The organism is Paraburkholderia sp. LEh10 (assembly GCF_017814945.1).
Lineage (GTDB): Bacteria > Pseudomonadota > Gammaproteobacteria > Burkholderiales > Burkholderiaceae > Paraburkholderia.
Genome location: NZ_JAGIPX010000043.1, coordinates 1 through 56,291 on the forward strand (window position 1 = coordinate 1; position 56,291 = coordinate 56,291).

Genomic DNA, 56,291 nt, shown 5'->3' on the forward strand with positions numbered 1-56,291 from the left:
TGCACGCGCAGTAATGCGCTCAGCTAACTGATACTAATTGCCCGTAAGGCTTGATCCTATAACCGGTGTGTTTTGCGGTCATGGTGAGTGCTTCAGCATTGACCAGGACCTCGCCCCTGAAAGGGGTAGCGCACCAGGTTGAGACCGGTGTTGTGCCAGACTGAACAACACAACCCCCACACGCTTTACGCTTCTTCCCGATTGGCTGTGGCGCGAACACCAAAGCGCGACGCAGCAACCCGTCATGCCTGATGACCATAGCGAGTCGGTCCCACCCCTTCCCATCCCGAACAGGACCGTGAAACGACTCCACGCCGATGATAGTGCGGATTGCCCGTGTGAAAGTAGGTAATCGTCAGGCTCCTTACCCCATGCACCAACCCCGCCCTCAAAAGCGGGGTTGCTGCGTTTACGGCGCCGGAAAGAGTCCTGCACCCGGTTTCCAGCTTCAAAAGGCCGCTTGGCGAGCGGCCATGCACATTCCAGCTCACCTCCCGTTAGCGCTTTACCTCCGGAGCAAAAGCTCCCACACCGCCCTCTTGCAAAGCACTTCCGGCCGAGTCTTGCTGTCCGACTTCGCCCAACAAAGTCACGTCGCGGGCAATGACCTTCGGCAGATGCGTCCGCAAGAACTCCACCCACGTCCGGGTTTTGGCGTCGATGAATTTGCGCGATGGATACAGCGCATAAACGTTCATCTTCTGCAACGTGTATTCCGGCAGCACGCGCACGAGCGATCCCGTTCGCAGGCCATCGATAGCCGCGTACAACGGCAGCATCCCGATACCCATGCCTTCTCGAATCGCGACGATTAACGATTCGGCGATATTCACCTGGACGGGACCACTCACCTCCAGGACTTCACTGCCGTCGGGACCATCGAGTGTCCATTCGTTGCTCGGAAAAGCAGGCGTCTTGAGTAGCAAACAGTCATGATGCAAGAGATCGGCGGGCGTTTTGGGCGCATCGTGTGCATGAATGTAGGCGGGCGACGCGCAGAGAATGCTGCACGTCGTTCCAAGCAGTAACGACACGAGATCCGAGTTGGGCAACGTCGACGCACCAACGACGGCCACATCCGCGCTGCCCTCGAAGAGATCCGGCATTTGCTGTGAAAGCGTCAGTTCGACGGCGACCTCGGGGTACAGCGCGCGATATCGCGAAATCGCAGGCAACACGTAATGCTGTCCGATGCTGGCGAAACTATGCATCCGCAGAACACCGGACGGACGCTCATGTGCGCCACTCGCTTCTTCTTCCGCATTGTCGATGTCAGCAAGAATCTGCTGACATCGCTTCAGATATGTTTCGCCGGCAGTCGTCAGGGCGAGACGCCGTGTCGAACGGTTAAGCAGCCGCGTCCGTAGATGCGCCTCGAGTTCTGAGACTGCGCGAGACATTGCGCCTGTCGTCGTATTGAGCGACTGTGCCGCACCAGTGAAACTGCCGGCTTCGACGACGCGTACGAACACCCGCATGTTTTGCAACGTATCCATCAGTTCTTCTTGATTGCTATCAAAGCGCTATTTTCCGCCTATTGTGGGTCGCCATTGTTGTGTGTTCTGGAAGGGTTGTTCACCACGCGTCTTATTAATTCACGCGTCGTCGGCTCCTACAATCGGCACCTTTAGAGCAGGAGTGCGCGAGCCTATTGGCGCATTCCTCCGAGAAGGACCCACCGCGGTATTAAGCCATGAAACGCCAGTATGCGATCAAGCAACCGTCGTCCGATGCTTTCGGATGGTGGACTGGCATAGCGCGCGCGATAGCGGATGCCGGCAAAGACTGGGCGACCACCGACGGCCTCGTCTGGCTTCACCTGCTCAAGACGGTAACGGCGGCGCTTCTTGCGCTGGGCATCGCGATGCTGCTCGAACTTCAGCAGCCTCGCACCGCGATGACGACAGTGTTCGTTCTGATGCAGCCTTTCAGCGGCATGGTGCTCGCGAAGAGCTTTTATCGGATTCTCGGGACGCTCGCCGGCATGCTGGCCGCGCTGTTGCTCGGCGCGTTGTTCGCGCAGCAGCCCGAGCTTTATATGCTCGGCATCACGGCCTGGATGGGCGTGTGCGTGGCGGCGGCGGTCCGGTATCGGCATTTTCGATGGTACGGCTTCGTGCTGGCTGGTTACACGGCTGCGTTGATCGGCATTCCGACCGTGATGCAGCCGAACGGCCTGTTCCTCGCCGCGTTGACGCGCGCTGCGGAGGTGGCGATCGGCATCATCTGTTCGGCCGCCGTGAGCGCGCTGATCGCGCCGCGCCGCTCCAGCCTCGCGTTGCAAAATGCGCTGCAATCGAGGCATGTCGATTTTACTGCCTTCGCCGTGAAGGTGCTGGGTGGGGCGGTCGAGCGGGGCACGTCTGAGCGCTATTTCGCCGACCTCGTCGACGAGGTGGTGGGCTTCGAAGCGACGCGTGCGTTTGCGGCGTTCGAAGATCCCGGCATGCGTTCACGTAGTCAGGTGCTTGCAAGGTTGAATCACGAGTTCATGGATGTTTGCGCGCGTCTGCACGCGCTGCATCAACTGAGAAAGCGTCTGCGAGATAACCAGTCGCTTCAGGTCGTGCAATTGACCGCGCCATATTTTGACGAACTGTCGCAATTGCTTGACGCGCACAAAGAGCGACGCTTCGATTCCTCTGATGCCGCCCGCCTTGCCGTCAGACTCAAGCGTTTCCAGGCAATGCTTTCCGCCAGCATGCGCGCCACGCGGCGTCCGCTGGAATCGAGCGAGCCGCAATGCCTGCCTGACTTCGATACGGCGGGCGAGTTGCTGTACCGCTTCGTCGTCGAGTTCATTCGATACATCGACACATACGCGTCGCTCGCGACCAATCACAATCCGGCCCGCGAGCGCCCGCCCGTGCGCTATGTCAGCCGGACCAACGGGTTCGTCGTCGCATGCACGTTCGCGCGCACGGCGGCCGTGATCGGAGCCGTCAGCTGGTTCTGGATCGCCACGGACTGGGCGAGCGGCGGGTTGGCCGTGATCGGCGCATCGCTCACGTGCGCACTGACATCGTCAGCCCCGAATCCCGTCAAGCTCGCGCTGCAGATGACCGTCGGCGCGGCGTGCGCAACGGTTGCGGGCTATCTGGTCACCTGCTACGTCTATCCCGCTATCGACGGCTTCCCGCTCCTCTGCGCGATGCTCGCGCCCGTGCTCGCAGTCGGCGTCTTGTTTGCGTCGCGGTCGAAGACATCGGGTTATGGGATCGGCTTTACGGTGTTTTTCTGCCTGCTGGCCGCGCCCGACAATGTCGTCGTGTTTGCGCCCGATCTGCTGATCAACAACGGCATCGCGATCGTCGTCTCGATGCTCGTCGCGGTGATCGGTGCCGCCGTCGTCTTCCCCGTGCAGATGCCGTGGCTGATAGCGCGCATCGAGGGCGACTTGCGCAACCAGGTCACGCTCGCCTGCACGGCACCCGTTGCGGGGCTCGCGCAGCGCTTCCAATCGAGCACGCACGATCTGATGCATCAGTTGCGCATGCTGTTGCCACAACGCTCGCGACGGCATCGCTACGCGCTCAGATGGATGCTCGTGACGCTCGAAGTCGGCCACGCCGCGATCGATTTGCGCAGCGAGATCGAGCGCGCCGCTTATGCCGCTGACGTGCATACGCGCTGGGGAGGGTCTCTCGATCGCGTGACGCGAGATCTGGCGCAGCTTTTCGAACAGCCGGACAAGGCGAATGTCGAGCGCGCGCAACTCTCCGTGCGCGCGGCGATACGCGTCGTGCAGCAAGTACTGGAAGCCGTCCATACGGACCGCGAGAAACGGCACGATCAGCAGCGCATCCTCAGTTGCCTGCACTTCATTCGCACGACGCTGCTGGATAAAAACGCGCCATTCGACGCGCGCTAAATCCCGCCGCCGCGTGCATCACCGCGCGCGCAGCCCAACACATGCTTGCGTCGACGAGGCTCGCGCAAAACCCGCCCATTTTCACGCTGAATCTCCCGCCGGGCCGAATCCCCATCCGCGCGTGCGGCGTGCGTGCCAACACCTGGGCACGGCATCTTGACGCTGCCAAGAAGAATGTCTTCCAACCGCCCCTCTTAATCAGCGGCGAGCGCAGTCATATATTTAAGTCACTGCTTACGCAGACACTCAAACAACGGGAGAGATTGAAATGAAAGCGCTGAAGTTCGTCCTGATTGCCTGTTCGCTGTCCGCTGCTGCCCTCGCGCACGCGCAGACGGCGCCGGCGGACGATAACGCGCAGCAGGTTGCCCAGGCGCAAGCAGCACGCGTCGCTCAACCCGAAACGCAGCGTCGCGCCGCTCAGCCGGCGAACAAGGCCAATGAGTGTGTCGGTCCCGTCAGCTACTGCGTGATGTATTTCGGCAGCTAACCAGAGCGGCATCACCAGCACCCGCGAACACAGCATCGAGCGGCGACGTGACGACGCACACCCATAACAACACGTGCGCCGCGGTTGCCGCAAGCGTGACATCGGAGAGACTTTCATTCATGTACGAAGACCGGATTCGTTGTGCCGCGTTGCGCGGCAAGATCACGTCGGCGGCGCAGGCAGCGTCGCTGATCGACAATGGCATGCGCGTCGGCGCGAGCGGATTCACGCGCGCGGGCGACGCGAAGGCGGTGCCCGTCGCGCTCGCGGAACGCGCGCGCAACGAAGGCAAGCCGCTGCGCATCACGCTGATGACGGGCGCGTCGCTCGGTCATGGCGTCGATAGCGTATTGACGGATGCCGGCGTGCTCGCGCGCCGCTTGCCGTTCCAGGTCGACAACACGCTGCGCAAGGCAATCAATCGCGGCGACGTGATGTTCGTTGACCAGCATCTGTCGGAGACCGTCGAGATGCTGCGTGCCGGTCAGCTCGGCAAGCTGGATGTCGCGATCATCGAAGCCGCCGCGATCACTGAAACGGGCGGCATCGTGCCGACCACCTCGGTTGGCAATTCGGCGAGCTTCGCGATTCTCGCGGACAAGGTCATCGTCGAAATCAACCTGGCGCAGCCGCTCGCATTCGAAGGTCTGCACGACATCTGGATTCCCGGCCGCCGTCCGCATCGCGATCCCCTGCCGATCGTGCGCCCGAGCGATCGCGTCGGCACGACGGCAATCGAGATTCCGCCCGAGAAAATCGCCGCCATCGTCATCACCGACAAACCCGACAGCCCGTCGACCGTGCTGCCCGCCGATGAAGAGACCGCGCTGATCGCCGGCCATCTGATCGAGTTTCTGCAGCATGAGGTGTCGCTTGGACGCATGCCTTCTCCGTTGCCGCCGTTGCAGGCGGGCATCGGCACGATCGCGAATGCGGTGCTGGCCGGTTTCGCCGAGTCGCCGTTCGAGCCGTTTTCGATCTACTCGGAAGTCTTGCAGGATTCGACTTTCGATCTGATGGACGCGGGCAAGGTCACGTTCGCGTCGGGCGCATCGATCACATTGTCCGAAAAGCGCCAGGCACAGGTGTTCGGCAATCTTGCACGCTATCGCGACCGGCTTGTGCTGCGTCCGCAGGAAGTCAGCAACCATCCGGAAGTGATCCGCCGCCTTGGTCTGATCGCGCTGAATACGGCGCTCGAGTTCGACATCTACGGCAACGTGAACTCGACGCATGTGGGCGGCACGCACATGATGAACGGCATCGGCGGTTCGGGCGACTTCGCGCGCAATGCGTCGTGCGCGATCTTCGCGACGAAGTCGATCGCGAAGGACGGCGCGATTTCGAGCGTCGTGCCGATGGTGCCGCACGTCGACCACAACGAACACGACGTCGATATCGTCGTGACGGAAATCGGTCTCGCGGACCTGCGCGGACTCGCGCCGCGCGAGCGCGCGTCGCTGATCATCGACAGGTGCGTGCATCCGCTGTACCGCGATCTGCTGCGCGACTACTATCGCGACGCGCTGCGCTTCGGCGGTCAGACGCCGCATGCGCTGCGCGAAGCGTTCGCGTGGCATGCGCGGTTTCAGGAAACCGGCTCGATGCTGCCGGGCCAGAAGCTCACGGCATGATGCATTGAGTCGGACGACACAGACGGGTGTCAGGCGCCGCTGCCGACCAGACGCAAACGCGTGATTTCCGACGGCGCGCCCAGACGCTTGGGTGGTCCCCAATACCCGGTGCCGCGGCTCGTATAGACCCACAGGTTATCGAGCCGCGACAGACCGGCGACATACGGCTGTTGCAGCCGCACCGCAAAATTCCACGGAAAGAACTGGCCGCCGTGCGTGTGGCCGGACAGCTGCAGCGTGAAGCCGGCATCGGCGGCTGCTTCCGCCGTGCGCGGCTGATGCGCGAGCAGCACCTTGATCAGCACGTCGCCGGGGGCGCCTGCGAGCGCCGCGGCGGGATCGCTCTCATGCGCGGGATCGAAGTGACCCGCTGAATAATCGGTGACGCCCGCGATCACGGCCTGCGCGCCGTCATGCTCGACGACGACATGCTCGTTGAGCAGCACGTGCAGGCCGAGCCGCTGAAACTCCGCGATCCACGCGTTGGCGCCCGAATAGTATTCGTGATTTCCCGTCACCAGATACGCGCCATGCCGCGCGCTCAGGCGCGACAGCGGCAGCGTGTGATCGGAGAGATGCTCGACGGTCCCATCGACGACATCGCCCGTCACCGCGATCAGATCGGGTTTCAGCCGATTCACGGCATCGACGATCGCATCGACGTAGCCACGCTTGATGGTCGGGCCGACGTGAATGTCGCTGATCTGCACGATCGTGAAGCCATTCAGCGCGCGCGGCAGGTCGTCGATGGGCACATCGATCGACACGACACGCGCGCGGCGCCGCGCATTGAAGAAGCCGATGGCCGTCGACAGCAGCGCAAGCAGCGGCACGGCGATTGCACTGTCGATTTGCCAGCGCGCCGGATCGAGCGTCGGCGGCGAGATCGCGTCGATGATCAGCACGACGAGCAGCAGCAGTTCGCGCGCGAACGTCAGCACGAGCAGCGACGAGAACAGGCCCAGCGCCACCAGTCCCACCCACGCGAGCCGGTCGCCGAGCGGCTGCCGCTGAATCGTGCGAGCAATCATGCCGATGGGAATCAGCAGCACCGACAGCACGAGCCACAGCGCGCATAGCCACTTCACTGCGAGGTCGACGGGCAGTTCCGGAATGATCCGGATGCCGACATACACATGCAGCAGGATGCCGATGACGATGAGCCGAACGAAAAACGATAGGCGGTGCATAGGTGGGAGCAGGGCGCTGACGGAGCGCCGGACACGAGTCGCGGGAAGCGCACGCCGGCACACGGACGGCGGTCAATCATTCTACAAGCAGTTTCGCGCGCTTGCCGAAGGCGGGCGAATAGCTTGCCGCGCAAGCATCAGAGACGCGTTGCGTTGCAACAGACAAGCGTCGCAAGTTCTTCGTGATGCCTATTAAACGAATATTGAATTGAGGGCGTGAACGGACTATTCTGAAAGTGAGCACGACTGCCAACGGCGAGTCATTTCTGCCAGCGACGGCCGCGCGCGCTTGATCGCCATATCGGATTGCGGTTGGGGGAGGGCGAAACATGAAAGCGACAAAACTCGCGCATCGTGAGCATCACATCGGACACGAAGGCAGCCACGTGATGCTGCCTATGTTCGTGCTGTCGCTGATGGCAGTCGGCGTCTACTACGGCGTCCGCTACATCGATTTTTCCGAGCTTGGGCGCACGGCGCTGTTCTATGTCGTGATGGTGTTCGTCGCGCTGGGCGTGGCGGGTCTCTTCGGCGTCGTGGCGGCATGGCTGCGCTCGCGAGGCGACGAGGCCGAAGAGGGATTCTGCTTTGTCGGCGCGCTGGTGGGCGCGATCGTCTTCTATGTTGCGCTGCTAAGCAACTGACGTTGCCTTCGCCTGCGAGCCGCCGGCCCACGTCCGTCACCGCCCGCGAGCTTCAGGCGATCTGCGCCGCTTCGTCGAACGTGAAGCGCGGGCTGCGCGGGAAAAGTTTCGACGGATCGCCATAACCGAGATTGATCAGAAAATTCGATTTGATGGTCGTGCCGGCGAAGAACGCCGCGTCCACCTTGGCCTTGTCGAACCCCGACATCGCGCCCGTATCGAGGCCGAGCGCGCGCGCCGCCATGATCAGGTAGCCGCCTTGCAGCGTCGAGTTGCGAAACGCGGTATCGGCGATGGCCGCTTCGTTGCCCGCGAACCAGCTGCGCGCATCCGCGTGCGGGAAGAGCTTTGGCAGATGTTCGTAGAAGGCCATGTCCATGCCGACGATCGCCGTGACGGGCGCGGCCATCGTCTTTTCCAGATTGCCTTCGGACAATGCGGGCCGCAGCCGCGCCTTGCCTTCGGGCGTCTTCACGAACACGAAACGCGCGGGGCTCGAATTGGCCGACGTCGGACCCAGCAGAACGAGTTCGACCAGCTGCTTCAGCAGCGAATCGTCGACGGGGCGCGCCTGCCAGCCGTTGTGCGTGCGGGCGGTGCGGAACAGTTGATCGAGTGCGTCATCGGAAAGCGTCATGATGGTGTGCTGATCTTGAGTGAAGAGTGAATACGGTTGCGGAAAGACGAATGAAAGCGCAAGTCGCACGGATGACCCGTCGCGGCGGCTCGTCCGATAATAACTGCTGTGCCGATTGAATGAGAGGTTTCGCGAGCGCGCGCTCGCGGTTCGCAAGATGATGTCCGCTGATCTTTTCGACGATGTGCCGACGCCTGACGTCGCGTGGTTCCCCGACTGGCTCGCGCCCGATGCCGCCACGCGGCTGCTCGCGCGGATCGTGGAAGAGGTGTGCTGGCAGCAGGACACGATGTTCACGCCCGCCGGCCGCGTGCCGTTGCCGCGCCTGACCGCGTGGCAAGGCGAGCCCGACGCCGTCTATGTGTACTCGGGTATCCGCAACGTGCCGTCGCCGTGGACGGCCGCCGTCGCGGAACTGCGGGACGCAGCCGAAGCGACGACCGGCGCGTCGTTCAACAGCGTGCTGCTCAATCGGTATCGCAGCGGCGCGGACAGCATGGGCTGGCACGCGGACCGCGAGCCGGAACTCGGCAAGGAGCCCGTGATTGCGTCGGTGAGCCTGGGCGTCGCGCGCCGCTTCGATCTGCAGCACAACAAGACGGGCGTCGTGCAGTCATATCAGTTGAAGGGCGGCAGCCTGCTGGTGATGCGCGGCCGGACCCAGGCCGAATGGCGGCATCGCGTGCCGAAAGAGCCGAAAGTGCAGGGCGAGCGCGTGAATCTGACCTTCCGCTTCGTGACGCCGCGAAACTGAGGCGCGACGAATTGCTATACGCGCATTAAGAAAAGTAAAAAATTTATGCGCATAAGGAATCGAATTCAGGCGGCCGATTCGATACGGCGATGAACGGTCGGCGCGAGGCGCTCGAAGGGCAGCGTGCTCGCTGCGAGCGCGGCCGCGTCCGGATACCGCTCGCGGACGATATCGGTCAGCACCTGGCCGGGCGGCGCTTCGACGAACACCTTCGCGCCCATCTCGACCATCAGCGTCAGCGCATCGAACCAGCGCACCGTGTAGCGCATGTTCATCGCGAGGTCGTCGCGCACAGCATCGGCCGTATGCAGCGCGCGGCCGCCGCGATTGCCGATGTACAGGCTCGACGGCGCGCGCAACGGCACGTTGCGTGCGTAGTCCGACAGCGCGTCGGCGGCTGCGGCGAGCAGTTCGCAATGCGACGGCACGCTGACCGCAAGCCGCGTCGCCTTGCGCGCGCCCGCTGCGAGCGCGCGTGCGTTGAACGCATCCAGCGCATCGTTCGAACCTGCCACGACGATCTGGCGTGGCGCATTGACGTTGCCGACATAGATGCGCCCGTCGGCAGTGCGCGCCTGTTCATCGGCGAGGCGCTCGACTTCGTGCTCGGTGAGCCCGGAAATGGCCGCGAGCCCATAGCCGCTCGGGTACGCGGCTTCCATCAACTCGGCCCGCTTGCGCACCAGCAGCAGCGCATCGGCGAAGCCGATCGCGCCGCAACTGACGGCCGCCGCATACGCACCCACCGACAGACCCGCGCTGACTTCGGGCACCAGTCCTTCCGCTTCGAGCGCGCGCCGCATCGCGACGCCTGCCGTCAGCAAGCCCGTTTGCACGGCGACCGTCGATTCGAGAGCCGCGCGCGTGTCGAGTGTCAGTACATCGATGCCGAGCACCTGCGAGGCTTCGTCGAGTGTCGCCTGAATCGCGGCATGCGCGCCGAGGCGATGCAAGTAGCCTTCCGTCTGCGCACCCTGGCCGGGAAAGAGATACGCGAGCATCAGCGGCACGCCTCTGCGTGTTCGCGCGCCCACGGATCGGCGACGAGCCGCGGACCGCTTGCGTGCCGCGCCATCACGCGCGCCTTGCCGGATGCGTATTCGGCGAGCGCGACGCCGCCTGCGGGCGTCTCGAGTTGCGCATCGATGCGAATGCCTGTGTCGACGGCATGCCCGGCGAGCATCGCATGGATGCGCGTCGCGTCGTCGCGTGAAAGATGATTCGGCGTCCGTATCAACAGATCGAGATCGCTTGTGGCCGTCACGGTCGGCTGAAGTGTCGCGAGTTCGAATCCCGCACTGCCCGTGGGGCCCCATGCAAGATCATCCAGACGGGAGCACGCTGTATCGCGAAGCAGCGCATCCAGCGCGATAAACGCGGGCAGCGCGCGACGCTGCGCCACGAGCCGCGTTGATCCTTCTGACAACAACGCCTCGGGCTTGACGACAGCCTCGATATCGCCGCACCGCGCCCACGTCCCGTACCGCTCGTTGCGCGCCGCGCCGCGCACGCCGACGGCGACGAAACCGGCCGCCGCCAGCGCCCGCCTCACGACGACGAACGGTGCGCGGGCGAAGGCATCGCGTACCCACGCCGGTTCGTCGTCGAAGGCTTCCAGATGCCGCAAGCGCAAGATGTCATGCGCTTGCCAGCGGATATCGCCGGCAGCGCGCACATCGCCGGGCGCAAATGGAGCGGCTGCGCACACGCGCATTACGCTGCGTCCCACTGTTCGGCGAGCCGCCGCCGCACTTCGATCGACGCGGCGCGCGTCTGTTTGGCCGCATCCGATTCCAGCCGCCGCGCGAGCCCGTGCTTGTCGGCGCGCGCGCTCTGGATCGATTCCGCGAGCACGCCGCGCACGCGTTCGATCTGCGCATCTGTCGGCGCATCGGCATCGACATCCTTGATCAGGTTGTCGAGCAAGCCGAGCTTCGCGAACGACGCCATCGTGTACGACATCGGCGTGATCTTTTCGCCGAGTTCATCGAGTGCTTCGACCGTGCGGCGCGTGACGCGCGCGGCCGCTTCCTTGCCCATCGCGTGAACCATCGTGCCGGGCGCATCGAGCGCGACGATCCGGTTCGCCTGATAGCCGTGCGCGAGGAACGCGCCCGACATCGCCGGTCCGACGATCAGCGCGATGACGGGATGCCCGGCATCGCGCGCGCTCGCATAGGCGTCGACGGCGGACGCGCAGGCCAGATGGATGCCGAGCGTCTCTTCGCGATAGCCGTACGCCTGGCTCTTCACATCGACGATTGCGACGATCGGGCGCTTGCGCGCCGACGATGCATCGCGCGCGATCGTTGCGCGCACCGTATGCGCGAGCCGCCAGCCCTGTTCGAGCCCGACGACGTTCTCGCGTGCGCGTGGAAAGCGGTTATCGGGGTCCGGCACGACGGCGAAAAAGCTCACCGTCTCGCCGCCGAGCGACGCCTCGCCGGACCAGACAGGGGCAGCCGTCGCGGTATCGCCGGCGAGCGCCTCGAACCAGCGCATGCCGCGCGTGAGTGCCTGACTGTGGGTCGTTGCGTTCATCGTTGATCCTTGCGCGGCGCGGCCGCCTCGTTTGCGTTGAAGGTGGCGTCGAACACCTCGCGCATCGTTTCGGGCGACACGTTCGACGGATCGATGCGCGCGAGCCGCTCCAGATACACGGGCACCTGTTCCGTGCGATGCGCGGCCGGCACGCCGCGCGCAAACGCGTCGACAATCGCCGCGCGGATCGCGTGCGCGTCGTCGTCGACGAGCGCATCCGCCAGTCCCGTCGCCACGCGCTGTTCGCCGCCGATCATCTGCCACACGCGGCGCCGGTCGCTCGCATCGAGTTCTTCGATGCCCGCTTCCTGCTCGATCACTTCCGGTCCGTTCATGCCGAGCCGACCCTGCTTCGTCGCGATCAGGTAAGAGCACAGCCCGGCCGCGAGCGACATTCCGCCGAAGCAGCCGACCATCCCCGCAATCACGCCGATGACGGGCACGTGACGCCGCAGTGCGACGATCGCCGCCTGGATCTCGGCGATCACGGCAAGCCCGAGATTCGCTTCCTGCAGGCGCACGCCGCCCGTTTCAAACAGCACGACGGGCCGCACGATCTTGCCGCGCTCGCAGTCGCGCAACGCCAGTTCGAGCGCCGCCGCGATCTTGCTGCCCGACACCTCGCCGATGCTGCCGCCCTGGAACGCCGACTCGATCGCGGCGACCACGGCAGGCTCGCCGCCGATCGTGCCGCGCGCGATCACCGCGCCGTCGTCGGCCTGGCAGACGATGCCCTGCAAAGGCAGCCACGGCGATTCGATACGGTCGAACGGCCCGAGCAGCTCGCGGAACGTGCCGTCGTCGAGCAATGCGCGCGCGCGCTCACGCGCAGGCAGTTCGATGAAACTGTCGCGCAGCGCGGGCATCGACGGCGCGTTCGGAATCGTCACGGTGCTCATGCGCCTGCTCCCTTGCCCGAGGCCTCGGCGGCTTCGACGGCCTCCGCGAGACGCAGCGCGACGACGCCGGGCGTCGCGCCGAAGTCGTTGATCTCGATCTGCGCGGCGCCGTCATAGCGCGTGAAGAAGCGGTCGAGCACGCTCTTCCAGATATGCCCGTAGCCGTCGACGCTGGTGCGCACGGTCACGGTCGCCTTCAGTGCGCCGGCGGGCGACAGCAGCACTTCGAGATCCCCCGAGCCGACGACGCCCACATGGGCGCGGGTCGAGATCGCGCGTTGCGCCGGATAGTCGAATGTCATCTGTTCCATCAGTTTCAGCTCCCGCTGGCCGCGTGTTGCGCCAGCTTGTCGATGAAGAGGGTGGCGGCGAGCAGATCGGCTGCGCCGCCGGGAGAAGCGTTGAGCGACAGCAGTTCGCCGTCGAGCGCGGCGAGCGCCGCGCGTCCCGCCGCAGTCGATACGCCGCCCGCCGCGAGCACGGCGCGTGCGCCGCGCTGGCCCGCGTGCAGACCCGCAAGGCCGGCGCGGTGCAGCAGGCACGTATCGTCGAGCGAGGCCATGATCGCGAGCAGCGTGTCGAGACGCGCGGCGTCTTCGCCGATGCCTTTCGCGCGCGCCGCGCGCAATGCGGGCAGGCCGATGTCGAGCGCATGCGGAAAGCCGTCCTGCGCTTCCTGCCGCGCGCCGCCGACCTGGAACCGGCGGCGCACGCGCTCGCCGTGGCTGTCGGCGCAGTTGCCGAAGCGGTCCGGAAAGCACGCGATCTGCGCGCCGAGCTCGCAGACGTGCGCGGCGGCAGAGCGCGCATGCGCGGGCAGGGCGGTCGAACACGCTGAAGCGTCGCCGGCGAACACGATGGCCGCGCCCGCGACCAGCAGGCCGATGATCCATATCGCGCCGCGATGCGCGTTGCTGCCGTTGGTCGCGCGCATCATGTCCTGTTCGCCGGCGCGCCCGATTTGCGCGAGCTCCGCGCGCAGCGTCGCGGACGGCATGCGGCCCCGCGAGGCGCTCGCGAGGGCCGCGAACGTCGGTTCGAGCGCGCGCGCCGAACGCAGCATCAACGACAAGTCCAGATCGCGATGCGCGCCGCTGCCGCGCGCGTCGACGAGCGCGGGCTTCGGCGTCAGTTGCGCCTCTTCGATCAGCGATGCGACGGCAAAATGCGCGAGGGTCGCATCGGAGAGCGCGGCGTCGTGCCCGTCAAAGTCACGCGCGTTCGCACGACGAAACGTGACCGCCGCGAGCGGGATGGCAAGCTGGACGGCCATCGCGTCACCAGCTGCGGAAGCGCGCCGGCGGCGCGTAGAGCCCGCCCGACCATGTAACGAGATCGTCGATGCTGCGCGCCGCGAGCAGCGAGCGTTTCGCTTCGCCGCGGCGGATGCCGAGATCTTCCGGATACGCGACGACGCCTCTGCGGCGCAGCTCGGCCGTCTTTTCCGGCTTCGCGCGCAAGCCGATCGGCGTCACGCCGGCCACGGCCGCGACAGCCGCGCGCCGTTCGTCGATGCCTTGCGCCTTGTGCAGATGCGCGATGCCTTCTTCCGTGACGACATGGCTCACGTCGTCGCCGTAGATCATCACGGGCGCGACGGGCATGCCGCTCTTCTTGCCGACGGCGACGGCGTCGAGTTCATCGACGAAGGTCGGCTCGCCGCCTTTCTTGTACGTTTCGGCCAGTTGCACGACGAGCTTCTGGCCGCGCGACACAGGCCCCTGGTCCTTCAGCAGCTTGAGCCACGCTTCGCTCGAATGACGCCGTCCGCGCGGATCGTGGCCCATGTTCGGCGCACCGCCGAATCCCGCGAGCCGCCCGCGCGTCACCGTCGACGAATTCGCATCGCCGTCGATCTGCAGCGTCGAGCCGATGAAGAGATCGACGCCGTATTGCCCGGCGAGCTGGCACAGCACGCGGTTCGAGCGCAGCGTGCCGTCGTTGCCCGTGAAGAACACGTCGGGACGCGCTTCGATATACGCCTCCATGCCGACCTCGCTGCCGAAGCAATGCACGCTGTCGACCCAGCCGGATTCGATCGCGGGAATCAGCGTGGGGTGTGGGTTGAGCGTCCAGTTGCGGCAGATCTTGCCCTTGAGTCCGAGCGATTCGCCATAGGTCGGCAGCAGCAATTCGATCGCGGCCGTGTCGAAACCGATGCCGTGATTCAGCGACGTGATCCCATACGGCTCGTAGATGCCCTTGATGACCATCATCGCCGTCAGCACCTGCAGATCGCCGATATGGCGCGGATCGCGCGTGAACAGGGGCTCGACGGCGAACGGCCGGTCGGCCTGCACGACCACGTCGACCCACGACGCGGGAATATCGACGCGCGGCAGTTCATCGACGATCTCGTTCACCTGCACGATCACGATGCCATGCCGGAACGCGGCCGCTTCGGCGATGGTCGGCGTGTCTTCCGTATTCGGGCCGGTGTAGAGATTGCCGTGACGGTCTGCTTTTTCCGCGCACAGCAACGCGACATTCGGCGTGAGGTCGACGAACATGCGCGCATACAGTTCGACGTACGTGTAGATCGCGCCGATTTCGAGCTGGCCGTCTTCCAGCAGTTGCGCGACGCGCAGGCTCTGCGGACCGGCAAACGAGAAATCGACCTTGTGCGCGATGTTCTTCTCGAACAGCGTCAGGTGTTCCGGGCGGCTGATGCTGGAGATCAGCAGATGGACGTCATGCACCTTCTGCGAATCGACCTGCGCGAACGAGCGCGACAGGAAGTCGGCCTGCTTCTGGTTGTCGCCTTCGAGCGCGACGCGGTCGCCGGGGCGAATCAGGATTTCCAGCGCATCGACCATGCGCGCGGCGGGCAGGATGCCGTCTTTGAGCCAGGGCTCGATCGCGGCGAGCCTGCGGCGCTTCTCATCGCGTTTGGTGGTCCAGGAGCGCGCGGGCGCCGCCGTTGCCTGTGCCAATCCGAGCTTGGCTGACTCGACTCGCTGATTCATCGGTGCTTCAACTCCCGATAGTGGTTGGAGTGCGCGCGGGCCGTCCGCGGCGTCTGCGCGGCGTGGCCGCGGCGGCTTCGGCCTGCGCGCGTTCCGTCAAGAAACGGTAGACCAGCTCGCCCGTGCCCAGCAGGTGGGCGGAGATGAGCGACTGGGCGGCGGCGATGTCCTTGCGCTCGACGGCGGCAAGGATCGCCTCGTGTTCGGTGTCGGACTCGCCCTTGTAGGCGGGCAAGCCGAACTTCAGTCTCAGGTATCGCTCGCCGCGCCGATGCAGCGCCGCGATCATCTCGGCGAGCTGAGGACGGTTGGCGGGCGCGTACAGGCACGTATGGAACGCCTCGTTGCGCGCGACATAGAGCGCGGGGTCGGGCTCACGCTCGGCGGCTTCACGCAGCGACGCCGCTTCGCGCAGCGTTTCTGGCGTGTGGTTCGGAATCGCCAGCGCGATCGCGAGGCTTTCGAGCGCCGAGCGGATCTCGTAGATCTCGCGCGCTTCGGCGGGCGTGAGCCGTGCGACCGTCGCGCCCTTGTTCAATTCGACCTTGACCCATCCTTCCGTTTCCAGCAGACGCAGCGCCTCGCGCACGGGAATCGCGCTGACCGAGAAGTGACGCGCGATCGCGTCCTGACGCAGCGGCGCGCCCGGCTCGAGCGTGCCTTCGACGATCGCCGCGCGCAGCGCCTCCGCGATCATGCGCGAAGTGCTGGGCCGCGGAGCGTTGGCCGTCGGCAGAAAAGGGACGCGCGGTGCGCTGTCCAGGGGAAAACCATCGGTTGCGTTGCTCATGACATCAAATATTATATATAAAAATGCACAATTTCTAGCGGGACAAACCCGGGGTTTTCGTAGAGGCACGGCGCTTCGGGCTTCCTCTCACAGCCATGCGGCGGGCCGCATGCAAGGGCAGCGCGGGTGTCGTGACGGTCACCCAATCCAACCGTAGTACGTGGAGGAGCAGGAGCAAATGATGAATTCTTCGATATCGGACCGTGCACGGGTAGTGCGGCAGAAGACGCCGCTGAACCGATCACAGATTGCCGGATTTTGGGGCGCGTGGGCGGGCTGGACGCTCGACGGGATGGACTCGTTCATCTACGCGCTGGTGCTCACGCCGGCGCTGACCGAGCTGCTGCCGCGCTCGGGCTATGCGGCGACGCCCGCGAACGTCGGCCTTGCAGGTTCGATTCTTTTTGCGCTCTTCCTCGTGGGCTGGGGTTTGTCGTTCATTTGGGGGCCGCTTGCGGACCGTTTCGGTCGCACGAAAGTGCTGGCGGGCACGATCTTCACGTTCGCGATCTTCACGGGCCTGTCGGCGACCTCGCATAACGTGTGGGAGCTCGGCATCTACCGCTTCATTGCGGGCGTCGGCATTGGCGGCGAATGGGCGCTGGCGGGCACCTATGTCGCGGAAGCGTGGCCTGAGGACCGGCGCAAGATGGGCGCGGGTTATCTGCAGACGGGCTACTACGCGGGCTTTTTTCTGGCTGCCGCGCTCAACTATACGATCGGCGTGCACTTTGGCTGGCGCGCGATGTTCCTGACGGGCGCCGTGCCTGTGTTCGTCGCGATCATGATCCTGACGCGCGTGAAGGAATCGGAGAAGTGGCAGAAGGCGGAAGCGCGCGACGTGGTGCACGTGAAGCCGATGCGCGAGATTTTCGGGCCGACGTATCGCCGCCGCACGTGGGTGATGTGCGCGCTGTTGACGATCGCGATCATTGGCTTGTGGGCGGGCGCCGTGTATGAGCCGTCGGCGGTGATTCAACTGGCGACGCGCGCTGGCATGGCGAAACCTGACGCGATCAAGATGGCCTCGATGGCGACGGGGCTGCTGTCGATCGGCACGATTCTCGGCTGTCTTGCGTTGCCGACGCTTGCTGAGCGCATCGGCCGCAAGAAGACGCTCATGATTTATTTTGCGGGCATGGCTGTGGCGATTATCGGCAGCTTTGGCTGGGCGTTCTATTTGCCGAATGGGCTTGCACCGTTTATCGCCTGGTTGTTCGTGCTTGGATTCTTTGGTGGCAACTTCGCGTTGTTCAGTTTGTGGTTGCCGGAACTGTTTGAAACGCGCGTGCGGGCGACGGCGTTTGCGTTTTGCACGTCGTTTGGGCGATTCGTCGGGGCTGGGGTGAATTTTCTGCTCGGGGCGGCTGTGCTTAATATGCACACATTGGGCGTGCCCGTTGCACTGACTGCGCTCGCGTTCATTGCTGGGATCTTTATTATTCCGTTGGCACGGGAGACGCGCGGGGAAGCTTTGCCGCAGTGAGCCTTTTGATTCGGTTTTGTACTGCGGTTTGTTTTGCCGCTGTCGCAGGCATCCGCGATAGCGGTTTGTTTTGCCGCTGTCGCGTGCATTCGCGATTGCGGTTTGTTTTGCCTTTGCGCGGGCATCCGCGATAGCGCCTCGCGGCGCGGGCGTTGCCCCTGTGCGGGGCGGCACCTCCTTTCTTTGCCGCGGCAAAGAAAGGAGGCAAAGAAAGCCGCTCACACCGCCAATGCTTGACCGTTACCCACGGGCCCTCAACATCCCGATGTTTATCGCGGCAGTGTGCTCGCCCACGCCCGTTGCCCACGCACTGATTGCGCCTCACCCGCTTCATGCACCCGCATAGCAGACCACGCCCTCGATTATCCCGTGCCCCCATGCGGCAAACCTATGTGGGCCGTCGCGCCATCAGATCACCTTCGCTGCGTGACGTCTCTGCACAGTGCGAGCGCTGCCCCGCGAGGCGTGACAACCGACATACGTTTGCCGCATAGGGCACTGAAATACCCGGAACGGTAGGCCCTGTACGAGCGCGTGAAGCGGGTGAGGCATTCAATCAGCGCGTGCGCAACGGGCAAGTTCAGCACGCTGCCAAGCGAAGCGCGGGGACGTTGAGAGCCCGTGGATAACGGCCAAGCATTGGCGGGGTGAGCGGCTTTCTTTGCTTACTTTCTTTGCCGCGGCAAAGAAAGGAAGTGCCGCCCCGCACAGGGGCGACGCCCGCGCCGCGAGGCGCTATCGCGGATGCCAGCGACAGCGGCAAAGCAAACCGCATCGCGGACGCCATCGACAGCGGCAAAACAACCACCAGCGTCGCAGACAAAAAACCTTTATCGGTCCACTTGCCGCCGATTCAAACCAAAACCCAACACCGACACCAACGGCCATCCAAGATTCACACCAAGGCTGGCGAGAACAATCAACCCCATCCCGCCGCACTGCGGCAAAGTCAGCGCGCGCCCATAAACGATGGCATCAACGGCGATGGCCGTCAGCGGATAAACAAACAGCAACACCGCGATGACAGGCGTCGTGAGCTTCGGCAGCGCGCCATAAATCAGCACATAGGAGAGCCCCGTGTGCAACACACCCATGCCAATCAGCCAGAACCATTGAACGGGCGCGATGTGCTCCGCGCCAAGCGGCGCAATAAACGGCAGACATACGACCCCAACCGCGCACTGCGCCAGCGTCAGCAGATGCGGGCGCATATCACCCAGACTCTTCGCGATCAGCGTGACGCTCGCATACAGCACCGACCCCGCCAACGCCTCGCCAATCCCGATCAGATAACTCGAATGGCCCTGCATCGATCCCGCCCCCGCGACGCCCGACGCCAGCACCAGCCCGACGAACGCCGTCGCGATCCAGCCAAGCCGGTCGGCACCAAGGCGCTCGTTGAAAAGCGCCGCGCCGATCAGCACGACCCAGAACGGCTGCACATGAAACACGACCGTCGCAACAGCAATGCTCGTGCGATGAATCGCATCGAAGAAGCCCACCCACTGCGTCACCATCAGCACGCCTGAAATCGTCGCGAGCAGCACCGTGCGCCGCGTGAAATGACGTCGTGCGAAATAGCCTCGCCACGCGCAATACGCGGCAAGCGAAATGAAACCGAACAGACAGCGAAAAAACACTAGCGTCAGCGCGCCGAGCCGCGCTTCCTCGACGAACACGCCAATCGTGCCCATCAGCAGGCCGCCGCTCGCGAGCGTGAGCGCGCCTTGCTGGCTTCGGCTGAGCGACAGCGACGAAAGCGGCGATAAAGACATGGCGAATGGTTCCTCGACGTCGAATGCGTCAAAGTATCGGCGGCTTGCCCCATCGTGACAAACGAATAAAATTGAGAAATTCCATAAGCCAGATTGATAAATCATGCACCCCGAATTCAATGTCGATCTGCTGCGCACTTTCGTCGCCGTCGTCGAGGCGGGCAGCTTCACGAAGGCGGCCGTGACGGTGCACCGCTCGCAGGCGGCGGTCAGCATGCAGATCAAGCGGCTCGAACAGATGCTCGGCACCACGCTCTTTGCCCGCGATACCCGCAATCTGTCGCTGACGCGCCCCGGCAATACGCTGCTCGAATACGCGCGCCGCGTGATCGATCTGCATGAGGAGGCGTGGTCCGCGATCGTGCGGCCGGAAGTGAAGGGGCGCGTCGTGCTCGGTGCGCCCGACGACTACGTGTCGTCGTTGCTGTCGCCCGTGCTGCGGCGCTTTTCGAATCTGTATCCGCATGTCGAGATCGAGATCGTCTGCGCGCAGAGCACGGCGCTCGCGCCGATGCTCGCCGACAACAAGATCGACCTCGCATTCGTCACGCGCGACCGCAAGCTGCGCGGCGAATTCGTACGCAGCGAGCCGATGGTGTGGGTCGGCGCATCGGCGGATACGCCCGTGCTCAAGCTGTCGCCGCTGCCGGTGGGACTGTATGAGCCGGGCTGCGTCGCGCGCGCCAATACGCTCGCCGCGCTCGATCGCGCGCGCATCCGTTATCGCGCCGCATACAGCAGCGCGAGCCTGAGCGGACTCGTCGCGACGGTCGATGCAGGTTTGTCCGTAATCGCACTCGCGCGTTGCAGCGTGCCGTCGCGGCTCGCGATCCTCGGCGCCGAGCACGGCCTGCCCGTCATCGAGCCGCTCGATATCGTCGTCGCGCGCAGCGCGAAATCGGACCGGCCGACCTGCGACTATCTCGCGGCGCAAATGGTGCAGGATCTCGCCGTGCGCACGAGCGCCCGTGAGACGCGGGAAACGCGCGCCAGAGCATGAAGCAGCAATGTGTACGGTGCTTAAGTCATATCCACGCCGAGGCTGTGGCGTCGCGCGCACGGTGAGCCTTTTCCAGCAGCAGGCGAGCGTTTTGCCCGGCGTCGTAGCGTCAGACGAAAGCGCGAACGCGCGCCGCGGCGGCTGGTCGAAGCGAGACGATTCGCACACGCTCGGCACACGATCCGCGCCCATCGCGCCCATCGTGGATATGACAGCAACCAACTCACATGGGCGCGAGTACGGCTCCAGCGAGCCAGCTTCCGTCGACAGGAGGGCCAGCCATGAAGACACGCATCTTTTCCGCCGCGATTATTGCCACCGGCCTGTTCGTGACCAGCGCAAGCTTCGCGCAACTGAACCTGCAACAGTTCGGCATCGGCGGTGGCAATTCGTCGGGCAACGCAGGCACGGCCCCTTCGTCGGGCGGCATCTCGCAGCTTTTGCAGAACTACGTCGGCGCGAATCGGCAGGTATTGAGCGGCCAGTCAAGCCTCGCGTCGGCGATGGGGCTTTCCGGCGCGGCGAGCCAGGCCCAGCAGGCGTCGGGACTGCTGAGCGGCCTCACGCCTTCCGTCAGCCAGTTGTCGCAGGTCGGCAGCACGCAGCAGTCGCTGTCGCAGACGCTCACGCAGGCGTTTGCGAGCCGCTCGTCGGACGCGTCGGCACCCGTCGACAAGCAGGCGTTCACCAACGGTCTCGCGTCGCTCGGCCAGGGCGTGAGCCAGTATTCGAGCCTGCAGTCGAGCCTCGGCAGCATCGGCCAGATGAATCCGGCGTCGCTGTTGCAATCGGGCATGAATCCGCAGACGGCGCAGGCCGCATCGTATATCGCGCAGTCCGCGCCGGGGCAGTTGCAGTTGCTGGCGTCGACGTTGAGTGCCGCCGTACAGTTCGCGACGAGCCACGGCATCAGCGTGCCTTCCATTGCGGCTGCGGCGCTGAAAGGCTTTTGATGCGTGCGTCCGATGCAGGCTTCTGACGCGGATTGCAGCGCGGTGTGATGCGTCGCGCAGCGCACGCGCGATGCGGCGCTCTCGCGCGCATCCGATCCGCATCCGATCACCTGTTCGCGAAAGGGCTTTCGGATGTGAGGGCTTGGCGCACAGCGCGCGTCATTGACGGTACGCTTTCGACGATCCCGCGTTTCGCATGCATCGCAGACAATCGACGGGCAACGCACAAACATAATGAAGGAGCACCGATGTCCAGCACTCTCGATCTCGACCGCTATTTCAGGCGCATCGGCTACACGGGGCCGCAGGCCGCGACGCTCGACCTTCTGCGCGACCTGCAACGCCTGCATCCGCTATCCATTCCGTTCGAAAACCTCGACCCGCTGACAGGCCGGCGTGTCGATCTCGAACTGCCCGCGCTCGTCGACAAGCTGATCGAGCGGCGGCGCGGCGGCTACTGCTTCGAGCACAACGGGCTGTTCGCCCGCGTGCTGATGCAGCTCGGCTTCGACGTGACGCCGATGATCGCGCGCGTGCTGTGGGGCCGCGAGCCCGACGCGATCACGCCGCGCACGCATATGCTGATGCGAGTGAGCGTCGACGACCAGCCGTGGATCGCGGACGTCGGCTTCGGCGCCGTCACGCTGACGTCGCCGTTGCGTCTGCAGACGGGCATCGCGCAACAGACCACGCACGAGCCATTCCGTCTCGCCGATGCATCGCAGGGCGCATTCGATCTCGAAGTGCAGTCCGGCGAGACGTGGCTGAAGACCTATCGCTTCGATCTGCAGCGCGCGGAATGGATCGATTACGAAGTGTCGAACTGGTACACGTCGACACATCCCGGGTCGTTTTTCACGACCAGTCTCGTCGTGTGCCGCGTGACGCCGGAAGGGCGGCTCACGCTCTTCAACGACCGGCTCACCGCACGTACGAAGGATGGCGAAGCGATCGAGCGACGGATCGAAAGCGCGCATGAACTCGAAACCTGTTTGCGCGATACGTTCCTGATCGAACTCGCCGATATCGACGTCGCGGACATCTACCGGCGCGTGTCGACGGCAGGCGCGCCAGCCTGACGCGAGCAGCGCAGCAAGCACGATGATCGCGCGGCTCTTCGTTCAGACGTCGTTTTGGCTCGCGGGCATGGGCGTCCTGCTGTTTGGCGCGGCGGGCACGCTCGCGTGGCCGGGCGCGTGGTGCTATCTGATCGAATTGGGCGTGCTCGGCCTGTGGGTCGGCGTGTGGCTCGCGCATTACGATCCTGCGCTACTCGCGGAGCGCCTCGGCCCGTTCTCGCAGCGCGGACAGAGCACGTGGGACAAGATCTTCCTCGCGTGCGTCGCGATCGTGTGGTGCGCGTGGCTCGTGTTGATGGGTCTGGACGCGCGCCGCTTTCATTCGTCATCGTTACCCCCATCACTGCAAGTTGCCGGTGCGCTTGCTATTCTCGTCAGCATGGTGGCGATGCGCTCAGTGTTCCGCGCAAACAGCTTTGCTGCGCCCGTCGTGAGAATCCAGACGGAGCGTGGCCACAAGGTCAGCGACAGCGGACCGTATGCATACGTGCGTCATCCGATGTACGGATGGGCCATTCTGTTTCTCGCCGGCACGCCGTTGATGCTCGGCTCGTGGTGGGGCCTCGCATGTGTGCCGTTGCTGATCGTGGGGCTCGCTTATCGCGCGGTGCTCGAAGAGCGCATGCTGTGCGCGCAACTCGAAGGCTACGCGGAGTACGCCCAGCGCGTGCGCTACCGTTTCGTGCCGCATGTCTGGTGAACGCGCACCGCGTGTGCTTTCAACATGCTGTCGAACGTGAAGTCCGGCTTTCGAAAGGCCGCACTTTCTACATCATCGAGCCTGATTCATCGAGGAGCGTTCATGGCAAAGAACACGATTGCGGATTACCTTGCGAAGACTCTCGCCGCGGCGGGCGTCAAGCGCATCTGGGGCGTAACGGGCGACAGTCTCAACGGTCTGGCATTCAGTCTCGACCAGGTGGGCTCGATCCGCTGGATGCATACGCGTCACGAAGAAGCGGCCGCGTTCGCCGCGGGCGCCGACGCGGCGTCGAGCGGTCAACTGGCCGTATGCGCGGGCAGTTGCGGGCCGGGCAACCTGCATCTGATCAACGGCCTCTACGACTGTCATCGCAACCAGCAACCGGTGCTGGCGATCGCCGCGCATATCCCGTCGACGGAAATCGGTCTTGGCTACTTTCAGGAAACGCATCCGACGGAAGTCTTCAAGGAGTGCAGTTATTTCGCCGAGCTGGTCGTGAACGCGTCGCAGTTTCCGCGCGTGCTGGAGCGCGCGATGCGCACGGCCATCGAACAGCGCGGCGTCGCGGTGATCGTGCTGCCCGGCGATATCGCGCTCGGCGAAGGGCCGTTGCAGCCGCCCGTCTGGAACGCCACCGCGCCGTCGGCGATCTTGCCGCCCGCCAGCGAACTCGACCGTCTCGCGACCATGCTCAACGACTGCGAAGCGGTGACGATCATGTGCGGCAGCGGCGTGGCGGGCGCGCACGATGAAGTGGTGAAGCTCGCGGACACGCTCGGCGCGCCCGTCGTCCACGCATTGCGCGGCAAGCAGTTCATCGAATACGACAATCCTTTCGACGTCGGCATGACGGGGCTGATCGGCTTCAGTTCCGGCTACCACGCGATGATGTCGTGCGACGTGCTGCTGCTGCTCGGCTGCGATTTTCCGTACCGGCCGTTCTATCCGCCCGAGGCGAAGGTCGTGCAGATCGACTGGAAGGGCTCGCAGCTTGGCAAACGCGCGCCGCTTGCGATGGGGCTTGTCGGCACCGTGAAAGAAACCGTCGCCGCGCTGCTGCCGAAGCTCAAGCGCAAGGACGATCGCACCTTCGTCGACATGGCGACGGCGCACTACGAAGAGGCGCGCAGAGACCTCGACGAACTCGCGACGCCGTCCGGTCCCGGCGAGCCGATCCATCCGCAGTATTTGACGCGCATGATCGACGAAGCCGCCAGCGACGATGCGATCTTTACGGCCGACGTCGGCACGCCCACGCTGTGGTCCGCGCGTTATCTGACGATGAACGGCAAGCGGCAACTGCACGGCTCGTTCAATCATGGGTCGATGGCCAATGCGATGCCGCAGGCGCTTGGCGCGCAGGCGGCGCATCCGGGGCGGCAGGTGGTGTCGCTGTCGGGCGACGGCGGGCTGTCGATGCTGCTCGGCGACCTGCTCACTGCGCGGCAACTCGATCTGCCCATCAAGGTCGTTGTGTTCAACAACAGCCTGCTCGGGTTCGTATCGATGGAGCTGAAGGCGGGCGGCTATCTCGACACGAACGTGGACCTGAGCAAGACCGATTTTGCGCAGATCGCGAAAGGTGCGGGCATTTTTTCGATCCGGGTCGAGGAATCGGAAGAAGTGGCGGGGGCGCTGAAGCACGCGTTCGCGCACCAGGGCCCGGCCCTCGTCGACGTGGTGACGGCGAAACACGAACTCGCGATGCCGCCGACAATCGAGCTGTCACAGGCGAAGGGCTTCAGCCTCTATATGCTGCGAGCGATTCTCAATGGCCGTGGCGACGAAATCGTCGAACTGATGAAGACCAACCTGCGCTGAGCCACACGATGCGACGGCGCGCGCCGCCAGCCGGCGTGCGCCGCATTGCGATGCAGCGACGCGCCATTGCAGTCTCGTTGCAAAGGTCTATAACAGAAGCAGCAGTGCGGACCTTCTTTGCGCGGCCGACAGTCAAACGATCAGAAACCGGCGTTCTCGCGCCGCGCTGCGCCGCCCGACAGACTCGGGGGTATTGAGCCAATCAATCGCATCCACAACAAAGGCACGCTGCGGCGCGCTCAGCTGCTGCGCGCGATTTTGCGCTTGCGTGCATCGATCGAAACGATGCAGATGGCGCGAGCGTTGATGGGCGTCCGGCGCATCGCGATGCAGACCTTCGCGATCCGCCTGCATGGAAGGAGTTCGACATGAAGATCCTGATGGCGTTACCCGTGGCGGGCGCTTTGCTGATGGCCGTGCCTGTCGCGACGATGGCAGAAGATGTGGCGCAGAGCAGCGATGCATCGAAAGCGACGATGCAGAACAACGCGAACTCATCGGCGCAAGCGACAACGGACATGTCGTATGGCGGATCGATGGAGATGCGCACTTCGTCAGGCAGGCCGATGCCGCACGCGCGCGATTGCTCGACTGGCCCGCAATGCAACATCTATTTCGGCAACTAGGCCGATAACCTGCATCAGGAAAACGCGCGGCGCGCCTTGTGGGCGCGCCGCGTCGCATTCGTCGCCGACAATGCGTGGCTATATCGCGCGATGGTTCAGCGTCATTGCGCCGCGTGCTGCGCGGCTTGCTTGATGACGGCCGCCACCTGCTGCGGGCGCGACTCGTAGACGGAATGGCTCGCGCCGGGAATCACCGTCGTGTGGCTGTGCGCGCGCTCGTAGTACCAGCGTTCGAGATCGGGGTTGATGATCTTGTCGCTGCCCGCGACGATGCCCCAGCTCGGCTTGGTCGTCCACGCCGCGGCCGTCAAAGGTTGCGAGAACACCTTGGCGGCTGTCAGCATCTGGCCGTGCGCTTCGAATTGCGCCTGCTTCAGCGGCAGGTCCGCAGCGAAGTCCTTCGGATACACGGACGGATTCAGGTACGTGTAGCCGTCGTCCGTCTTCTCGATCGCGCCCGTCTGCTTCGACGTATAGCTGGGCATGCCCTTGCCGAGCGCGGCTTCATCTTCGCCGACATCCGGCGCATGGGCGGCGACATAGACGAGCCCGACGACATGCGGATCGACGCCTGCTTCCGTGATCACCGAGCCGCCATAGCTATGGCCCACGAGAACTGCCGGACCGTCCTGCAGATCGACGACGCGCTTCGTCGCGGCGACATCGTCGTCGAGCGAGGTGAGCGGTTCCTGCACCAGCGTGACGTGGTAGCCGTCTTTGGTCAGGATGTCATAGACGGGCTTCCAGCCGGAACCATCCACCCAGGCGCCATGAACCAGAACGATATTCCTGACGGGGGCGTGCGTGGGTTGGGCGTCCCGCGCCATCGCGCCCGATGAGGCGAGAAGACCGGTAGCGAGTGCGAGGGCCGCGGCGACGTGCATCGAAACATTCAAAAGAAACTCCGGAAAACGAACACAAGAAACAGACCAGAAACAGGCCAGTACAGATGCTGGCGCGACCCTGCGCCTGGCAGCGGCGGCGCAGGATCATGTCCGCGTCATTTAGCTGCCGAAGAAGACGTTGCAATAGCTGACGGGGCCGACACACGCGTGATCGGACGCGGTGCGCGACGATTTGCCCGACGTAGTGCCCGACGAAGTGCCCGTCTGAGCCACGCCGCCGACTGCGTCGTTTGAGAGCTTCTGATCGCCCTGCGCGGCGACCTTTGCTTCGGCTGCCTGGATATCGGCGGGGTAGTCGCTGTCGTTGGCGCGGCCCGGCTGATAGCCCGCCTGCTCGACGCGAACGAGATCGGCGCGGACATCTGCGCGGGTGACAGGGGCGCTCGCTTGCGCGAAGCTCAGAGCGGGAGCGGCGAATGCGCTGACGGCAACTGCGAGGCAAACAAACATCTTGTTCATGATAGAACTCCTTGAGTGGGCGGACCCAAAAATAAATTCGGTATCCTTAACTAACCGGATTTGATTCGAGCCTGAAAAGGTCGGCTGCAAAACGTCATTGAAACGGCTGGAACAACGGTATTCGTGCTGCTGCCTAGTCTTGTCCTACGGTGAATCGTGATTCGAATGTCGCCTGCTACATCGGGACAAACACGGCGACTTCGACTTTCATTCCCGGCAGGCAAAACTTTTTTTGTTCGGGACGGGGCAGGGCTTCATGGCGCGGCCCCTGCGATGGCCCAGTCATGCACGCAATGTAATGCGGCGGCGGCGAGCGCGCGAGCCCTACAAACGCACGAGTGAAAGCCAACGATCGTTGCTTTCACTGAACCTTGGGATGACTCACGCGCATCGCGACTCATGCTTGCGTCCGATGAAAAGGCACCCTGGAGATGAGCGGTCCTGGCCTCGGGTGGTTCTGCGCGATACCAACGTATGACCCGAAGCCTTTCAAAGATGCAAGGAAAGCCTGCTTCCGGTAGGAGGGCACGCACGGCTCGAAGCTGGGCAGCGATTGCCCGCGCGCGGTGCAGAACCCGCACGAATCGCGAACCTGTCTAGTCAGCTGCACCAGACTGGCGCGGCCCCTGCTTTTGCAGGCCGTGCGTTTCATGCGACCACGAAGCCCTTGGCATAAGGGCTTACCCGAACAATCCAATTATTTTTGTCAAATTCAGTTGCGATGATTTTTGACCTCATGCAGACTTGTCTATACATGTCCGGCACGCGAAGCGCGACGGGACCCGTTCAGACGAAAAGGAGATTCGACGTGAAGGTGAAGAAGGCAAAACGCACTACGTTGTCGAAGGTGGTGTTGGGCGCGGTCTTGAGCGCCGCGGCAATCGCTGGCGCGCCTGCCCAGGCGAAGGAATGGAAGTCGGTGACGATTGCGCTGGAAGGCGGCTATGCACCGTGGAACATGACGTTGCCGGGCGGCAAGCTGGGCGGCTTCGAGCCTGAACTGGTCGCGAACCTGTGCGAGCGCATCAAGCTGCAGTGCAACCTGGTTGCACAAGACTGGGACGGCATGATCCCAGGCCTGCAGGCAGGCAAGTTCGACGTGTTGATGGATGCGATCTCCATCACGCCTGAGCGCGAGAAGATCATCGCTTTCTCGCGTCCGTACGCCGCGACGCCCGCCACCTTCGCCGTCTCCGACACGAAGATCCTGCCGAAGGCATCGCCGTCGACGCCCGTCGTCAAGCTGACGGGCGACGCGAAGACCGACCAGCCGACTGTCGACGCATTGCGCAAGCAGTTGAAGGGCAAGACGATCGGCATCCAGTCGGGCACCGTCTACACGAAGTTCATCAACGACGGCTTCAAGGACATCGCGACGATCCGCGTGTACAAGACCTCGCCGGAACGTGACCTCGATCTGGCGAATGGCCGCATCGACGCATCGTTCGACGACGTCACGTACTACGCCGCGAACGCCGACAAGAAGGAAGCCGCGCAAATCTCGATGGCCGGGCCGAAGATCGGCGGGCCCATCTGGGGACCGGGCGAAGGCCTTGCGTTCCGCAAGCAGGACGCCGACCTGAAGGCGAAGTTCGACACGGCCATCGCCGACGCACTCAAGGACGGCACCGTGAAGAAGCTCTCCGACAAGTGGTTCAAGACCGACGTCACGCCTTGATCGATAGCCGGATGCGCGCGTGCCGTACGGGCGCGCGCACTTGCCGGAACGGCCTGCCGCGTCGCTGCGATCACGTGGGCCTGTCAACGAAAGCATGGATGAGGGGTAGGGGATGGCTCTGATCGAGACGCTCGGCTTCGGGCCGGAGGGCTGGGGCGGCGTGCTGCTGCTCGCGGCATTGATGACCGTCGCGCTGACGCTCGCGGCGCTCGCAGTCGGCGCGGTGTTCGGCGCGATCGTCGCGGCAGCCAAGCTGTCGCGCTTTCGCACGGCGCGGGTGCTGGGCGACCTGTACACGACGGTGTTTCGCGGCGTGCCCGAACTGCTTGTCATCTATTTGTTCTACTTCGGCGGCTCGACGCTCGTGACCACGGTGGGCCAATGGTTCGGCGCCGAGGGCTTCGTCGGCGTGCCGCCGTTCGTGATCGGCGCGCTCGCCGTCGGCATGATTTCGGGCGCGTATCAGGCCGAGGTGTATCGCGCGGCCGTGCTCGCGGTGTCGAAGGGCGAGCTGGAAGCCGCGCGTTCGATCGGCATGCCGACCATGACGATGGCCCGCCGCATTCTCATTCCGCAAGTGCTGCGTTTCGCGCTGCCGGGCATCGGCAACGTGTGGCAGCTGAGCCTGAAAGATTCCGCGCTGATCTCGGTGACGGGTCTCGCCGAGCTGCTGCGCGCGAGCCAGGTCGCGGCGGGTTCGACGCATCAATACTTCCTGTTCTTTGTTGTCGGCGGCGCGCTGTATCTAGTGATGACGAGCATCTCGAACCGCGTTTTCAATCACGCTGAAGCACGCGTGGGCCGATCCTTCCGGCGCACCTTCGCGCGCAACTGACGACGGAGCGCCAACATGTCATTCGATTTCGACTTCCTGTTCGACACGCTGCGCCAACTGCTTGCCGCCGTGCCGACCACGCTGGCCCTGTTCTTCTCGTCGCTGGTGCTGGGCGGCCTGCTGTCACTCGTGATCGTCACGATGCGTGTGTCGCCGCACTGGCTGCCGAACCGTTTTGCGCGCGCCTACATTCTCGTGTTCCGCGGCTCGCCGCTGCTGATCCAGATGTTTCTCGTCTACTACGGACTCGGCCAGTTCGGCGTGATCCGCGAGAGCTTCCTGTGGCCCGTGCTGCGCGAGCCGTATGTGTGCGCGGTGATCTCGCTTGCGCTGTGCACGGCGGGCTATACGGCGGAGATCATTCGCGGCGGGCTGATGGCCGTGCCGGTGGGCCAGATCGAAGCGGGTTATTCGATCGGCCTGTCGGGCTTTTCGCTCCTGCGCCGCATCATCGGCCCCATCGCATTGCGCCAGTGCCTGCCCGCCTATTCGACGGAGGCCGTGCTGCTCGTCAAATCGACGGCGCTCGCGAGCCTCGTGACCGTATGGGAAGTGACGGGCGTCGCGCAGCAGATCATCCAGCAGACCTACCGCACGACAGAAGTGTTCATCTGCGCCGCGCTGATCTATCTGTTCCTGAACTTCGTCGTCGTGCGTCTGCTCGGCCTGCTCGAACGGCGCCTGTCGCGCCATCTGCGCGCAATGCCTGCGAACGTCGCGCCGCGTGCGATCCCGCCCGCGACCGAAGCTCGTCGTGCCGCACCCTGACGGCCTCTTCCGGAGAATCACATGAACGCTACGGCACCCGTTGCATTGTCGGTCAAGAACATCCACAAGTCGTTCGGCGACCATCACGTATTGAAGGGCATTTCGCTCGACGCGCACGAAGGCGACGTCATTTCGATTCTCGGTGCGAGCGGCTCGGGCAAGAGCACGTTTCTGCGCTGCCTGAATCTGCTCGAAACACCCGACGACGGCAGTGTCGCGCTCGCGGGCGAGACGTTGAAGATGAAGCGCCGCAAGGACGGCAAGCTGCAACCGGACGATCGCAAGCAGGTCGACCGCATCCGCTCGCAGCTCGGGATGGTGTTTCAGAACTTCAACTTGTGGTCGCACATGACGGTGCTCGAAAACCTGATCGAAGGGCCGATGCGCGTGCAGAAGCGCAGCCGCGCCGAAGCCATTGAAGAGGCGGAGGCATTGCTCGCGAAGGTGGGTCTCGCGGAAAAGCGCGGGCATTATCCGGCGCATCTGTCGGGCGGCCAGCAGCAACGCGTCGCGATTGCGCGCGCGCTCGCGATGCATCCGAAGGTGATGCTGTTCGACGAACCGACGTCCGCGCTCGATCCCGAACTGGTCGGTGAAGTGCTGCGCGTGATGCGCTCGCTCGCGCAAGAGGGGCGCACGATGCTCGTCGTCACGCACGAAATGGGCTTCGCGCGGCACGTGTCGAACCGCGTGATGTTCCTGCATCAAGGCCAGACCGAATGCGACGGCACGCCCGACGAAGTGTTCGGCGAGCTGAAGTCCGAGCGCTTCAGGCAATTCGTTTCGAGCCATCACTCGCGCACCACGAACTGACTCCACGGTCCGGGCTGAGCGGCGCAATCACCATACACAAGCAAATCGGCAAAGGCAACATCATGGCTGTCATCCGAACCGAGCGTCCCTTGAACTGGCGCGAGCTGGCCGCGGTTGCGGCGGGCGAGCCGCTCGTGCTTTCCGAACAGGCGCGCGCGCGCATCGCGGCGGCGCGCGTGCTCGTCGAGCAGATCGTCGAGCGCGGCATTCGCGCATATGGCGTGAACACAGGCGTCGGCGCGTTGTGCGATGTGATCGTGTCGCCGTCGGAACAGCGCACGCTGTCGCGCAACATTCTGATGAGCCATGCGGTCGGCGTCGGGGCGCCGCTCGGTGTCGCGGAAACGCGCGCGATCATGGCAGCCGCGATCAACAATTTCGCGCACGGCCACTCGGGCATCCGGCTCGAAGTCGCGGACCAGCTCGTTGCGTTGCTCGATTCAGGCTATATCCCCGAAGTGCCCGCGTTCGGCTCGGTCGGCTATCTGAGCCATATGGCGCATATCGCGCTCGTATGTATTGGCGAAGGCCATGTGCGGTTCGGCAGCGAACGCTTCAGCGGACGCGTCGCGCTCGAGCGTCTCGGGCGCGAGCCGCTCGTGCTCGAAGCGAAGGAAGGGCTGAGCCTGATCAACGGTACGCCGTGCGTGACGGGCCTCGCGGCGCTTGCGCTCGCGCGCGCCGAGCGCGTGCTCGACTGGACGGATGCGATCGCCGCGATGAGCTTCGAGAATCTGCGCGGGCAACTCGCCGCGTTCGATGCCGACTCTCTCGCGCTGCGCGTGTCGCCGGGTCTGAATCTCGTCGGCGAACGCATGCGCAATGCGCTTGCCGATAGCGGCATTCTCGCGTCGGTGGTCGGGCAGCGCACGCAAGATCCCCTTTCGATGCGCACGATTCCGCACGTGCACGGCGCGGCGCGTGACGTGCTCGACGCCACCGCCGATGTCGTGAACCGCGAGCTGGCGTCGATCACCGACAACCCGATCGTCGCGGGCACGCCGGAATCGCCGCGCGTGTACTCGCAGGCGCATGCCGTGGGCGCGTCGATCGCGCTGGCGATGGATAGTCTCGCGACCGCGATCGCCCAGGTGGCGGCGATGGCTGAGCGGCGCCTCGACCGTCTCGTGAATCCGCTCGTGAGCGGCTTGCCCGCGTTTCTCGCGGAGCCGGGCGGCACCTGTTCGGGCTTCATGATCGCGCAGTACACGGCCGCTTCGCTGGTCGCGCAGAACCGGCGGCTCGCCGCGCCTGCGAGCCTCGACGGCGGCATCACGTCGGGCCTGCAGGAAGACCACCTGTGTCATGCGACACCCGCCGCGTTGAAGGCGCTGGAGATCGTCGACAACACGGGGCGCATCGCGGCGATCGAGCTGCTGGCGGCGGCGCAGGCCTACGATCTGCAATCCATCGACGCGCCGCGCGCGCCGCACACGGATGCGTTGTGGCGGCGCGTGCGCGCCGTCGTGCCGACGTATCGCGACGACCGCCCGCTCGCCGACGACATGGCGGCGGCCTTCCGGATGATCGGCGAAGCCGCGCCGCCGTCGCCGCCGAACTCGGGCGACCTGCCGTCGCCGACGCATGACAGCCGTGTCGCCGCCGACGATCGCGCCGCCTTCGCCGCGCACGCGGCGAACGACCCGACGGCCGTCGCGCAGCAGGCGCCGCAATCGGCGGCATGACGCGCGCGACGGCAGCCCACATCATTGCGCGGTGCGCTTATCGGCGTGCCGCGAGACGACGCGCGCCGCTGCATTCAATCGATGCGCGTTGCGCGCCCGCTCAAGCCACGAGGTCGATGTGAACATGAATATAAACGGGCACCAGGAGATAGCAGAGGACCACCTCGCGAACACGCACGCAACGCCTGGTAAGGCGATGCCCGCCTATGAGCAGATCAAGCGCTATGTGATCGCGCGCATCGAAGAGGGCGTGTGGAAGCCGGGCGGTCTGATTCCTTCGGAGGCGGAGCTGGTAAAGGAGTTCGGCGTGGCGCGCATGACGGTTTCGCGCGCGCTGCGCGAGCTGACCACCGAGCGCGTGCTGACGCGCGTGCAGGGCTCGGGCACCTATGTCGCGCCGCGTCACTATGAATCGACGGTACTCGAAATCCGCAATATCGCCGATGAGATCGCCGCGCGCAATCATCGTCATTCGGCGCGTGTGCTGACGCTCGAAGAAAGCGATGATCCCCTTGCGCTCGACGCGCTCGCGCTCGCGAAGGGCCCTGTGTTCCATTCGCGCATCGTGCACAACGAAGAGAGCGAGCCGATTCAGTATGAAGACCGTTATGTGAATCCGCGCGTGTTTCCCGATTATCTGAATCAGGACTTCACGGTCGAAACACCGAATCACTACATGGTGCGTCTCGCGCCAATCCAGCGCGCCGAGTTCCGCATCTATGCGCAGAAGCCCAACGCCCATGTGCGCCGCCATTTGATGATGGAGATCGGCGAGCCATGTCTGATGTTATGGCGCAGGACGTGGGTCGGCGAGCATGTGGCGACGTCCGTGCAGTTGTGGCATCCCGCGTCGCGGTTTCATCTGGCGGGCAATGTCTAGGCTGTTTGTTGGTTGACTATCCCTGCCGCTGCGACGTATCGGGCGCGAACCGGCATCCGAGCCTGTACCGCGAGCCCGGATGCACGAAGCGCGCGAACGTCACCGCGACGCCGCTCGTCCACGTGCGGCGCATCAACGTCAGGCAAGGCTCTTCTGGCGCGATCTGCAGCAGTTCCGCTTCGGCGCGCGTCGGCAGCCCCGCATCGACGACATGCTCGACATCATGCGCGGGCACGACGCTGAACAGATATTCGGAAGGGCGTAACGTCGCAAAGTCCTGCTCGATGAAATCCGGCGCGATGGCCGGATTCACATAGCGGTCTTCGAGCTGCACGGGCAAACCGTTCTCGCGATGCACGCAGATCACATGAAACACCGATGCGCCCGGCGGCAAGCCTAATGCATTCGACACGTTCACAGGCGCAACCTCGCGCTGCATGAGCACCATCTGATAGCTGTATTCGTGGCCGCGCGAGCGAATCTCGTCGCCGATGTGCGCGATCATCAGCAGCGTCGATTGCGGCTTCGTTTCCGCGACAAAGGTGCCGACACCCGTCACGCGCGTCAAGAGGCCTTCGTGCGTGAGTTCGCGCAACGCGCGGTTCACCGTCATCCGCGAGACGCCGAGCGACGCGACGAGATCGAGCTCCGATGGAATGCGCTCGCCGGCGCGGCGCTCACCCGATTCGATCGTATGGCGAATGTACTGCTTGACCTGCTCGTAGCGCGTTGCGGGCGGTGCGCCGGACGCATCGGGCGCAGCCGCCAGCGGGGCCGCCGCCGACATCGCGCGGGCGTTCGATCCACGCGGCTTGCGCGCCTTCGCGAGCGAGCGCACGCGCAGCTTGTCGCGGATGGCGGGGGCGGACATCGGCCCGCCTCGTCAGATGGCGACGCGGTTCATACGGCGTCCGCGCTGTCCGCGCCGCGCGACCAGAACGCATTGCGGTCGAAGTAGTTCTGCAGGAACTGGCGCAGGCGCGGCTGGTTCGCGTCGTGAAAGACATCGTGCGGCCTGCCTTGCACGGCGATGCGCCCCTCGTCGATGAATACGACCTTGTCCGCGACCTGTGCCGCGAAACCCATTTCGTGCGTGACGACGGCCATTGTCATGCCGTCGCGTGCGAGCTGCTTCATTACTTGCAGCACTTCGCCGACGAGTTCGGGGTCGAGCGCGGACGTCGGTTCGTCGAACAGCATGATGTGCGGCTCCATCGCGAGCGCACGCGCAATCGCGACACGCTGCTGCTGACCACCCGACAGCTTCGCCGGAAACGCATCGCCCTTATGCGCGAGGCCCACTGTTTCGAGCATCGCGTTGGCACGCTTGTTCGCGTCGTCGCGCGGCAGATGGCGCACGCGCAGCAGGGCTTCCATCACGTTGCCGAGCGCCGTCATATGCGGCCACAGGTTGAATTGCTGGAACACCATCCCGACATTGCGCCGCACGCGGTTGATCTCGCCCTGCGATGCGCGCACGCGTTTGCCGTTGCGTTCGCTATAGCCGAGCAGTTCGCCCTCGATGCGCACATCGCCTTGATCGTACGTTTCCAGCGCCGCGAGACAGCGCAGCAGCGTGCTCTTGCCCGAGCCCGACGGCCCGATGATGCAGACCACTTCGGAGCGCCTGATGTCGAGATCGACGCCGCGCAGCACTTCGACGTCGCCGAAGCGTTTGCGCAGATCGCGCACTTCGATCAGCGGTGCAGTGCCGGATTGCATCGAACCGAGCGTGGAAGAAGCGGGCATGTCGACGGGGGCATTCATGATGAACCTTGGTTTCTGTTCACGCTTGCGGTTGACGTTCGACCCTCAGGCCATGAAGCGTGCGATGCGCGCTTCGGCCCACATGCCGGCGCGCGACGTGAGTTCGACCAGCGCGAGATAGCACACGCACAGAACGAGCAGCGTTTCGACGAAAGCGAACGTCGCGGAGCCGATCCCCGTCAGCACGAACGTGAGTTCGGGCACCGTGACGATCGACAGCACGGCTGTTTCCTTGCTGAGCACGATGATGAGGTTCGTCAGCGCGGGTACGATCAGTACCAGCATCTGCGGCACCTGGATGCGCAGTACCGCTTGCCAGCGCGTGAGGCCGAGACAGGAAGCGGCTTCGAGGTGGCCGCGCGGAATCGATTGAAAGCCCGAGCGGAAGGCTTCGGCGAAATATGCGCTGCCGTACAGGCCCAGACCCAGCACGCCCGCCGTCAACGGCTCCAGCGTGAGGCCGACGGAGGGGCCGCCGTAGTACAGCAAAAATAGCTGCACGAGAAACGGTGTGCCGCGAAAGAGTTCGATATACACGCGCAGGATGCCGCGCACCCATTTGCCGCAAAAGAGTTGCAGCACGGCAATCAGAAAGCCGATCACGAGTCCGATGGCGACGCCGACGACCCATGTGCCGAGTGTCGTCGCGAGACCCGCTGCGATGGGCTGCAGATTGTGCGTGATGACGCTGGGATCGAATTGCTGCATCGTTCGGCCTTCAGGTGTGCATGAGGCGCTGTTCGGCGGCGTGTGCAATGAGCGCGAGCGCGCCGCAGATCACGAAGTAGATGAGTCCCGCCGCGAGGTACGCTTCGAGCGGCCGGTACGTGCTCGCCGCGATGTTCTGCGCGGTGCGCGTGAGTTCGGCCACGCCGACGACCGAGATCAGCGACGATGCCTTGATGAGCAGCACCATTTCGTTGACGAGCGAAGGCAGCGTCATCCGGAACGCCTGTGGCACCTGAATGCGCCGTAGCATGTCGACGGGTGACAGGCCGAGCATGCGCGCCGCTTCGATCTGCCCCGGCGGAATGCTCATAAAGCCGCCGCGCAGGATCTCCGCAATATACGACGCGGAGCACAGTGAGACCGCGCTGATCGCGGCGACGATGGGCGACACGTTGATGCCGACGAACGGCAGCAGGTAATAGACGAGCAGCAGCTGCACGAGCATCGGCACGCCGCGAAAGAAGAACACATAGGCGCCGCCGAAGCGTTGCGCGACGACGTTCTGCGACAGCCGCGCCGAGCACACGCCGATCGCGACGAAGAAGCCGATCACGAGCCCCGTCAGCGAAATGCCGATGGTGGCGAGTGCGGCTTGCAGGAGCAGCGGAAAACCTTGAGCGAAAACGTGGGCGCTGAACATGGCCTGATACCTGCGGGGAAGGACATGCAGGCGGCGCGCTGCGCGAATGTGACGAGGGCAGGCGCCGCGTGATTCAGGGCATCAATAGTTGGGGGTCGGCATCGTGGTCGGCGCGTCCATCGTCACGCCGAACCATTTCTTTTGCAGCGATGCGAGGCGGCCGTCGTTGTGCATCTTGACCAGCGCGGCGTTGAACGCGTCGGCGAGCGGCTTGCTGTCCGCGTCCTTGCGCAGGCAGTACGCGAAGTACACTTTCGCGCCGAACGGCGGCGTGACGACCGCGAACGTTTCGGGGCGCTGCTTCGCGACATACGCGATATTCGTCATCGAGTTCGCGACGGCGGCGATGCGGCCTGCTGCGAGGTCCGCATAGGCCTGGTTGTTGTCGACGTACTCGCGCACTTCGGGCTGCTTCGGCAGAGTCACGATGTACGATTTCAGCTGGTCGAGCTGCGCGGAGCCCTTGCCCGCGCCGACCGTCTTGCCGGCGATATCCGACGACTGCTTGACAGAGGTGTCGTTCGCGCGTTTGAGGAGAGCATCCGTGGCGTCGGCAACGGGCAGCGTGTACGTGTAGCGCTCCATGCGCGCCTTCGTCACCGTCAGCGGGCCGCCGACCATGTCGAACTTGCCCGCTTCGAGACCGGGCAGCACGCTCGGCCAGGGCAGATCGATGAAGCGCACCTTCACGCCGAGCTCTTTGCCGACCTCGGCGAACAGGTCCTTGTTGAAGCCCGCCTGTTGGCCGTTTTCGAGGAAGTCGAACGGCGCGAACTGCATCTCCGTTCCGACGACGAGTTCGCCCGCCTTCTTGACCTTCGCGAGTTGATCTTCCGCGTGCGCGCTCATACTGGCAACGCATGCGCTGGCACAGAATGCCACCATCGCGAGACGACACTTCCAGCCTGCAAAGATACCCATTGAGATTCTCCCGTTGGCAAAGCGGCGTCGCGCTCGATCTGGCGGGGCGCGAGTCATGCGACGCAGTATATACCGCTGCTTTTACGCGAAAAAAATATTCGCATGCTGTCAAACCCTAATGCCGTCCGCGCGCCCGGCGAGAGAAGCATCGCGCTGCTTGCAGCGCAGCTTGCGGTTGTGCTTCTGGCGGTATATACAACGTGGAATCGCTTGTCGATTCGTGCGTGATGCGGCGCTCGGCGCGTGAGCCGAATCGTCAGTTCAAACTTGGTCATGAAGGAGTCCGCGATGCAGCCAGCCACTCGCATTCCGATCGTCGATCTGGCCGGCGTGCGCGCCGGCGACCGCGATGCGCTCACGCGCGCGGGCCGCGAAATACGCGACGCGTGCACGACGATCGGCTTCTTCTACATCGTCAATCATGGCGTGCCGCAAGCGGTGATCGATCGCGCGGAGCAGGCGGCGCACAAGTTTTTCGCGTTCCCCGTCGAAACGAAGAAGCGCGCGGCGGTGAATCAACGGCATCGAGGCTTCAATGCGCTGGGCGACGCGACGATGTATCAGGCGAAGCGCCCCGACTACAAAGAGTTCTTCAGCATCGGCCTCGAACTGATGGAGGACGACCCGGACGTGCGCGCGGGGCAGGCGCTGCGCGGACCGAACAACTGGCCTGACTTCATGCCCGATTTGCAGCCCGCGCTATACGGCTATTACGAAGAAGTCGGCGCATGCGGCGCAGATCTGCTGCGCGCGGTGGCCACGGGTCTGGGCGTCGGCGAAGACTTCTTCGCGTCGCGCTATACGAAGCGAATGCAGCGCACGCAGATGGTCTACTATCCGCCGCAGCCGCCGCAATCGGATGAAGAACAGTTCGGCGTCGCGCCGCACACCGACTACGGCTGCATCACCTTGTTGTGGCAGGATCGGGTCGGCGGCTTGCAGGTGCGCGAAATCGCGAACGATACGTGGATCGAAGCGCCGCCCATCGAGGGCAGCTTCGTCGTGAACGTCGGCGATCTGCTGGCGCGCTGGACGAACGACCGCTTCCGCTCGACGCTGCATCGCGTGATCAACGCCTCGGGGCGCGAGCGCTATTCGATTGCGACGTTCTATGATCCGACCTACACGTCGAGCGTCGATCCGCGCGATCTCGGCACATCATCGGCCGACAGCAAATATGAACCCGTCGCGGCCGGCGACTACATTTTGGGGCGCATCAACAGTTCGATGGGCTATCGGAAGAAGCTGGCGGCAGCGCAAGGAACAACGTAAAAAACGACGCAAGGAACGGCATGACAGTGAAAGAACCCGCTGCGCTTGCCTCGACGCTCGCCGCGTTGCGCGATGCGTTGGGCGATGACGCCGTGCGTGTCGGCGATCAGATCGGCGAACGCTCGATGACGGACTGGACGCGCCACGAGCCGACGCGTCCCGCCGCGCTGCTGTTGCCGCGCACGACGCAGCAGGTGGCGCGCGCGCTGATGATCTGCAACGACGCGCGTCAACCCGTCGTGCCGCAAGGCGGCATGACGGGACTTGCGGGCGGCGCCATTGCGCGCGCAACGGATATCGCGTTGTCGCTGGAGCGTCTCGCGGGCGTCGAGGAAATCGACAGCGCGGCCGCCACGATCACGGTGCGCGCGGGCACGACGTTGCAGGCCGCGCAGGAAGCGGCGGCGCAAGGGGGCTTCGAACTGGCGCTGGATCTCGGCGCGCGCGGATCGTGTCAGATCGGCGGCAATCTCGCGACGAACGCGGGCGGCAATCGCGTGATTCAGTCGGGCACCGCGCGCGACCAGGTGCTCGGGCTCGAAGTGGTGCTGGCCAACGGCGCGGTGCTCAGCTCGTTGAACAAGATGGTGAAGAACAACACGGGCTATGACCTGAAACACTGGTTCATCGGTTCGGAAGGCACGCTGGGCGTGATCACGCGCGCCGTGCTGAAGCTGCAGCCGCAGCGCGCGTCGCGTCATACCGCGCTCGTTGCATTGAACGATTACGAGCAGGCCGTCAGCCTGTTGCGGCGGCTATCGACGCGTTTCGGCAACGACATCGGCGCGTTCGAAATCATGTGGCCGGACTTCTTCGATTTCGGCGTGAAGCTCACGGGCGCGAGTTCGCCATTCGCGCAAGCGCATCCGCTGTATGCGCTGATCGAACATGCGAGCTTCGATGCCGGCGACGACGGTTCGCGTTTTTCGAGCGCGCTCAGCGACGCATTGGACGAAGCCGCGATCCGCGATGCCGTGATCGCGCAATCGGTTGCGCACACGCGCGCGCTGTGGGCGATCCGCGAATGCACGGCGGAATTCCCCATCAAGCTCGACCCGATCAACTTCGACGTGAGCTTGCCGATTGGCGAGATCGGCGCATTCGTCGATGGCTGCCGCGCGGCGCTCGATCGCGCGTGGCCGGGCAACGCGTCGTTTTTCTTCGGCCATATCGGCGATTCGAATCTGCATGTCACCGTCGATGGGCGCTCCGTCCCCGGCGTCGATCATCATGACGTGTACGCGCTCGTCTATGCGATGCTGGCGCCGCTGCGCGGATCGGTGTCGGCGGAGCATGGCATTGGTTTGCTCAAGCGCGAGTTCCTGCCCGTTTCGCGCTCGGACGAAGAACTCGCGGCGATGAAGGCGATCAAGCATGCGCTCGATCCGAATTGGATTTTGAATCCGGGGAAGCTGTTCTAGCGGAATTGGAATCGCGCATGTGTTCGTCATGAATGCCGTGGCATTCATGACGAAACGTCGGCGCGCTCAATGCGCATCCAGATGCCTGACGATAGTCGGAAACACATCGAGTGCCGCGCGCTTGCCGAATATGCAGTCGATGTGCCCATAGCCTCCGATGACATGCCGTTCATAATTGGCGGCCCCGAAACGCTCGACGAGCAGATCGAACGTCATCTCCGTGCTCGTCGGCAAATAGCAGAGATTTTCCGAACCGTGAATGAACGCGATAGGCAGCTTCATGCCGTCGATGTTCGGCATGTACACGTCGTCGCCGTTCGCATCGACCACGTGGCCCGCGCGGACCATTGCCGCAAGCTGATTGAACAGTTCAACATCGTGAATGCCGAATAGCTCCTGCAGATTGGCGTGCAATTGCTCGTCGAGTTGCGCGTGTTCGTAGAGCAGCCCATACAGAAACGTCGCGCGATGGCACACCGGGCTATTGCAGGTTTCGTCCTGATCGACAGGGAAGAACTTCAGCGCGTCGTCGAGGAGATTGTGCGGCCATTTCTCATGCTGCGTATACGCGGTCATATCCTTGATGCCAAGATGCTGAAGAATCTGCGGTGTATGCAGTCCCGCCTTGATCCGCTGCAACAACCCCGGCACGGGATGCGCCGATACCTGCGACAGCACCGCCGAACGCACGCCCTTGAGCCCCGACATCAGCGACATGCTGAATGCGAGCGCGCCGAGGCAATGCCCGACCACCTGAATCTGATCGACGCCCGTCAGTTCACGCACCTTCGCGACAGCGGCGGGAATGTCGAAGCGCGCGATTTCATCGGCGGTGGTGCGCTCGGTCGCGCTCGGCAATTCGATGCTCACGCGCAGATCGACGAGCCAGACATCGTAGTGCGCGGCGCACAGAAACTCGACGAGGTTCGTGCCGATCAGATCCGTCGAGAAGATACGGCTCGATACGCCTGAGCCATGAATCAGCAGCACGGGGCCCTTGTTGCCGCCGTGATAACGCGCGAGCCGCAGCGTCTTGCCGTCTTCCGTATTGAAGTACGTGATCTGCGGCGCGGGCGCGCGCAACGCGCGGCGCACGCGCGGCGCGGCATCGGGGTCGAAGTATTGCAACGGCGCGGCGACGCCGCCATATTCCGTGTACAGCACGCCCGCGAAAAAGCGCCCGAATTTCAGTGTCCATGCAAGGCGCGTCTCGACATCGGGCGCGTTCGTCACTTCGATCGTGCGCTGCTGCTTGAGGAAGTTTTCCGGCGTGATGATGAGCGTCGCGTGACCGATGACGGGGGCATCGTCGGTATCGGACTCACGCACCTTCGCGTAGAGCGTGTTCGTCTGCGTCCACAGATCGAGCAGCGAGGTGTGCGTGATGATTTTCTGACCCGTCAGATAGAAGCGCTTGCCCTCGACGGTGTCGAGCGTCATCGCGTAGTTCATGTTGCGCCGCTCGACATTCGTTTCATCGACGACGAACAGGTTGAAGATGCCGTCGCTGACCGTCATCGGCTGCGGCGAGAGCGCGGTGCACGTGAGCGTGCCGATCATCCGCGCCTCGTGCCGCGGGTTCGCGAGCATGTGTTCGAGATCGTCGGAGACGACGGTCACGGTGAAGCTGATGGGCGTGCCTTCGGCCCGGCTGTCTTGCTGGCCCGCCGGCTTCGCGTCGCCTGCGAAGTACGTGCCGATCATCGTCTCGGTGAAGCGCAGGCCGATTTTCAGTGCGGGTGGCGGCGCCGCGGTGCCGGGCGCATCGTAGTCGATCTGCCAGCCGCGCGAAGCCGCAAGCTGCGCGCAGTTGCGCTCGGCGAGCGCCGAGATCGTCAGCAGCGGATTCACGCCGAGCGAAAGCGGCATCACCGCGCCGTCCATCACATAGAGCCCGTCGTGCACCGCATTGCCGTTCGCGTCGGAAAACACGCGGCCCGCCTGATCGACGACGCCATGCGCCGCGTCCTCCGCCATCGCGCAGCCGCCTAGCGGATGCACGGTGACGGTGCGGTTCTGAAACGCTTCGGCGGAAATCGGGTTGCGCACGTACGAGCCGCCGAGCGCGCCCGTCGCTTCGATCAGCGTCTTTTCCACCGTGTCGTAGATGGGCTGCTTGCCCGCGTTCGGCCAGCTCACGCGCGGGCGGCCGCTTTCCACCGTGATCTGGCCGCTTTCGTCGTCGTGCGCCATCACGAGCCACGTCTGCGTGTTGCGCATCGCGCCGTGATACGGGCCACGCAGAATGCTCTCGGCGATACGCGCTTGGTCGGCGAGGGGCGCATCGCCTGCGGGATCGGGCATTTCGACGCCCCCGGCGGGCGCCGCGACGCCGAGCACGCCCATCATCGCAAGGCCGATCGGCGCGGCGATCGACCCTTCTTCGATCACGAAGCCGTCCTTCACATTGGGCGTGTCGCGATGATCGATGATGCCCGTGATGCACGGGCCGACGGGCGGTATGGCGCCCTTTGGATGCGTGCCCCAGCCGACGCCGTTGATCGCCGTGTCGGTATTGAACGCAAACGCGAGCACGTCGCCGTTGCCGGTGAAGTGCTGGCCGACCTGCTTCGACACGCTCAAGCCGGCCTGCTCGGAGCGCAGCAGGATCGCCGTCGAGCCGAGCGTGCCCGCCGACAGGATCACGACGTCGGCTGTCACGAAGAGCTCGGGCGCGTCGTACAGTTCGCGTTTCAGATCGGCGGGCTGATAGCGCACGCACCAGACATTGCGTTCTTCGTCGCGCACCACGGAATGCACGGCCGCGCCCGTGAAGATCTGTGCGCCGTGCGCGACGGCGTCGGGCAGATAGTTCATGTGCGTCGAGTTCTTCGCGCCGTGATTGCAACCGGAATTGCAGTCGCCGCAGCCGATGCAGCCGTTCTGGTCGACGCCCGCCGCGTTCTTGCCGTCCTTGAACGTCACGGTGATGGGCGGACGGTAGAAACGCTCGCTCATGCCGAGCCGTTTCGCCGACAGCGCGAGCGCGTCGAGTTTCGGCAAGTCGGGATAGTCGTCCGGGACGGGCGTCGCGCCGAGCATCGTCGCCGCGCGTTCGTAGCATCGCTCGAGATTGGCCTCGTCCGCGCGCACGGCGGCGGGCCAGCGCGGATCGTCCCACAGGCGCCTGTCGGGCTTAAGCGCGACGTTCGCGTTGATCAGCGAGGTGCCGCCCAGGCCGCAGCCGACCACGACGTTCACATCGGGATTCACGTGCACTTCGAGCAGCGCGAGGGGCGAACCGACCTGCGCGACGCTCGTGTTGTACTGCACCTGCGCCGCGCCTTCGAGCGGCGTCGCAGGAAAATCGCCTGCCATGAATTCACGGCCGCGCTCGAGCAGGCACACGCTGCGTTTCGCGCGGGCCATGCGGCTCGCGGCGATCGCACCGCCATAGCCCGAACCCACGACCACCACGTCGTAGTGATCCTTCATCGCCGCAAGGGCGCTGGACAAGCGGTTCAAGCGGTTCATTCGGCCACCTCTTTGTATTTGACTGGCAGCAGGGCGGGGGAACCCCGACGATCAAGACGGCTGGCATGCGCAGCTTATTTATCCTGGACGCCGCGCAGCGAAATGCAAAGGGAAAACGCGCGTTTGCCCGCGAGATTCAAAAAGTGCTGTGCTGTTTCGGGCGTTCGGGCGGACGGATGCCTTCAGGCAGCGGTCGCGCGAACTGCACGCAGGATGAGGCGCCGATGCAACCAGGGCTTGCAGGCAGCCTCGTTCGAAACGGTGAATGGGCGAACCTGAGTGTCAGATGCCGGATTCAGATGCCGTTGGTCGAATGCCGATTGCCGAGCCTGAATGCTCAGGCCGCGACTTCGATCTCGTCGTCGTTGTCCGGCGTGGTGGCGGCTTCCGTGGCCTCCGCTGCCAGCAGGTTGAAGACGACCAGGATCGCTTCGCGGTTTTCAGCGTGGATTTCAATGCCGAGTTCGTCGCGCAGCCACTCGCCGATCTTCGTGTTCGAAAAGTGGCTCGCGTCGTCCGTCTTCTTCATGGTGACGCCGAGCTTGACGGCGCGATAGTGATAGGAGGGCACCCGATGCTGCGCGGCCACGGCCGACAGACCACCTTTCGCTTCCGAGCACCAGCCGAGGCTGCCCGCCAGCACGATGCGCTCGGGCGAGTCGAGCGACGCGATGAACTCGCGCGCCGCCTCGCGCACGCGGCGCTCGCTCAGGCCGTATTGCAGCAGCACGCTTTCGATGGGATCTTCGAGCGCCTGCGCGCGCAGGTCGATTTCCTGCATCATGCCTTCCTGTTCCATCGACACGTTGCGCTGATGGCTCGCGCTTCTCAGGCAATCGATCAGGTAGCGGCGAAAGTAAGCGCAGATCGCGTAGCTGTTGGACGGCGCGCTTTCGGGCGCAGCCTTCGATGCGACGTGTCCGGGCGCAAGGCGCAGCACTTTCGTATAGATGAACTGATGCACGAGCTCTTCCTTGTCTTCGCCGAGCGCGTGCAGTTCGAGCGGGTGATAGGTGCGCAGCGCGCGCTTCACGAGGTCGTACATCGACATCATTTCGTCGTCCGTGAGCTGCGTGCGGCGGCGCCACAGTTCGGGAAGAACGGCGTCGTCGAGAGTGCGTGCGAAATCCTGGCTCGGAACTGCGCCCATGTAGGCCTCCATCGGTAAGGGGCAAGCAGCGCGGTAGGGGCGGGGGATTCCGCCGATGGAGCCTCGACAAACAGGCATGAAACAGGTCGTGAAGCTGAACCTTCAGAGGCTGTCGGCCGCGCTTGATCGTTGAATCGTTGAAACCAGTATGCTTTTTGCACGCGGCGCCGCCTATATGGATTAAGTCATAGCTGAAGGGTAAACCGCCGGCAAGACGGGTAAACTATCTTTAGACTGCTTAACCGGTGCGGGTGTATGACGGACCCCGGCCGGCTTTTATTCCCGATGTGATTCAATCGGCGGCGCGACCACAGAAAACGAAACAACCATCGACGGCGGGAGCCGGGCAGCCGGACGCAAAGGAGACCGCGCATGCGGGCCGATCCAATCCAGCGTGCGATCGACGAAGACCTCGTGCGCGTGCTGTACGCGCAGGACCCGATTGCCTTCTTCACGCACTGGTTCTCGATTGCGGTGCTGGTGGCGATCTACTGGAATAACATCCCGCATCCGCATCTTTTCGCGGCCTGCTTCATCTTCTACGGGTTTGCCAACTGCGCGAGCCTGGCGCTGTGGATGTGCAAGCAACGCTGGCCCGAGGCCGTGTCGCCGCGCGCGTGGATCAACCTGCACGCCGCGCGCGGCGCGCTGCTCTACAGCGCGCCGGGGCTGGCGATCTGGTTCGCGTTCCAGAGCCCGCATACCGATCTGCCCATCCTGCACACCGTCATGCTCGTCACGCTCGCTGCGGGCGTGTTCATGTCGAACGGCTTCGACGTGGTGAACTTCGCGACGGCGATTCCTTTTCTGCTGCTGCCCGCGATCGTGCTGCACTTCGGCACGCACACGTTCGACCGCACGATTCTCGCGATCGTCCTCGCGTTCTTCTTCTGCGCGATCAACGTGTACGCGCTCAGCTACCGCAAGCTGTTCCAGCGCGTCGTGCAGGCGCGCGTCGACCAGCAGGCGCTGGCGGAATCGCTTGCCGCGCAAAAGCTCGTGGCCGAGGAAGCAAGCCTCGCGAAGACGCGCTTCTTCGCCGCCGCGAGCCACGACCTGCGCCAGCCGCTGCATGCGATCGGGCTGCTCGCGGCGTCGCTGAACGACCCGTCGGCGACGTCCGCGCAGCATGCGAAGACGGCGAACAACATCGCCAACAACGTCGAGGCGCTAAACCAGCTGTTCAACCAGGTGCTCGACCTCGCGCGGCTGGAAAGCGGCGTCACGCAGGTGATCAGGCTGCATTTCCGGCTCTCGGAACTGTTCGACCGCGTCGGCAACCAGTACTGGCCGCAGGCGGCCGCGAAAGGGCTCGCGCTGCGCATTGCGCCAACGGATGCCGTGATCCACGACGACCCCGTGCTGCTCGAGCGGATTCTCAGCAATCTGCTGTCGAACGCGGTGCGCTACACGGAAGGCGGCGCGATCTGGATGGGCTACCGGCGCGCGGGGCGGCGCGAGGGCGGCTATATCGAAGTGCGCGATTCGGGCATCGGCATTCCGGGGGCGGAGCAGGAGCGCATCTTCGAGGAGTTTTATCAGGTCGCCAATCCGCAGCGCGACGCGCGGCAAGGGCACGGCCTCGGGCTGCCGACCGTCAGGCGGCTCGTCGAGATGCTTGGCGGCACGCTGCAGTTGCGCTCGGCGCCGGGGCGCGGCTCGGTGTTCCGCTTCCCCGTGCGGGCGGGAGACCCCGCGCGGATCGTCGCCGGGCTGAACGACTCGGGTGCGAGCGGCGCGGCGGCGCCCGGACGCCGCGTGCTGTGCATCGACGACGAGCCGGCGATTCTCGAAGGCATTCAGAGCCTGCTCGGACGCTGGGGCTGCGTGGTGCGCGGCGTGCCCGACGAGCGCCACGCGCTTGCCGCCATCGACGAGGGCTTCATGCCCGACGCCGTGCTATGCGACTACCAGCTGGCGAACCACCGGACGGGCGCGCAGGCGCTGGGCGCCGTGCGCGACGCGTTGCGGCGCCGCGGCTGCGAGCACGTCGTCACGCTGCTGATTACGGGCGATATGGCGTCGGTGGAACTGGAGGCGCTCGCGCTGCAAGGCATTCCCGTGCTGCACAAGCCCGTAACGCCCGCGCGGCTGCGCCGCACGCTGGAGATGCTGTGGCAGCAGCCGGGCGTTGCCATGCGCGCTTCGCCCGATCAAGGCCCCGATGGCCGCGCGCCCGGCGCGGTTCAACAGCCGGTGACGACGCGCGGCTGAGCCCGCGTCGGGCAGCATGTCGCCGTCGACCTGACGACGACTGCGCCTGAGCGGCGGACGTCGTATCGAAGCGTGGTCACGTTGGCCGCGTCATTCTGCGTCAATTCCGCCTCCTACCCACCGAACGGCACGGCGATTCCACGACCGCGTCTTCCGCTTCTGCGTCAGCTTTTTTGAGAAGTTTCTGATCGACTGGGGGCGTGTCTGGCTGCTGAAATAAGCCCATTCGCGATAACGGCGGCTGTTCGGGGTCCGGCGTCGCGTGGCGACGGGCAGACGTCACGCCCGTCGCTTCATCCGCTGCCCGCAGCGAAATCCCAGTCAACCTGTCGCGCCCGGCTCGCTTGTGCAGGCGCGGCTATCGAATCATTGAGGTGTAGAAGTGGACGGACATCCTTCCGACAGGCTCGTCGCCGGTGTGCTGCTTGGTGCGCTGGTGACGGCGTCTTTGGTCATCGGCTTGCTGTATCTGGGCATTCCCGCCGGGCGCCACGCAAATATGGCGGCGCGGCTCGGTCTGCCTGTCGGGCTGTCGTGCGCGCTGCTGTTTCCGATGCCGTTGCTGCACCGCACGCTGCTGCGCGAGCGCCGCAGCCAGTTCGTGCTCGACGAAGATCTCAATGCGGTGCTGCTTGGCCGCGTGATCGGCGTGATCGGCGGCGTCGCGCTCGGCGTCACGCTCGCGACTGAACTGCTGTAACGGCGGCGCTTGCTCGCGGCTCCGAAAGGGGGCGCGCCTTTCGGACGGCGGCAATTGGTTGCCGCCGTTTTTCTTCAGGTCACGCTAAAGCGTCTTGCCGGCTTCGAGCCAGCCATTGATGACGGCGATCGCGGTCGCGCGGTTATGCACGCCGAGCGCGCGGAAAATCACGGACAGATGGACCTTGATCGTGCCTTCGGCGACGCCGAGATCGCGCGCGATCATCTTGTTGGTCCAGCCGCGATGCACGAGCCGCATGATCTCCTGCTGACGCGGCGACAGATTTTCCAGCAAATGCTGCTGATGCGGCTGCAGCGCTTCGACACGAACGGCGGCTTCCGCTTCGGGCGGCGCGGCCGTGGTTGCCTGCTGCGCGTTGGCGGCGGCCGTGGCACCTGCCGTCGCGGCGGGTTCCACTGACGCGGCCTCGCGCGTGCCGAGGAGGCTCAGCGCTTCCATCGGCACATACGCACCGCCCGACAGCACCAGTTCGATCGCCTTGAGCATCACGCTGGCCGGCTGGCGCTTCGGCACGAAGCCGAGCGCGCCCGCCGCGAGCACGGCGCGCATCTCGTCCGGCGATTCCTCCGCCGACAGCACGACGACGGGCAGCGCGGGATTGGCCTTCAACAGCGCTTGCAGTGAAGAGGCGCCCGTCATGCCGGGCATATGCAGATCGACGATGGCGAGATCGTGGTTCGCGTCTGGCCTTGCAGCGGCGGCCAGCGTTTCCCAGCTATCGGCCTCGTCGAATATGGCGTCGGGATCGAGTCCGCGCAGCAGACCTTTGACGCCCTGGCGGATCAGTTCATGATCGTCGGCTACAAGAAACTTCATGATGTCTCCGCTCGGCCCTGCCGGTGTTGTGCCCATGTTGTCGGTCGGGACGGCAGCGGACGACGCGCTCCCCGGCGCGCGCCGTCCGTGCGCAAGGCCGCGCCGCGCACGGGGCGTGAGCCGCCCGTTGCGCGCCGCAACCCGCTGCACTCCCTGCGGCCCGACCAGCGGTGGGCCGTCCATGCAGCAACAGCTTGTTTTGCTTGCTACGCCGCGATCATATGCCTGATCGTCGGACGGGTCATGCCCGTTGCGGATCGGCTGCGCCGGCATTGCGACTGGCGCCTGTCTGTCCGCGGCTCGTGGTTCGCGCCGGCCGTCCGGAATGCAACGGCATCGGCGTGAGGTCATCGAGTGGTCGGGTCTCGCTCGCGCCCCGCTGCGGCTTCGCCGGAAAGCCCGGCGCGGTCGTCGCGGTTTGGCGCGTGTGGTTCTTTGGGTTTGTACGGCACTGCATCGGTGGCCGGACGTGCATCGGTGTCGCGGCCTGCTACGTAGACGAGCCTCGCGGAAGGATTTTGAAGGCCGACGGCCGACGAGAAAAGGCCGGGCCTGGGGCTTATGCGCGGCACGAGGCGACGGCCGGTTCGAAGCAGGATCGAGAAGGACGCGACGCGCGCTGCGCATCGGTTGATCGCGCCGCGTCCGGCCATTCAGGTGATGGCAAACAGCGTCGCGTTCATCAGCGCCTTGAACGCATAGCCAACGATCATCGCGCCGCCCACGCCGCCGCACCACAGCGCGATGAACCAGACCCAGCCGGGCAGGCGGCGCGCGGGCTTAGTGGTAGTGGGCGTCGCCATGGCGCACCTTGCCGCGAAAGACCCAGTAGCCGAGCGTCGTGTAGCCGATGATGATCGGGATGATGACGGCCGCGCCGACGAGCGTGAACATCTGGCTCGAACGCGGAGCGGCCGCCTCCCAGAGCGTGACGCTCGACGGAATCGCGTACGGCCACAGGCTCACGAGGAGCCCGACATAGCCGAGCAGCACGAGACCGAGCGCCATCATGAACGGCGTATTGTGATGCCGGTCGCGCACGGCGCGGCGCATGAAGTACGCGCAGATCGCAACGAGGAACGGCACGGGCACGAGGCGCCAGAAGAGACCCGCGTCGAACCAGCGCTGCGCGATGTCGGGTTCCTGCAGCGGCGTCCACAGGCTCACGACGACGATGAAGCCGAGCAGCACGATCGTCAGAGGCCACACGACGCGATGCAGCCGGCGTTGCAGGTCGCCTTCCGTCTTCGCGACGAGCCAGCAGCAGCCGAGCAGCGCGTACGTGACGACGAGCCCGAGGCCCGTCAGCAGCGAGAACGGCGTGAGCCAGCCGAATGCGTCGCCCGAGAAGCGGCCATCGACGACGGGAATGCCTTGCAGGAACGCGCCGAGCGCGACACCCTGGAAGAACGCCGCGCCCGTCGAGCCGCCGATGAACGCGAGATCCCAAAGATGCTTCGTGCGATTTGCCTTCGCGCGGATCTCGAACGATACGCCGCGGAAAATCAGGCACGCGAGCATGAACACGAGGGGCAGATAAAGCGCCGAAAGCACCGTCGAATAGACGACGGGAAACGCCGCGAACAGCCCCGCGCCGCCGAGCACGAGCCACGTTTCGTTGCCGTCCCAGACGGGCGCGACGGTGTTCATCATCAGGTCGCGCTCTTTCTCGTCGGGAAAGAACGGAAACACGATGCCGATGCCCAGATCGAAGCCGTCGAGCACGATATATATGAACAGGCCCAGTGCGATGATCGCGGCCCAGACTACGGTGACATCCATTTTTCTCTCGCTGGTATCGAAGGTGTTTCAGGCGTCGATCATCTGATCGACGGCGGAAAGCGGGCGGCGCGCGGTGCGCTGCGGGCCATCGGGCACGCCGTCCGGCGTCTTGCCCGGCAGCGCGGGGCCCGAGCGCATCAGCTTGAACATGTAATAGATGCCCGTGCCGAACACGAGGAAGTAGATGACGACGAACGCCATCAGCGAAATGCCGACCTGTTGCGCGGAGAGCGGCGACACGGCTTCGACGGTGCGCCTCACGCCGTACACGACCCACGGCTGGCGGCCCACTTCCGTCGTGACCCAGCCCGCGAGCAGCGACAGGAAACCCGTCGGCCCCATCACGATCGCGATGCGGTGGAACCACTTCGCGTCATACAGCTTGCCGCGCCGGCGCAGCGCCCACGCGAGCACCGCGAAGCCGATCATCGCGACGCCGAGACCCGCCATCACGCGGAAGCTCCAGAACACGATCGTCGAATCCGGCCGATCTTCTTTCGGAAAGCTCTTCAGCCCGCGGATCTCGCCGTCCCAGCTATGCGTGAGGATCAGGCTGCCGAGGTGCGGAATCGATACCGCGTACTTGGTCGTTTCTGCCTGCATGTCGGGGATGCCGAACAGGTTCAGCGCGGTGCCGCCTTTCTCCGTGTCCCACAGCCCTTCGATCGCCGCGATCTTCGCGGGCTGGTATTCACGCGTGTTCAGGCCGTGCGCGTCGCCGACGAAGGCCTGCACGGGCGCGAGGACGAGCAGCATCCACAGCGCCATCGAGAACATCTTCTTCACCGCGTTGTCGCGCCGGCCCTTGAGCAGATGCCACGCGCCGACAGCCGCGACCACGAGCGCCGTGACGATGAACGCGGCAATCGCCATGTGCGCGAGACGGTACGGGAACGACGGGTTGAAGATGATCTTGAACCAGTCGACGGGGACGACGCGGTTGTCGACGATATCGAAGCCTTGCGGCGTCTGCATCCAGCTATTGGACGCGAGAATCCAGAACGTCGAGATCAGCGTGCCGATCGCGACCATCAGCGTCGCGCCGAAGTGCGCGCGCGCGCTCACGCGCTGCCAGCCGAACAGCATGATGCCGAGGAAGCCCGCTTCGAGGAAGAACGCCGTCATCACTTCGTACATCAGCAGCGGGCCGGTGACGGGGCCGGCGAACGCGGAGAAGCCCGACCAGTTGGTGCCGAACTCATAGCTCATCACGACGCCCGAGACGACGCCCATGCCGAAGGCCACTGCGAAGATCTTCGACCAGAACAGGCAAAGGTCTTTGTAGTAGGCCTTGCCGGTTTTGAGCCAGCGCCATTCGAGCACGGCGATGAAACTGGCGAGGCCAATGCTGAGCGCCGGAAAGATGATGTGAAACGAGACCGTGAACGCGAACTGCATGCGCGCGAGGTCGAAGGCGGAGATTGCGGTATTCATGTGTCCGAATCCGTAAACAGACAACGCGCGTCGACTGATGTCGGTGCGCACTGCGTCGTGTGCAGATGGAGGCAAGCGTAGGGGATTGCGGGCGGTTTTGCTGCGATGCGAGCTGTGGCGATATGGCACATGCTCGCGCTGCGATGAACGCGTTTTATTGAGATAAATGTTTGATCGAGATCGGATTTTTGTCGTGGCGATCGGCTCGTGTCTTGCGGGCGCTCAAGCGGAAAGTGCGGCAATCGACCGCGTCGCAGCACGCTGCGTGTGACGGTTGCGCGACGGTTTGCCTATCGGCGTCCGAAACAGACAGGCCGTAAGCGTTCGCACGCTTGCGGCCTGTTGTCGCGGATGATCGAAACCGCTTGCGCGTCAGGCGGGATCGGATCACAGACAGCCGCCCGTCGCTCAGTTCTCACGTTTGACGTGCATCCGCGAAGCGGTATGCATCGCGCAGATATGCGAGCGCCGTTCTCGATTGCTCATCGACCTGTTGGAATCGGCGCGCGGCTTCGTTATGCCGCGCAGCGTAGGGGCGCTGGGCATCTTTGACCGGGCAGGGTTGGGTTGACCCGTTCGAGACGAGCGCAAATCTGCCTCGTGGAAAAGGTCGTCGCCAGCAATGATCGAAGCCGGCGCTTGAGTGGCGCTCGCCTGTTTAGCGCGGATGATCCATGCGCGGAGTGAGCCTCGTTGATCTGATAGCTCGCGAATGGGCACTCTTCTCTCATCTCCTCACGCACCAGGGCACCGCAAAAACTTCGGGAAAGGGCCGCTCAGAACAGACCATGCAACAGGCCCCTGATCTGTTGGATCAACAGATCTGTTACTCCCATCGCTTCGGTTGCGAAATAGCACACGCCACCCACCAGGACGAGTGCTATCAAACCCATCTTCAAATCGTCGCTCATCGCGCCTCCCATTTCCTACTACCCCCGGGATTTGGGATGGTCCAAAAACATATTGTTTCTGAAAGTATGTAAGTGGCAAGTAGTCGTTGCTGTACGGTACCTCACACATTGGAAAGCTGGGGTATGCGTTCGCACATGCCGACCGCTCTTGATCGTGGATTGAAACGATTTTGAGGGCGCCGCGTTGGCGTGGAATGATCTCGCAGGCTCGGACACCGCTTTCTCTCGCCTCGCGCTCGCAGACCTGGGTCACTGACGACGGCGATCGTTGTGCTGATCGGCCTCCAGGCGCTCGTCACGCTGATGTTGTTCGGCACGCAAACCGATCGCGGGATATGAGCGCCTCAATATGCGCGGCGACTCTGCAGCGGAACCGATGGTAACGGGCTGACGAGCGGCGGCGCGGTGATCACGCTCGTTGCGGGTGCAATCAGTCGGCGCGATGACGGCGTTCGTTTCAAAGTGCCGACGAATTCCATCCGTATTCACGGAAATTGCGTCCGGTATGTGCGCGAGAGGAGCCGAATCTTCTTGTCCATGTTGCCGATCTGATTTTATGGTCACAGGTCGAGCTATTCGTTATCGAATGCGATCGACACAAGCAGCAGCAAAATGGACGACCAGATGAACAGATCGCCGAACAGATTGGACGTGCCAAAGCCAGCGCCTGCCATTGCGCTTGAAAGCAAGAAAGCGAGCTCGCTCATCATGAGCACAGCATGATGAGGGTTGCATTGCGTCGCTTTGCTTCTGCTTTTTTCGCGTCGCTGTACATCATCGAGTAAGCAAAAAAGAGTCATCGATTTCCGCATTCGCGTGAATGTGAATGTTTCCACGTGCGCGCGGGGCGTGTCCGTGCGCGAACGCATACAGCGTCGTATCGAAAGTGACTTTCATGATGTTCCCGAGGGCGGGTATCAGTAAGGCAAGATCCGGCCAGGAGCGGTCGTCCCAACGCGTTCTCACGCGGTGATTCGAAAGTCAGCTGCTTTCCCGACAACGGGCATATAAGCCGTCGATCCTCTAACTCTCGCGGCGAGAAGCTTCTCTCTGCTGGATAGGCAACTGACTATTGCCGGCGCTCTCAACGTCAGTTCGTTGTTGAAGGAAGCGATCCGCGTCCAAGCCTCGTTGAGACTCGCTGGGGTTTTGGGCGGGCTGGGGTTCCGGCGCGGCATGCCCCAGCTGGCAGATGTCAGGGGGCCGGGGTAGGCCTGGCGCACTATTTATTCGTATGAACGCGCGTTGCCGCACATTGGGCCCGCGAGCGGGCCCCTAGACTCCCTCTCGGACGGCGTGGAAATGAGCGCTTCGAAATAGGCGCCGGCCCCGTTCACAACATGACCGAAAGAATCCAACGCACGGGGGAGCACATGGAACTCTTTGGATTCGGCGCCAGGAAAGAGCACACGCTGGCTAGTTTGAAACGCAGGGCGAAGGTTGGGGCGACCCTCACGATGCTCGCCAACAACCTCAGTGGCACCAATACGCCCATGCCCCACCCGATCATTGGAGCACCGCGCCGCGTGCTTGTCGCGAGTCGCGACGGCCTCGGCTTCGATCCGAACGGCCCCGGCGGCAAAGACAACGCCGTGTTCGTCTGGCCTCAGGAGCGTCAGGAACGGTCTCTCGGGATGAGGCTGAACCCCTCAGGCACCCTCGCGGGATTTGTGGATGACGACACCTTCGTAGTCGACTACGCGATTTATTACAGCGTGTTTCGGTTAGACGCCTGAGCCCGGCGACACGCCAGAAGGGCCAAACCACAGGTAACGCGAGCGGCTGGCGCGCCCAGGCTCAGGATGGTGGCGCACAGCCGGCTCACGCGCGCGGTGAGGTCAGGACGGTGGCCCCCAGTTACGGCCGCTCTCGTTCTTGACTCTTTAGTCGCTTGCAAAAGCGGCGCATGCGGTGGTGTACTCCGCCGTTGTCGATCCACCTACTGATACGGCTGTCTAGCGGATACTCCGTGGAAGAGCTTGCGAGCCCGCTCCCGTTGCACTTCGGTTAGATCGTCAGATCTGACTCCTGCACAATGGGCTCGCGGCGATCGACCAGTTCAAGTCAGATTCGCAGTTCCGGATAACGCTTTGCCGCGCCCACGTCCTGCAGGATCGCGCGCGCCCATCGATGCACCGTCTCGCCAATTCGTCGTCAGTGAGACGCGCCGCGTCGTGCGAAGCAGCAGCTTCACGCCGAGCGGCTTTTCCAGCAGGGCGATGCGCTTGCTTACATGCGAGGTGCCGAAGGCTTGCGCAGCCGCGACGAAGCTCAGTCGCGGGCCGACTTCGCAGAAGCGCTGTAGGGGGGATGCGCACCTGGGCGCGGCGTTCGCACCGTCGTCAGGCCGCTTCAGTGGTGGCTGGTTGAGCGAGGGTGACCTGATGCGACCAGACATTGTCGGGGCACGTTCACAAGTTCCACGCCACTTGGCGTGGCATGGAGCTCGGCCCGGAAGCGTCATTCGACAAGCGTTTTTACGTCGGCTCCATCCGGTAGACAAGGCCGTTCGATTGGCGAAGACGAACTGCTTCTTTCGCCAAAAGCTGACTCTCGCGCAAGGGCGTCCGCGAGACTGCTCGTGCTGGTCAGGCGCCCGACTGTCTGGCTTGACGCACGCCGGCGCATCTATGCCCATCGTTCGTCGACATCGGACAAGGCGAACTGCACAAGGTGGTTCGCTGGCGCGTAGGGCTCGAAGTGTCGATCCATCACGCCGATGGGAACGTAGGCGGTTCAACAGACACTGACCCGCTCCACGCCCTCATCCAAACCGAACGCAGTAAACAGGCGGCAAATGCGCTGAAATCAGATGCCAGCTTTCGCCGCCGTTATCGGACGTCCATAACGCGCCAGTGGTCGATCCCATCGCGAGGCGCATGCCGGAGTCATCCACGGCGAGCCCGTGGCGATACACGAGATCATACGCGGGTGCAGGCGGCAATCCGTTTGAGAAGCGCTCGAACGTGCGGCCGCCGTCGCGTGTGCGCGTTACGACGAACTGGCCATCCACCGGGATGCGGCACTGATCTTTTACGGCAGGTACGAACCACGCGGTGTCGGGCTCGCGCGGATGCACGGCAACCGCGAAGCCAAAGCTCGATGGTTGCGCTTCGACCCGCTGCCAGTGCGCCGCGCCGTCGGTCGAGCGAAAGAT

53 protein-coding genes and 1 rRNA gene (1 of these 54 running past the window's edge) are annotated in these 56,291 nt (G+C 64.2%); 24 read left to right on the plus strand and 30 right to left on the minus strand.

Translation table 11 applies throughout. The features are described 5' to 3' along the window. The first annotated feature begins 247 nt into the window (after nt 1-247). Nucleotides 248-361, plus strand: a 5S ribosomal RNA gene (gene rrf / locus J8I87_RS29115). A 136-nt stretch (nt 362-497) separates the two neighbouring features. On the opposite strand, the gene J8I87_RS29120 is transcribed toward rrf, so the two are convergent. Continuing rightward, on the minus strand, nt 498-1,496 hold the full coding sequence (locus tag J8I87_RS29120; RefSeq protein WP_209935581.1) for a LysR family transcriptional regulator: 999 nt from the start codon (nt 1,494-1,496) through the stop codon (nt 498-500). 197 nt (nt 1,497-1,693) lie between these two features. Here J8I87_RS29120 and J8I87_RS29125 point away from each other — a divergent pair, with 197 nt between their 5' ends. The 3 genes from J8I87_RS29125 (at nt 1,694) to J8I87_RS29135 (ending at nt 5,995) form a co-directional block, all read left to right on the plus strand. Continuing rightward, the gene (locus J8I87_RS29125) at nt 1,694-3,871 is read left to right on the plus strand and encodes an FUSC family protein (protein WP_209935582.1); all 2,178 of its coding nucleotides are present in this window, start codon (nt 1,694-1,696) and stop codon (nt 3,869-3,871) included. A 268-nt stretch (nt 3,872-4,139) separates the two neighbouring features. Then, complete coding sequence (locus J8I87_RS29130; RefSeq protein WP_209935583.1) at nt 4,140-4,361, plus strand: hypothetical protein; 222 nt, start codon at nt 4,140-4,142, stop codon at nt 4,359-4,361. Nucleotides 4,362-4,480: 119 nt separating this feature from the next. After that, nucleotides 4,481-5,995 (plus strand): acetyl-CoA hydrolase/transferase family protein, encoded by a 1,515-nt coding sequence (locus J8I87_RS29135; RefSeq protein WP_209935653.1) that lies wholly within the window; start codon nt 4,481-4,483, stop codon nt 5,993-5,995. A 29-nt stretch (nt 5,996-6,024) separates the two neighbouring features. Here the strand turns inward: J8I87_RS29135 and J8I87_RS29140 are convergent, their stop codons facing one another. Continuing rightward, nucleotides 6,025-7,185: a metallophosphoesterase gene (locus J8I87_RS29140; RefSeq protein ID WP_209935585.1), complete on the minus strand. Its 1,161-nt coding sequence runs from the start codon at nt 7,183-7,185 to the stop codon at nt 6,025-6,027. Between the two features lie 329 nt (nt 7,186-7,514). On the opposite strand from J8I87_RS29140, the gene J8I87_RS29145 reads away from it, so the two are divergent. Beyond that, nucleotides 7,515-7,829: a hypothetical protein gene (locus J8I87_RS29145; RefSeq protein WP_209935586.1), complete on the plus strand. Its 315-nt coding sequence runs from the start codon at nt 7,515-7,517 to the stop codon at nt 7,827-7,829. A 52-nt stretch (nt 7,830-7,881) separates the two neighbouring features. Here the strand turns inward: J8I87_RS29145 and J8I87_RS29150 are convergent, their stop codons facing one another. Continuing rightward, a complete protein-coding gene (locus J8I87_RS29150) occupies nt 7,882-8,466 on the minus strand; it encodes a malonic semialdehyde reductase (protein ID WP_209935588.1) in 585 nt (194 codons plus the stop codon). A 160-nt stretch (nt 8,467-8,626) separates the two neighbouring features. On the opposite strand from J8I87_RS29150, the gene J8I87_RS29155 reads away from it, so the two are divergent. Next, entirely contained in the window at nt 8,627-9,220 is a 594-nt protein-coding gene (locus tag J8I87_RS29155) for an alpha-ketoglutarate-dependent dioxygenase AlkB (protein ID WP_209935655.1), read from the plus strand. Nucleotides 9,221-9,285: 65 nt separating this feature from the next. On the opposite strand, the gene mdcH is transcribed toward J8I87_RS29155, so the two are convergent. The 8 genes from mdcH to J8I87_RS29195 are packed head-to-tail and all read right to left on the minus strand — an operon-like array spanning nt 9,286 to nt 16,416. Beyond that, nucleotides 9,286-10,221 (minus strand): malonate decarboxylase subunit epsilon, encoded by a 936-nt coding sequence (gene mdcH / locus J8I87_RS29160; protein WP_209935589.1) that lies wholly within the window; start codon nt 10,219-10,221, stop codon nt 9,286-9,288. Then, complete coding sequence (locus J8I87_RS29165) at nt 10,221-10,934, minus strand: malonate decarboxylase holo-ACP synthase (protein ID WP_209935590.1); 714 nt, start codon at nt 10,932-10,934, stop codon at nt 10,221-10,223. The genes mdcH and J8I87_RS29165 overlap by 1 nt, the downstream gene beginning before the upstream one ends. Next, nucleotides 10,934-11,761 carry a biotin-independent malonate decarboxylase subunit gamma gene (gene mdcE, locus J8I87_RS29170; RefSeq protein WP_209935591.1) on the minus strand — a complete coding sequence of 276 codons (828 nt, stop codon included), beginning with the start codon at nt 11,759-11,761 and terminating at the stop codon, nt 10,934-10,936. The genes J8I87_RS29165 and mdcE overlap by 1 nt, the downstream gene beginning before the upstream one ends. Beyond that, complete coding sequence (locus J8I87_RS29175) at nt 11,758-12,660, minus strand: biotin-independent malonate decarboxylase subunit beta (RefSeq protein WP_209935593.1); 903 nt, start codon at nt 12,658-12,660, stop codon at nt 11,758-11,760. Before J8I87_RS29175 ends, mdcE begins: the two co-directional genes overlap by 4 nt. Next, nucleotides 12,657-12,971, minus strand: a complete 315-nt coding sequence (locus tag J8I87_RS29180; RefSeq protein ID WP_209935595.1) for a malonate decarboxylase subunit delta — start codon at nt 12,969-12,971, stop codon at nt 12,657-12,659. The genes J8I87_RS29175 and J8I87_RS29180 overlap by 4 nt, the downstream gene beginning before the upstream one ends. Before the next feature lie 5 nt (nt 12,972-12,976). Continuing rightward, nucleotides 12,977-13,933 (minus strand): triphosphoribosyl-dephospho-CoA synthase, encoded by a 957-nt coding sequence (locus J8I87_RS29185; RefSeq protein ID WP_209935597.1) that lies wholly within the window; start codon nt 13,931-13,933, stop codon nt 12,977-12,979. Between the two features lie 4 nt (nt 13,934-13,937). Beyond that, on the minus strand, nt 13,938-15,626 hold the full coding sequence (mdcA, locus tag J8I87_RS29190; RefSeq protein WP_209935598.1) for a malonate decarboxylase subunit alpha: 1,689 nt from the start codon (nt 15,624-15,626) through the stop codon (nt 13,938-13,940). Nucleotides 15,627-15,633: 7 nt separating this feature from the next. Further along, complete coding sequence (locus J8I87_RS29195) at nt 15,634-16,416, minus strand: GntR family transcriptional regulator (protein WP_209935599.1); 783 nt, start codon at nt 16,414-16,416, stop codon at nt 15,634-15,636. A gap of 178 nt (nt 16,417-16,594) precedes the next feature. Between J8I87_RS29195 and J8I87_RS29200 the strand changes: the two genes are divergently transcribed. Further along, nucleotides 16,595-17,902: an MFS transporter gene (locus J8I87_RS29200; protein WP_409518815.1), complete on the plus strand. Its 1,308-nt coding sequence runs from the start codon at nt 16,595-16,597 to the stop codon at nt 17,900-17,902. 830 nt (nt 17,903-18,732) lie between these two features. Here the strand turns inward: J8I87_RS29200 and J8I87_RS29205 are convergent. Next, nucleotides 18,733-19,653 (minus strand): DMT family transporter, encoded by a 921-nt coding sequence (locus J8I87_RS29205; RefSeq protein ID WP_209935658.1) that lies wholly within the window; start codon nt 19,651-19,653, stop codon nt 18,733-18,735. Between the two features lie 127 nt (nt 19,654-19,780). Here J8I87_RS29205 and J8I87_RS29210 point away from each other — a divergent pair, with 127 nt between their 5' ends. The 6 genes from J8I87_RS29210 to J8I87_RS29235 all read left to right on the plus strand — a co-directional run bounded on the left by J8I87_RS29210 (nt 19,781) and on the right by J8I87_RS29235 (nt 25,859). Further along, nucleotides 19,781-20,677, plus strand: a complete 897-nt coding sequence (locus J8I87_RS29210) for a LysR family transcriptional regulator (protein ID WP_209935600.1) — start codon at nt 19,781-19,783, stop codon at nt 20,675-20,677. Between the two features lie 281 nt (nt 20,678-20,958). Continuing rightward, nucleotides 20,959-21,630 (plus strand): hypothetical protein, encoded by a 672-nt coding sequence (locus tag J8I87_RS29215; RefSeq protein ID WP_209935601.1) that lies wholly within the window; start codon nt 20,959-20,961, stop codon nt 21,628-21,630. Nucleotides 21,631-21,878: 248 nt separating this feature from the next. Beyond that, nucleotides 21,879-22,709 carry an arylamine N-acetyltransferase family protein gene (locus J8I87_RS29220; RefSeq protein WP_209935602.1) on the plus strand — a complete coding sequence of 277 codons (831 nt, stop codon included), beginning with the start codon at nt 21,879-21,881 and terminating at the stop codon, nt 22,707-22,709. A gap of 22 nt (nt 22,710-22,731) precedes the next feature. Further along, nucleotides 22,732-23,409, plus strand: a complete 678-nt coding sequence (locus J8I87_RS29225; protein WP_209935604.1) for a methyltransferase family protein — start codon at nt 22,732-22,734, stop codon at nt 23,407-23,409. Nucleotides 23,410-23,511: 102 nt separating this feature from the next. Continuing rightward, nucleotides 23,512-25,233, plus strand: a complete 1,722-nt coding sequence (poxB, locus tag J8I87_RS29230; RefSeq protein ID WP_209935605.1) for a ubiquinone-dependent pyruvate dehydrogenase — start codon at nt 23,512-23,514, stop codon at nt 25,231-25,233. Nucleotides 25,234-25,601: 368 nt separating this feature from the next. After that, nucleotides 25,602-25,859, plus strand: a complete 258-nt coding sequence (locus J8I87_RS29235; RefSeq protein WP_209935606.1) for a hypothetical protein — start codon at nt 25,602-25,604, stop codon at nt 25,857-25,859. Nucleotides 25,860-25,960: 101 nt separating this feature from the next. Here J8I87_RS29235 and J8I87_RS29240 read toward each other — a convergent pair whose 3' ends face one another. Together J8I87_RS29240 and J8I87_RS29245 are read right to left on the minus strand one after the other, a co-directional pair. Next, the gene (locus J8I87_RS29240; RefSeq protein WP_209935660.1) at nt 25,961-26,743 is read right to left on the minus strand and encodes an alpha/beta hydrolase; all 783 of its coding nucleotides are present in this window, start codon (nt 26,741-26,743) and stop codon (nt 25,961-25,963) included. Between the two features lie 120 nt (nt 26,744-26,863). Beyond that, nucleotides 26,864-27,223 carry a DUF4148 domain-containing protein gene (locus J8I87_RS29245; RefSeq protein ID WP_209935607.1) on the minus strand — a complete coding sequence of 120 codons (360 nt, stop codon included), beginning with the start codon at nt 27,221-27,223 and terminating at the stop codon, nt 26,864-26,866. Nucleotides 27,224-28,031: 808 nt separating this feature from the next. Between J8I87_RS29245 and J8I87_RS29250 the strand changes: the two genes are divergently transcribed. The 6 genes from J8I87_RS29250 to hutC (J8I87_RS29275) all read left to right on the plus strand — a co-directional run bounded on the left by J8I87_RS29250 (nt 28,032) and on the right by hutC (J8I87_RS29275) (nt 33,882). Then, nucleotides 28,032-28,901 carry a transporter substrate-binding domain-containing protein gene (locus J8I87_RS29250; RefSeq protein ID WP_209935608.1) on the plus strand — a complete coding sequence of 290 codons (870 nt, stop codon included), beginning with the start codon at nt 28,032-28,034 and terminating at the stop codon, nt 28,899-28,901. Nucleotides 28,902-29,013: 112 nt separating this feature from the next. After that, a complete protein-coding gene (locus J8I87_RS29255) occupies nt 29,014-29,736 on the plus strand; it encodes an ABC transporter permease (protein ID WP_209935610.1) in 723 nt (240 codons plus the stop codon). A gap of 15 nt (nt 29,737-29,751) precedes the next feature. Next, on the plus strand, nt 29,752-30,504 hold the full coding sequence (locus J8I87_RS29260) for an ABC transporter permease (RefSeq protein ID WP_209935611.1): 753 nt from the start codon (nt 29,752-29,754) through the stop codon (nt 30,502-30,504). Nucleotides 30,505-30,525: 21 nt separating this feature from the next. Beyond that, on the plus strand, nt 30,526-31,317 hold the full coding sequence (locus J8I87_RS29265; RefSeq protein WP_209935612.1) for an ABC transporter ATP-binding protein: 792 nt from the start codon (nt 30,526-30,528) through the stop codon (nt 31,315-31,317). Between the two features lie 62 nt (nt 31,318-31,379). After that, nucleotides 31,380-33,002 (plus strand): aromatic amino acid ammonia-lyase, encoded by a 1,623-nt coding sequence (locus tag J8I87_RS29270; protein WP_209935613.1) that lies wholly within the window; start codon nt 31,380-31,382, stop codon nt 33,000-33,002. Between the two features lie 124 nt (nt 33,003-33,126). Beyond that, nucleotides 33,127-33,882 carry a histidine utilization repressor gene (gene hutC / locus J8I87_RS29275; protein WP_409518820.1) on the plus strand — a complete coding sequence of 252 codons (756 nt, stop codon included), beginning with the start codon at nt 33,127-33,129 and terminating at the stop codon, nt 33,880-33,882. Nucleotides 33,883-33,898: 16 nt separating this feature from the next. On the opposite strand, the gene hutC (J8I87_RS29280) is transcribed toward hutC (J8I87_RS29275), so the two are convergent. From hutC (J8I87_RS29280) to J8I87_RS29300, 5 genes are all read right to left on the minus strand, one after another. Next, nucleotides 33,899-34,669: a histidine utilization repressor gene (hutC, locus tag J8I87_RS29280; protein ID WP_209935663.1), complete on the minus strand. Its 771-nt coding sequence runs from the start codon at nt 34,667-34,669 to the stop codon at nt 33,899-33,901. A gap of 113 nt (nt 34,670-34,782) precedes the next feature. Next, the gene (locus tag J8I87_RS29285) at nt 34,783-35,649 is read right to left on the minus strand and encodes an amino acid ABC transporter ATP-binding protein (RefSeq protein ID WP_280923110.1); all 867 of its coding nucleotides are present in this window, start codon (nt 35,647-35,649) and stop codon (nt 34,783-34,785) included. 45 nt (nt 35,650-35,694) lie between these two features. After that, nucleotides 35,695-36,357 (minus strand): amino acid ABC transporter permease, encoded by a 663-nt coding sequence (locus J8I87_RS29290; protein ID WP_209935614.1) that lies wholly within the window; start codon nt 36,355-36,357, stop codon nt 35,695-35,697. Between the two features lie 10 nt (nt 36,358-36,367). Next, nucleotides 36,368-37,018 (minus strand): amino acid ABC transporter permease, encoded by a 651-nt coding sequence (locus J8I87_RS29295; RefSeq protein WP_209935616.1) that lies wholly within the window; start codon nt 37,016-37,018, stop codon nt 36,368-36,370. An 81-nt stretch (nt 37,019-37,099) separates the two neighbouring features. After that, nucleotides 37,100-37,939, minus strand: a complete 840-nt coding sequence (locus tag J8I87_RS29300; protein WP_209935617.1) for a transporter substrate-binding domain-containing protein — start codon at nt 37,937-37,939, stop codon at nt 37,100-37,102. Nucleotides 37,940-38,227: 288 nt separating this feature from the next. Between J8I87_RS29300 and J8I87_RS29305 the strand changes: the two genes are divergently transcribed. Continuing rightward, nucleotides 38,228-39,211, plus strand: coding sequence for an isopenicillin N synthase family dioxygenase (locus J8I87_RS29305; RefSeq protein ID WP_209935618.1), 984 nt, complete (start codon nt 38,228-38,230; stop codon nt 39,209-39,211). A gap of 20 nt (nt 39,212-39,231) precedes the next feature. After that, nucleotides 39,232-40,632, plus strand: a complete 1,401-nt coding sequence (locus tag J8I87_RS29310; protein ID WP_209935619.1) for an FAD-binding oxidoreductase — start codon at nt 39,232-39,234, stop codon at nt 40,630-40,632. Nucleotides 40,633-40,698: 66 nt separating this feature from the next. Here J8I87_RS29310 and J8I87_RS29315 read toward each other — a convergent pair whose 3' ends face one another. Together J8I87_RS29315 and J8I87_RS29320 are read right to left on the minus strand one after the other, a co-directional pair. Next, nucleotides 40,699-44,097 (minus strand): alpha/beta fold hydrolase, encoded by a 3,399-nt coding sequence (locus J8I87_RS29315; RefSeq protein ID WP_209935666.1) that lies wholly within the window; start codon nt 44,095-44,097, stop codon nt 40,699-40,701. A 346-nt stretch (nt 44,098-44,443) separates the two neighbouring features. Then, on the minus strand, nt 44,444-45,256 hold the full coding sequence (locus J8I87_RS29320) for a hypothetical protein (protein ID WP_209935620.1): 813 nt from the start codon (nt 45,254-45,256) through the stop codon (nt 44,444-44,446). 372 nt (nt 45,257-45,628) lie between these two features. On the opposite strand from J8I87_RS29320, the gene J8I87_RS29325 reads away from it, so the two are divergent. Further along, nucleotides 45,629-47,470, plus strand: a complete 1,842-nt coding sequence (locus tag J8I87_RS29325) for a hybrid sensor histidine kinase/response regulator (protein ID WP_245254244.1) — start codon at nt 45,629-45,631, stop codon at nt 47,468-47,470. Between the two features lie 382 nt (nt 47,471-47,852). After that, nucleotides 47,853-48,170 (plus strand): hypothetical protein, encoded by a 318-nt coding sequence (locus J8I87_RS29330; RefSeq protein WP_209935621.1) that lies wholly within the window; start codon nt 47,853-47,855, stop codon nt 48,168-48,170. 84 nt (nt 48,171-48,254) lie between these two features. Here J8I87_RS29330 and J8I87_RS29335 read toward each other — a convergent pair whose 3' ends face one another. The 7 genes from J8I87_RS29335 to J8I87_RS29360 form a co-directional block, all read right to left on the minus strand. Beyond that, on the minus strand, nt 48,255-49,007 hold the full coding sequence (locus tag J8I87_RS29335; RefSeq protein ID WP_209935623.1) for a response regulator transcription factor: 753 nt from the start codon (nt 49,005-49,007) through the stop codon (nt 48,255-48,257). Nucleotides 49,008-49,660: 653 nt separating this feature from the next. Next, the gene (locus tag J8I87_RS29340; protein WP_209935624.1) at nt 49,661-49,810 is read right to left on the minus strand and encodes a hypothetical protein; all 150 of its coding nucleotides are present in this window, start codon (nt 49,808-49,810) and stop codon (nt 49,661-49,663) included. Beyond that, nucleotides 49,788-50,789, minus strand: a complete 1,002-nt coding sequence (gene cydB, locus J8I87_RS29345) for a cytochrome d ubiquinol oxidase subunit II (RefSeq protein WP_209935626.1) — start codon at nt 50,787-50,789, stop codon at nt 49,788-49,790. The genes J8I87_RS29340 and cydB overlap by 23 nt, the downstream gene beginning before the upstream one ends. Nucleotides 50,790-50,816: 27 nt before the next feature. Continuing rightward, entirely contained in the window at nt 50,817-52,223 is a 1,407-nt protein-coding gene (locus J8I87_RS29350) for a cytochrome ubiquinol oxidase subunit I (protein ID WP_209935627.1), read from the minus strand. A gap of 776 nt (nt 52,224-52,999) precedes the next feature. Continuing rightward, entirely contained in the window at nt 53,000-53,134 is a 135-nt protein-coding gene (locus J8I87_RS45785) for a hypothetical protein (protein ID WP_280923111.1), read from the minus strand. A 249-nt stretch (nt 53,135-53,383) separates the two neighbouring features. Beyond that, a complete protein-coding gene (locus tag J8I87_RS29355; protein WP_209935628.1) occupies nt 53,384-53,623 on the minus strand; it encodes a hypothetical protein in 240 nt (79 codons plus the stop codon). Between the two features lie 83 nt (nt 53,624-53,706). Further along, nucleotides 53,707-53,934 (minus strand): hypothetical protein, encoded by a 228-nt coding sequence (locus tag J8I87_RS29360; RefSeq protein ID WP_209935629.1) that lies wholly within the window; start codon nt 53,932-53,934, stop codon nt 53,707-53,709. 573 nt (nt 53,935-54,507) lie between these two features. Between J8I87_RS29360 and J8I87_RS29365 the strand changes: the two genes are divergently transcribed. Continuing rightward, nucleotides 54,508-54,870, plus strand: coding sequence for a hypothetical protein (locus J8I87_RS29365; RefSeq protein ID WP_209935630.1), 363 nt, complete (start codon nt 54,508-54,510; stop codon nt 54,868-54,870). 323 nt (nt 54,871-55,193) lie between these two features. Here the strand turns inward: J8I87_RS29365 and J8I87_RS46075 are convergent, their stop codons facing one another. After that, nucleotides 55,194-55,772: a LysR family transcriptional regulator gene (locus J8I87_RS46075; RefSeq protein ID WP_313066626.1), complete on the minus strand. Its 579-nt coding sequence runs from the start codon at nt 55,770-55,772 to the stop codon at nt 55,194-55,196. 126 nt (nt 55,773-55,898) lie between these two features. Then, on the minus strand, nt 55,899-56,291 hold the end of the coding sequence (locus J8I87_RS29375; RefSeq protein WP_209935631.1) for a WD40/YVTN/BNR-like repeat-containing protein. The gene runs 780 nt beyond the window's last position; the window shows 393 of its 1,173 coding nt (coding positions 781-1,173); its start codon lies beyond the right edge, outside the window — the gene reads right to left on this strand; the stop codon is at nt 55,899-55,901.

What these genes read in the sequence shown, in the direction of transcription:
- J8I87_RS29120 (WP_209935581.1), bottom strand. Translation starts at nt 1,496, where the DNA reads ATGGATACGTTGCAAAACATGCGGGTGTTCGTACGCGTCGTCGAAGCC.
- J8I87_RS29125 (WP_209935582.1), top strand. Translation starts at nt 1,694, where the DNA reads ATGAAACGCCAGTATGCGATCAAGCAACCGTCGTCCGATGCTTTCGGA.
- J8I87_RS29130 (WP_209935583.1), top strand. Translation starts at nt 4,140, where the DNA reads ATGAAAGCGCTGAAGTTCGTCCTGATTGCCTGTTCGCTGTCCGCTGCT.
- J8I87_RS29135 (WP_209935653.1), top strand. Translation starts at nt 4,481, where the DNA reads ATGTACGAAGACCGGATTCGTTGTGCCGCGTTGCGCGGCAAGATCACG.
- J8I87_RS29140 (WP_209935585.1), bottom strand. Translation starts at nt 7,185, where the DNA reads ATGCACCGCCTATCGTTTTTCGTTCGGCTCATCGTCATCGGCATCCTG.
- J8I87_RS29145 (WP_209935586.1), top strand. Translation starts at nt 7,515, where the DNA reads ATGAAAGCGACAAAACTCGCGCATCGTGAGCATCACATCGGACACGAA.
- J8I87_RS29150 (WP_209935588.1), bottom strand. Translation starts at nt 8,466, where the DNA reads ATGACGCTTTCCGATGACGCACTCGATCAACTGTTCCGCACCGCCCGC.
- J8I87_RS29155 (WP_209935655.1), top strand. Translation starts at nt 8,627, where the DNA reads ATGTCCGCTGATCTTTTCGACGATGTGCCGACGCCTGACGTCGCGTGG.
- mdcH (WP_209935589.1), bottom strand. Translation starts at nt 10,221, where the DNA reads ATGCTCGCGTATCTCTTTCCCGGCCAGGGTGCGCAGACGGAAGGCTAC.
- J8I87_RS29165 (WP_209935590.1), bottom strand. Translation starts at nt 10,934, where the DNA reads ATGCGCGTGTGCGCAGCCGCTCCATTTGCGCCCGGCGATGTGCGCGCT.
- mdcE (WP_209935591.1), bottom strand. Translation starts at nt 11,761, where the DNA reads ATGAACGCAACGACCCACAGTCAGGCACTCACGCGCGGCATGCGCTGG.
- J8I87_RS29175 (WP_209935593.1), bottom strand. Translation starts at nt 12,660, where the DNA reads ATGAGCACCGTGACGATTCCGAACGCGCCGTCGATGCCCGCGCTGCGC.
- J8I87_RS29180 (WP_209935595.1), bottom strand. Translation starts at nt 12,971, where the DNA reads ATGGAACAGATGACATTCGACTATCCGGCGCAACGCGCGATCTCGACC.
- J8I87_RS29185 (WP_209935597.1), bottom strand. Translation starts at nt 13,933, where the DNA reads ATGGCCGTCCAGCTTGCCATCCCGCTCGCGGCGGTCACGTTTCGTCGT.
- mdcA (WP_209935598.1), bottom strand. Translation starts at nt 15,626, where the DNA reads ATGAATCAGCGAGTCGAGTCAGCCAAGCTCGGATTGGCACAGGCAACG.
- J8I87_RS29195 (WP_209935599.1), bottom strand. Translation starts at nt 16,416, where the DNA reads ATGAGCAACGCAACCGATGGTTTTCCCCTGGACAGCGCACCGCGCGTC.
- J8I87_RS29200 (WP_409518815.1), top strand. Translation starts at nt 16,595, where the DNA reads ATGATGAATTCTTCGATATCGGACCGTGCACGGGTAGTGCGGCAGAAG.
- J8I87_RS29210 (WP_209935600.1), top strand. Translation starts at nt 19,781, where the DNA reads ATGCACCCCGAATTCAATGTCGATCTGCTGCGCACTTTCGTCGCCGTC.
- J8I87_RS29215 (WP_209935601.1), top strand. Translation starts at nt 20,959, where the DNA reads ATGAAGACACGCATCTTTTCCGCCGCGATTATTGCCACCGGCCTGTTC.
- J8I87_RS29220 (WP_209935602.1), top strand. Translation starts at nt 21,879, where the DNA reads ATGTCCAGCACTCTCGATCTCGACCGCTATTTCAGGCGCATCGGCTAC.
- J8I87_RS29225 (WP_209935604.1), top strand. Translation starts at nt 22,732, where the DNA reads ATGATCGCGCGGCTCTTCGTTCAGACGTCGTTTTGGCTCGCGGGCATG.
- poxB (WP_209935605.1), top strand. Translation starts at nt 23,512, where the DNA reads ATGGCAAAGAACACGATTGCGGATTACCTTGCGAAGACTCTCGCCGCG.
- J8I87_RS29235 (WP_209935606.1), top strand. Translation starts at nt 25,602, where the DNA reads ATGAAGATCCTGATGGCGTTACCCGTGGCGGGCGCTTTGCTGATGGCC.
- J8I87_RS29240 (WP_209935660.1), bottom strand. Translation starts at nt 26,743, where the DNA reads ATGCACGTCGCCGCGGCCCTCGCACTCGCTACCGGTCTTCTCGCCTCA.
- J8I87_RS29245 (WP_209935607.1), bottom strand. Translation starts at nt 27,223, where the DNA reads ATGAACAAGATGTTTGTTTGCCTCGCAGTTGCCGTCAGCGCATTCGCC.
- J8I87_RS29255 (WP_209935610.1), top strand. Translation starts at nt 29,014, where the DNA reads ATGGCTCTGATCGAGACGCTCGGCTTCGGGCCGGAGGGCTGGGGCGGC.
- J8I87_RS29260 (WP_209935611.1), top strand. Translation starts at nt 29,752, where the DNA reads ATGTCATTCGATTTCGACTTCCTGTTCGACACGCTGCGCCAACTGCTT.
- J8I87_RS29265 (WP_209935612.1), top strand. Translation starts at nt 30,526, where the DNA reads ATGAACGCTACGGCACCCGTTGCATTGTCGGTCAAGAACATCCACAAG.
- J8I87_RS29270 (WP_209935613.1), top strand. Translation starts at nt 31,380, where the DNA reads ATGGCTGTCATCCGAACCGAGCGTCCCTTGAACTGGCGCGAGCTGGCC.
- hutC (WP_409518820.1), top strand. Translation starts at nt 33,127, where the DNA reads ATGAATATAAACGGGCACCAGGAGATAGCAGAGGACCACCTCGCGAAC.
- hutC (WP_209935663.1), bottom strand. Translation starts at nt 34,669, where the DNA reads ATGTCGGCGGCGGCCCCGCTGGCGGCTGCGCCCGATGCGTCCGGCGCA.
- J8I87_RS29285 (WP_280923110.1), bottom strand. Translation starts at nt 35,649, where the DNA reads ATGAATGCCCCCGTCGACATGCCCGCTTCTTCCACGCTCGGTTCGATG.
- J8I87_RS29290 (WP_209935614.1), bottom strand. Translation starts at nt 36,357, where the DNA reads ATGCAGCAATTCGATCCCAGCGTCATCACGCACAATCTGCAGCCCATC.
- J8I87_RS29295 (WP_209935616.1), bottom strand. Translation starts at nt 37,018, where the DNA reads ATGTTCAGCGCCCACGTTTTCGCTCAAGGTTTTCCGCTGCTCCTGCAA.
- J8I87_RS29300 (WP_209935617.1), bottom strand. Translation starts at nt 37,939, where the DNA reads ATGGGTATCTTTGCAGGCTGGAAGTGTCGTCTCGCGATGGTGGCATTC.
- J8I87_RS29305 (WP_209935618.1), top strand. Translation starts at nt 38,228, where the DNA reads ATGCAGCCAGCCACTCGCATTCCGATCGTCGATCTGGCCGGCGTGCGC.
- J8I87_RS29310 (WP_209935619.1), top strand. Translation starts at nt 39,232, where the DNA reads ATGACAGTGAAAGAACCCGCTGCGCTTGCCTCGACGCTCGCCGCGTTG.
- J8I87_RS29320 (WP_209935620.1), bottom strand. Translation starts at nt 45,256, where the DNA reads ATGGGCGCAGTTCCGAGCCAGGATTTCGCACGCACTCTCGACGACGCC.
- J8I87_RS29325 (WP_245254244.1), top strand. Translation starts at nt 45,629, where the DNA reads ATGCGGGCCGATCCAATCCAGCGTGCGATCGACGAAGACCTCGTGCGC.
- J8I87_RS29335 (WP_209935623.1), bottom strand. Translation starts at nt 49,007, where the DNA reads ATGAAGTTTCTTGTAGCCGACGATCATGAACTGATCCGCCAGGGCGTC.
- J8I87_RS29340 (WP_209935624.1), bottom strand. Translation starts at nt 49,810, where the DNA reads ATGGCGACGCCCACTACCACTAAGCCCGCGCGCCGCCTGCCCGGCTGG.
- cydB (WP_209935626.1), bottom strand. Translation starts at nt 50,789, where the DNA reads ATGGATGTCACCGTAGTCTGGGCCGCGATCATCGCACTGGGCCTGTTC.
- J8I87_RS29350 (WP_209935627.1), bottom strand. Translation starts at nt 52,223, where the DNA reads ATGAATACCGCAATCTCCGCCTTCGACCTCGCGCGCATGCAGTTCGCG.
- J8I87_RS45785 (WP_280923111.1), bottom strand. Translation starts at nt 53,134, where the DNA reads ATGAGCGACGATTTGAAGATGGGTTTGATAGCACTCGTCCTGGTGGGT.
- J8I87_RS29360 (WP_209935629.1), bottom strand. Translation starts at nt 53,934, where the DNA reads ATGACTCTTTTTTGCTTACTCGATGATGTACAGCGACGCGAAAAAAGC.
- J8I87_RS29365 (WP_209935630.1), top strand. Translation starts at nt 54,508, where the DNA reads ATGGAACTCTTTGGATTCGGCGCCAGGAAAGAGCACACGCTGGCTAGT.
- J8I87_RS46075 (WP_313066626.1), bottom strand. Translation starts at nt 55,772, where the DNA reads ATGGGCATAGATGCGCCGGCGTGCGTCAAGCCAGACAGTCGGGCGCCT.